This is a genomic window from Dactylosporangium sp. NPDC000555 (assembly GCF_040300025.1).
Classification (GTDB): domain Bacteria; phylum Actinomycetota; class Actinomycetes; order Mycobacteriales; family Micromonosporaceae; genus Dactylosporangium.
In genome coordinates this window covers 1-56,433 of the sequence record NZ_JBEPDB010000045.1, presented here as the reverse complement: position 1 = coordinate 56,433, position 56,433 = coordinate 1, and the positions used below count along the sequence as shown (strand labels likewise).

The following is a 56,433-nucleotide window of genomic DNA, read 5'->3' as shown; positions in this document are numbered from 1 at the left end:
CTGGGGTCGCGTTTGCCTTCGTCGTGCCAGCGGGCGGCTGCGATCACGCTGGCGAGGACCTTGTCGGGCAGGCCGAGGTGGTGGCCGAACTGTGCCGCGCGGTCGGCGACCGCGCGTTGATGGTCCTCGAGGCTGATGCGTGCGCCGGATCGGGTGGATGATCCCAGGACGGTGTCGTCGTCGGCGAGACCCGCCGTTCGCACGGTGAGCAGCCCGGCGTACGGGGCGGTGTCGTCCTCGTCCGACGCGGTGATGGTCACCTGGAGTGCGCCGTCGAGCAGCGCGTCGAGCAGGTTGAGTAGTGGTGCGGGGCCGGGCTCGGAGCTCGGACGGTCGTGCTGGTGTTGGCGGATGGCGCCGAGCAGCAGCCGGTACGGGCGAGTGTGTGGTTGTGCCGAGCCGTTGTCCACATCGACTCCGGCGCGGGTCAGGAGTGCGGCGAATGTTGGCGCGGCTGCCGGGTCCCATGCCTTGACGGCGGTTGGAAGGGTCGGGCCGAGCCGGAGTATCGGCCGGCCGCGGCGGTAGGCGAGGTCGGCCACGTCGATGACGGGCTCGGTGGACGTGGGGTGCCAACCGTATTGGTCGCAGCCGCCGAAAGTGGTCGGGACGATGATCGTGTCGCCGGGACGGATCTGGCTGGGCCGGACCGGTTCGGCGTCGCCGCGGCGGCGGTAGCGCAGCACCCGTGGTCCTGCTGGGCCGGGTTCGGCGGAGGTGTTCAGGGTGGTGACGCCGTCGAGGTCGCTGTCGTCGGCGGTGGTGGTCTTTCCCGCAAGCCATTGGCGTGCGGCGTGGACGCTGACCTCGATGCCTTCCTCGGTGACCGGTGGAACCTGGTCGAGGTGGGTGATCCAGCGCTCTGGCGGGCCGTCGAGATTGGCCCGCCAGATGATGGTCACTGGTGGTGGGGTGGCGCGTAGGCCGTGCAGGAACGGTTCGATCGGCTGGTCGGGGACGGGTGCGGGTGCGGTGCGGGTCCAGGCGTCCAACGTGGCGCGGTGCAGGACGGGCACGTAGGGGTCGTCGACCTGGAGCTCGTCTGTGGCGGATTCGTTGAGTAGCCGGAGGTTGGCGGGTGAGACGTCGAGCCCCTGCTCGATGCCGTCGAGCGGGTCGAGGCGCGCGGTGTATCGGTGGGGTGTGGCCTGGTCGGCGAGCCAGGTCCAGGTGGCCAGCCGGGCTGCGCCGTAGACGGGGTCGTCGGTGGTGACGGTGGTGTCGTGGACGACGATGGCCGGTGCCGGGGTGCGGCGGCTCCGACCGAGTCGGTTGAGCCGGCCGAGCCGTTGGACCAGTGACGCCCACGGTGCGCTGTCGGTGACCAGCGCGTCCACGTCGATGTTCGCGCCTACTTCCACCGTCTGGGTGGCCACGACGATGAAGGGCTTGTCCGGGGCCCGGTCCCGGTTGACGCGCAGCCGCGGGTAGTAGCGGTCCAGGAGGTACTCGCGGTCGGCTGGGCGGCTTCGGCCGGTGAGCAGGACCGCGTCGTGGTCCTGCCGGACGAGGTCGAACACGGCTCGGGCGCGGGCCACGGTGTTGACCACGACCCCGACCAATCCGACGGCGTCGTGGCGGGCCAGGCTCGCTGCGACGCCCGCCAACGCTGCGGGAACGGCCGTATCAGCGGTCGTCTTGGTGGTCTTGACCTCGACCAGACTCAGGCGTTTCGACGCGTACAGCCGGCGCCCGGCGACCGGATGGCGGTGGTCGGCGGCGGTGATGCGGTGCACGTCAAGATGTCCGGCGGCAGTGGTGGCCGACATCGTCACAAGGACGGGCCTCGGTGTGATCGATGCGCTATCCAGCCCGAGCGCGGTCGTGACGGTGGTGGTGAACGCCTGGGACAGGTGGGCTTCGTCGACGATGATGAGGCTGTCGGCGCCGACGAGGGCGGCGTCGATCGGGCGGGCGTGCTCGCTGACCCCGTACCCGCGGAACAGCAGCCGGCTGCCGACCTGGTCGATGGTGCCGGTGATGACGGCGTACCGGTCGGGGCGTTCCAGCCAGGTCCGGTCCCAGGTGGCGCCGCCACGCATCCGGGTCACGTCCAGGGTCACCTCGTCGCCGGGCAGCGCCAGCCGCGCGGCGACCTCGGCCGTGACCGGCCGGCCGCCCGGCCGTTGCAGCGCTTCGGACAGCGTCGTGGCGTGCTCATGGGCCTCGTCCACGACGAGGCGGCGGTCGACCACGTAGAAGACTCGCCGCCGGGCGCAGGGAACGCCCAGCGACGCGGCGAACACCGCCACGTCGAGCACGGACGTCTTGCCCAGGCCGGTCGGCACGTCGATCACGTCCGGCCAGTGCCCCTCGGTCACGAGGCGGTTCAGCAGCGCCACCTGCCACGGGAACGGCTCTCTGCCGTCGTGGACCTCGGCGATGAAGTCGGGGAACTGTTCAGCGGACAGCATGGGCACGCTCCGGGATGAACAGCCCGCCACCGAAATACCGCAGCGCCCCGGCCACGACCGGCCCGCGCACCGGGGCGGGGAACGTGATCCGGCAGTGCAGCGTCGGGCGGCGCGGGGCGCTTGTCAGCGTGCCGGCGCGCATCCGGTGCGGCGCACCAGCGGCTGCCGGCGCGGGGAGGGGCTGCACGTCGACCGGCTCCGGATAGCCGGCCGTGACCAGACAACCGGCGACGGCGGTCGCGACGTCGCCGCGTCGACCGGGATACCGGTCGAGCATGAGCGGGGTGGCGGTGACCCACCGGGTGCTGCCGTCCGGCGGCGACCACCGGTGCGGGTTCAGCCCGGCGCCGAGGGTCGGGGCGTACTGCAACTCCAGCCGCCGGCCCCGCCCGTCCTGCAGGTAGGTCAACGGCTGCCGCGCCTGTGGGCCGAGGACGCCGCGCAGCAGCTGCCGCCGGCTCGCGTCGGGCATGTCCCCGGGTACCGCCACCGCCACCCCGAGCAGGTGCCCGCCGGCGTGGCGGTGGTCGACGTCGAGCAGGCCCAGGTAGGCCACATGCGGCCGCCCGTCGGCGCCGTGACCGCTGACCTGCTCGGGCAGCGGATCGGCAACCGATGCCATCACCGCCCGCCGCAACGCCCCGGTCACCGTCAGCAGGTCATCACCGCCCACCGACACGTGTGGCCGGCGCAGCCCCCACACCAACAGGTGTGCGTACGGGCCGTCCGCCAACCCCGGCGACGTCTGCGCCGGCGCGGCGTCCGGTACGTCCGCCGCGTACGCGACCGTGCGCGGCCCGACCTGCCAGGCCCGGATCCCGTCCGCATGCGCGGCTTCCAGCGCCGCAAGGTAACCCGAGAACGGCACCCGCAGTCCGACGCTGCCCGGTGTGCCGAGCGGTACCGGAATGTACCGGGTCCACACGGGCCGACCCGACGGTGTGCCGGCCTGCACCGTCACCTCGGCCGAGGTCGAGCTCCGCCCGACATACGGCACCTGGGCGGCCAGCCGCACCAGCCGGGCCAGCGTGCCATCGTCCGGCTGCGCCGCCGGCCAGACCACCGCGAACATGTCGTCCGCCGGCACCACGCCGGTGCGCTGCTTGAGCCCGTTGGTGCGACCCGGCCAGGTTTGACTGCCGGTACCACCGGTCGCGTTGACCACCACATAGCCCGCCGACCGGGCGACGAAGGTCTCGGCTGCCGCGTACACCTCGGGCGGGTCCTGGGCCTCCAGCCACCGCAACGCTACCCGGTCGGCATCGTCGAGCATGGACGCCACCAGGCCACAGAACAGCCGCGCCGGATGCGGCGGCCACTCCGCGACCGCAGGGTCGAGTCCCGCCGCGTCGTACCGGCCATCGCGCAGCCGCACGAGCACCGTCAGCCCGACACTCACTCCTGCTCACCCGCCGCGGCCTGCGTTTGTGCCCACACCAGCGCCTTGCGCAACGCCGGGATCGGGTCCACGGCCACAATGTCGTCAGCCATCGCCAAACCGGCCTCGGCGGCCCGGTCCCGCAGCAGCACGAACGCGTCGATGGCCTCCCCGGCCGAGACGCTCACCGGCTCCGTGCCACCGCCGGTGACCTCGAACGCCACCGTCTCCTCCACCAGCGTCAGGTCGCAACCGGAACGCAGATACACCGACGCCCCGCCGAACGTCAGCCGGTCACCGGCCAGCGCCAGGGCCGCCAGCGCCGCCCGCGCCAACGTCGCAGTCTCGGCCGGCACGGCGCCGAACCGCAGCCGCGCCAGACCGGCGAAGGAGATCCACGCCTGCCGGTGGATCCGGCGTACCGTCACGCCGCCGTGCGCAGGATTCGGCGCGATGTTGCCGTGACCGATCTCGCTCAGCTTCGTGCCCTTCGCCTTCTCACCCTCAGCGAAGTACGCCCAGTTCCCCTCTGCCTTGCCCTTGTCGTCGATGGCACCGGTCAGGTTCACCGGGTCCATGCGGCCGCTGCGCCGATCACCGACAATCGGCTCCACCCCGAACATCATCGACTGGTACAGCCGGGGCAGCTTCAGTCCGCGGCCCTTACGGTGCGAGTCCCACGCCCCGAACAGCAACGAATACGGCTCCCGCACATACAGGGGCCGAACATCGTCGACAGTGGCCGACCGCAACGACTTTCCGACCGGGCTGCTGTCGAACCGCACCCCGTCGACCTCGCTGTCGCGCAGGTACGCATCCGCGTACCGGTGCGGGAAGTCCAGCGACGTCAACCGCACCCCGTCGCTGCGCAGCTCGAACACCGGCAGCGCGAGCCGCCCGGAGTCCAGCGCCGCCAACAGCGACTCCTCCACACGGTTGGCCTGACTCGGCACCTGGTCCAACACCACCGTCGAAACCCGCGCACCGTCCAACCACCGATCCTCCAGCAGATACGGCGAACCACCCCGCTCCACCGGCGGAAACGTCGGCGGCATCACCTTCCCACCAAAGCCACCGACCGGCTGGTACAACGCCTCCACCACCATGCCGGTCTCACGCCGGTCATCCCCACACGCGCCGATCAACCGATCAGCCAACGCCGCAGCGTCCACCGTCATCACTCCTCGTCCCTAGAAATCCGCGCAGCATACATACCAGCGACGTACGACAGAACCGAGAAACCGCAGGCCAAAGCGCATTTCGCCCGCAGCAGGAGCAAGAACGGCGATGCAGATGAAACCCGCTGCTATCAGCTAACTGCGGAGTAGCAGCCGCAATGGAGGCATCGCCGCCCGTCTACAAGTCCGGCCGGATCGAAACACTCGCGACGGACACGGCAAAAATCTAACTTCTGATTAGCAGAAGTCAAGACGTGCTAAGCCGATCGAAGGAGCAGATCTGAACTGACGGATGACCCAATCCGAGTCCCGAGGCAGCGACGCCTCCGCCCGCGCGGCTATCACCCGCGCCACACTCCGACCACCGCTTTGATGGCTCCTCCGGGACGGGTCGTCACCATGCAACGATCCGGCGGATCGTTACGATCTGATTGAGCCAGCCGCTCAGCTTCGTGATCTTGACGACGTCGCCGGTCTTCGGCGCTTGGATGATCAATCCCTCACCGAGGTACATGCCGACGTGCCGCGGGTTGGACGCGGTGCCTTCGCTGCCGGGGATGAGGATGAGGTCGCCGGGCAGCAGCATCGCCGGGTCTGCGATGCCCGTTCCGGCGCGGACCTGGTCGGTGGTGACTCGGGGGATGGAGACGCCGCCGGCCCGGTACGCCTGCTGCATCAGCGAGGAGCAGTCGCATTGCTGGTCGGGGTTGCCGGAGTGCGGGTCGGTGCAGGACCCACCGAAGTGGTAGGGGGTGCCGAGCTGGCCGGCCGCCCAGAAGATGGCGGTCATGACGGCGGGTGGAGTGTTGACCGGCAGGGTGAAGCTCTCGGGCAGGGCGGCGAGCGCATCGGGCGAGCAGTCCGTGATGGTGCTGGTCAGTTGTTCGACGAGGTTGAGCGCGTCGTCGGACCACTTCGCGTAGGCGTCGGGGAACGCCGACGCCTGGACGGCTTGCGCGGCCTGGGTGAGCGGCATTCGTTCCCAGCCGCTGATGGTCTGGAGCTTGTCGTAGAACTTGCCTGCCTGGTATTCCGGCTTCGACAGTTGCTCGGCGGTGCCCCAGCCCTGGCTCGGGCGTTGCTGGAAGACGCCGAGCGAGTCGTGGTCGTTGCGGTCGCCGAGGAACGGCAGGTTGCGGAGTCCGGACTCCTGCATGGCGGTCGCGATGGCCACGACCCAGCCCCAGCGGGGAACGCCCTTGGCGGCGCCGACGTCGATGATGGTCGCGGCGATCTTCAGTTGTTCTGTGTCCCAGGTGCCAATGCCGGGCGGCTGACCGACGGGACCAGTCGGCGCGTTGGCGACGCCGCAGCCGGGTCCGCCGCCCATGACGGACGACAGCAGCAACACGGGCAGGCCGAAGCAGCCGACGATGATGACGGCGACGATGCCGATGACGGCTTTGGTCATAGCGATTGCCTTTCGTCGAAACAAAAGAGGGCCGGTGCTCCGCGCGGGTGCGCGCCCGGCAGGGCGAAGCGGGAAGCGGTTAGAGCGGGTGGACCAGCGGCAGCAGCATGAGGTGGGTGTCGTGGAGGAAGTCGGCGATCTGTGTGCTGGTCTCGAACAGTGGGTGGCCAATGTCGACGGCGGTGGCGTAGCGCCAGTCCCAGTGGCCCGGTTCGAGCGCCGGGACGAACCACAGCGCGTCGTGGGCGTCGAGGAACAAGGCGCCGCCGATCTGCGGGGCGAGCACGGTCATGGGCTGGCTGGCGCAGGTGGCCAGGCAGAAGCAGCCGGGGTCGGTGTAGGTGGTACGGGGTTGGCCGTGGTGGATCGGGCAGGTGCAGTCGCAGGCGCGTTCGTAGGCGTTGCGGTAGGTGCGGTACATGTCTGTCTCCTCAGGGGTGGTGAAACACGAAAAGGCCGTGGGCCGCCCACATGGGCGGCCCACCTTGAGCTGGTCGGGTTCAGTGGATGGCGTTGCCGAGCTCGTGCGCGGCCTGCCGCAGCAGGCGCTCGATACGCACGCTGCTGTCGTAGAAGTCGGATCGTGTGTCGATCTCTCCGGCGTTGGTCCAGTCCCAGTTGCCGCCGGGCATCGCGGTGACGTACCAGAGGTCGCCGCCTTGGTCGAGGAACAGGGCGCATCCCCATTGCTCGGCGAGCAGGGTCATGGGCTGGGTGGCGCAGGTGATGGCGCACGCGCAGCCGGACTCGTGATAGGTGATGCGGGTCTGCCGGTAGTGCAGCGGGCATCGGCAGTCGCAGAGTCGCTGCCAGGGCGCTGTGTAGGCCATGGGATCTCCTGGAGGGGTGGACATGAGAAACGCCTCGCAGGCCGCCGACTGTGGGCGGGCGTGCGAGGCGTGCGAGGTGGTTCGGCCGTCGTCAGTGCGGCGGCGGGGTGATGCGGGTGCGGCCCGGTCCGAGGAGCGCATCGTGTTGGACCTGGCGGGTTTCGTCGGCGGTGAGCAGGTAGGCGGGCAGCTGGGCGACGCCTTCGCGCCAGGCCCGGTAGAGGCGGTGTGTCCCGTCGATGAGCAGCGGTGCGGGCGTCTGGCCGTTAATGGCCACGTGGGCGACGATGACGGGCTTGGCCAGATCGGTGGTCATGGCGTACACGCGGTCGAAGCCGTCGCTGGCCGGGCCGATGAGGCTGACCGTGCGCTCGTGGCGGTCATCGACGCGGGTCAGGCCATACGCTTTGGCCCACGTCGCAACGTCGATGCTCCGGGTGCCGCACGGTCGTGCGGCGATCAGCGCCTCGGCCGCGTCGATGGAGAACGTCCATGGTCCGAAGTGGAACCACTGACCGTCGGCATGTTCGATGCTCACCGCTGAATGCCCAGGTGGCGAAGCACTTTGGCGGCGGTCAACGGTTCGCCGTCGACATTGGTTGGCGACGTGATGGTTCGCCAGCCTCGCCTCTCGAGGGCCAACCACAGGTGGTCGTCGAGCGCAGGGCCGGCGATGTGGAAGACGTCGCCGATGGTCGGCCTCCTGTTGCCCAGCAGGTGGTACGTGCAGGCGGCGAGGAACTTCTCCTCTCCGTACTCGCTGTCCCCGCGGTAGTCCTCCAGGACGTCCAGCTCGGAGCAGAACGTCTCGGCAGCGAAGTCCGCCGCTTCGCGGGGGGCCATTTCGCCCGGCGCCAACAGCCAGTAGGAGAAGGTCAGGGTGAGCTGGTGGTTGGTCTCGTAAGGAAGGGGTGCGTGACTGTTCCGGTAGATTTCGATCACGTACTGCTTCATCTGTCGTCCTTTGGTTGTCGGTTCTCGGTTTTCCGCGCCTCGCGGTGCGGGCGACGGTCAGACCGTCAGCAGGTCGAAGGCGGCCAGCTTGAGGTCGCCGACGTTGCCGGTCAGCACCCGGTTGGCGCGGGCGGTGTCGTCCTTGGCGGGCTGGTAGTGGTCGAGGTACTCGGTGATGGCCTGGTATCCGGCCCACCGGGTGCCTCGGATCGCCTTCTGGGTGTCGGCCTCGCGGATCAGGTACTTGAGGGTGCCGAGGCGCTGCTTGGCGTTGTTCTTGGTGATGTCGGACGCGTTGTCCTTGACCGGCCACAGCTGGCCGACGACGTTCTCGAACATGCGCGTCGTCAGCGGCTCGTTGAGCATCCGCTCGGCGGCCTTCTCGAACGCGCCCATGTACTTCCACATCAGGCCCAGTGCCTCGCGGGCCTGGCTGATCTGGGAGTTGACCTGGCTGGTGTGCCGGAAGGTGTAGTGGCCGACGGCGTGGGCGAAGGCGGCGCGCTGGGTGTTGGCGCACACCACGCGGATCGGGCTGGCGTCCACGCGCAGCGCGGTGGTGCCGTCGTGGGAGGTCGTGCCGATCAAGTAAAGGTCCATGCGGTCCACCCCGGCGATCTGCATCGCGTCGGGCAGCTTCATGGTCACGAACACGCTCTTGCCCTTGCGGAGGCTGCCAGCCGTCTCGAAGTGGGCGCCGCCCACCTGGTCCACGAGGCGGTCCAGCAGCTCGGCGCACTGCTCGTTCTGGACCACGGTGTAGTCGGTGCCGACCACGCCCAGATACTCGGTCTGGCCGGTGACGGGGTTGCGGCGTACGGTCATGCGCTTGTCGTCGGCAGGGATCTGGACCTCGACGCCGTTGACGATGTCGATGCCGACCGTGCGGATGGTCCGCACGCCCCAGTCGCCGAGCTTGGCGGCGGCCATGATCTCTTCGGCCTTCATCGTGGTCTGAGTGACGGTGCCGAGCTGGTGCCAGGCCGACAGCCGGGCGCTGGCGAAGGCGGTGGTGCCGTCGGCGAACGTCTCGAGTTCGTGTGCCACGGGGTTCTCCTTCTCAATACGGCGCGGGGGCCGAGCCGGACGGCTCGGCCCCCGCAAGGGATGGGTTGTGCTGTTGGATCAGGACTGCTCGGCGTCGTCCGCCTTCGGGAAGGCGAACTTCAGCGGCGCGTCGGAGACCATGACCACGCGGCCGGCGGAGCCGAGCTTGGTGCAGTTGTTGCGCACCGCACCCGAGCTGACCGTCCGGCCGAGCGCCGCGCCGATCCCGGTCGCGATGTCCTGCGGGGTCAGCGCCTCACCCGGACGGGCAGCGAGGTACTCGAACGTCAGCCGCTCCAGCTCGCCGCGGCCGAACGGCTGGCTGCCGTCGCCGTTGGCGGTCGAGTCGCTGCTGCGGCTCACGGTCGTCGTGACGCCCTGCGGGCGCGGAGGCGTCTGCTTGGGCAGGGTGACGACGTGGGTGGTTCCGTCCGGGGCGACGACGTGCAGCGTGCCGTCAGCCCGGACCAGGGGCAGCACCGCCGTTGCGGCGCCCGGCGCGTCCGCCAGGCCACGGATGACCTGGAAGCACAACGGGCAGCGCGGCGGTGCCGGGTTCGGGTCGACCTCGCTGGCCTTGGTCGGCCCGGCGATCCACCGTTCCGGCGTGCGGCTGCCCGCCTCCTGCGGCAGGCGGCGAGCGGCGTCGGCCTGCCCCATCGCGACCAGCAACCGGGAGACGGTCGCGATCCCGATGCCGCTCTCCTGGACGATCACGTTGAGGGTCGCGCCGTCGTCGCCGCAGTCACCCAGGACCGCCTTGATCGCCATAACCTTGCGGTCGCCCGGCCGACTCGGCTGCACGACGACCGGCGACCCGCCCGCGTCCTCCTCCTCCGCGTCGTCGGTGTCGTCAGCGTCGCCGTCCGTGTCGCCGTCGTCCGGGTCGGCGTCGTTGGCGTCGGCCTCGTCCTGGTCCTCACCGTCGTCCACGGCGTCCCGGTCGTCCGAGCCGTTCGCGTCGATGACATCGACGGGCGCGCCCGCCAACTCCTGGCTGCCGTCGTCGTCGGAGGCGTCCACGGCGTCAGGCTGGTCTGCCGGGAAGTCCGCGTCCGGGTAGGCGTCGGCGAACTCGTCACCGCCGGCGGGGTCCTCGTCGCCGAGGTCGGCGTCGATGGCGTCGGCCGGGTAGTCGGGCTGAGCCTCGATGGCATCGGCCGGGGTCGCCAGCGTCCACCGGGTGGGGGTGCCTTCGGCCGGGTCGGCGTCGGTGTCCACCGCGACGATCAGTCCGGCGTCGGCCAGGGTCCGGATTGCCTTGTCGGAGGTCGACCGGGCCTTGCCGGACTTCTCGGCCAGCTCGTGGACGTTGCCCTGGCCGAGTTCGGTCAGGGCGTCGAGGATCGCCTGCGTGGCAGGCGTCAGGGACAGGTGTTCCATAGAGTTCCCTCCTTGGGAACTGGTTGGTAGCTCGGCACCGTGCGGTGCCGGGCTTGTGGCGCGCCGGGTCGCGGGCAGCCGCGAACACGGCAAGGCACATGGAGCCGATGCGCTGCCGTTGATGTGGCTGCTGTCGCCCGGGGGCATGGATGGCGGCGCCGCCGCCGGTAGGTCAGCGGCCGGTGGCCGATGCGGCTCGTCGGGTGGTGGGCTTGTGTGCTTACGGCCGGTCGAGGCGCAGTTCCCAGCCACCGCCGAGTTCGCCGGGCTCGAACAGGTCGGCTCCGCGCTCGCGGTACACGGCGGTGAGCAGGCGGTTGATCTCGGCGAGTTCGGCGTAGGGATCGCCGTCGCGGTCGTCGAGCCAGAACCGCTCGCCAGGTTCGTCAGTGCGCTGGAAGACCTCGCCGTCCTCGTCGGGCCACAGCTGCTCGTCGGCGGAGGTGAGGTTCCACAGGATGATGTCGTTGCCGTCGTCCAGCTCGCCGAGGTGGGGATGGTTGAGGTACGCCATGACGGCGGTCGGGTAGCGGCGGTGGATGCGGGCGATGGCCTCGGTGAGCAATGCCTCCGCGACGCGCCCGGCCCTGGTGTCGTCCTGGATGGGTGCGTCGTCGGTGGGCTGTAGGACGTAGATCCCGCCTTCGGCCGGGTCGCGGTAGATCCCGGCGTCGGTGTGCGGCACCCGCACCTGCTTGCCGCCGCCCGGCAGGTTCAGCTCGGCGTCGGATTCGCCGACCCGGATGCGGGCGGTACGTCCGGCGAGGTGCCGGGCGCGACAGGAGTCGGTGTGGGGCAGCACGACGAGGACGGTGTCGCCGGGGTTGACGTAGCGCCGCCGCAGCGGCCGGGCCGGGTTCGCGTCGGCGTACTCGGTGCGGGCCTGATCGTCGATCAGCAGGTCGACCCAGTTACGGGCGTGCCGGTATGCAGCGGCACGCTCGTTGACGGTGGTGAGCTGGCCGGCGAATACGCCGGCCGAGCCGGTCAGGTCTTCCTCGTTGATGAGCAGGGTCCGCAGCCGGTCGACGGCGAGCAGCAGCTCGGCACGGGCACCGCGCAGGGTGTGCGCGGCTTCGGGTAGGTGGGCGGCGGCGGGAACGGGGTCGGTGGCGTGCTGGTCGAGGGTGCGGCCGGTGGCGCTGGCGACCCAGCGGCCGATCGTGTCGAGGTGCAGCACAGTTCCTCCTTCGCGTTGCGGGGCGGGCATGGCGAAGGCCGGTCGCAGCTGGGCTGCGACCGGTCCTCGGTGTTCAGGTGGTTGCCGGTTAGGCGATGGTGATGGCGCACAGTCGTGCGCTGGAGCGCAGGCTGCGCAGGTAGGAGCACCCTTCGTTGAGGAAGCGGAACTTGTCGGCCATCGAGTCGCTGGCGGGCTTGAGGAGGCGTCCGTCGGTGGTGATCAGTGCGTCGCCGACGATGGCGATGCGCCAGTGCAGACCGGCGTAGGTGGCCTCTCCGGCCTGGTAGGCGGCCAGCTCGTAGGGGTCGAAGGTGTGGCCGTCGGCGTAGGCGAGCATCGCGAGGATGCGCGGCTGCTGCTCGAAGCGGCGCCGAGCCTCGGCAAGGGTGACCTTGGCGGGGTCGGCGTGGTGCTGTGTGAGGAAGTCCTCCCAGGTGCGGGCCGGACGGGTGGTGGTGGCGATGTGGGCGTTGAAGGCACGCCAGCGCTGGCTTGCTTGGTGGGAGGCCTTGGTGGCGGTGCCGGTCAGGTCGAGGCGGCTTTTGCGGCCTCCGGCGGCCAGGGTGATCGCGCCGAACTTGCGGGCGGCGTCGAGCAGGTAGTAGCCGAAGAAGCGGGAGAGCCAACCGATGATGGCGCGGTGGCGGACGTGGAAGCGGCGGGACGGGGTGCCGTTGGCGTGGAGGAGGTCGTTGACCTTCTCGCTGGCGGCGAACCAGTCGGCGTCGGCGTTGGCGTCGAAGCAGACGGTGACGATCTGGTTGGCGAGCGGCGTGTTGGTGGGCATGGTGGGGTGCTCCGATCGAGAGGAGTGGGCATTGGGGGTTGCTGGTGGTGCCACCGGATCGCGGCGTCTGGGCCGGGGAGGCTGCCGTGCAGGCGCGGGCGTGGATCACGAGCCGACCGGGAGGTGGGCGATGGGTGATCGAGTCGGCGCGAGGCAGGTCCGGGGGGACAGACGGGCGGCGGTGCGAGCGAAAAGAAAGAGAAGAAGCTGCACCGTAGCTTCGCGACCTGACACCGCCACCTCTGTCAGGAACCGCGATCATGCCCTTGACCTGCACTGACAGGAATCGCCGGGCGGCTGCCAGGTTCTGTCAGAGGACGAAGACGCCGTCGTCGTCGTAGTTCGGGTTGTCTGCCACCGGCTGACCGTGATCGCTGGGCAGTTCCACGAGCCGGATTCGGCGGGTGCTGGCCGCGGGAAGCCAGACCGCTGCGGCCGGTTCGGCGTCGTGGGTCGCGGTCGCGGTCGGGACGTCGCCGCGCCGGCCGCGTAGGAGCTCGTGGAGGTGTTCTTCGCGCTGGTGGCTGCGGAGCCAGAACAGCACCGGGTACCGGGGGCCGCTGCGGCGGATCAGCGCGGCGTACCGGTCGAGCTTGGCGACCACCCGCCCGAGCGGTTCGCTGCCGGTGTCGGCCTCCAGGAAGAACCCCACGGTGGTGCCGCTGGCACTCCACAGCCCGTGTCCGTCGGCGGTGACGGTCCGGTACTGCTTGGTGGTGGTCGTCTCCGACCACCACCGATCCAGCCGCGTCTCGGCGCGGCGCCGGGAGAAGGTGGTCAGCCGGACGAAGAACTCGTTGGCCGTGAGCAGGTGTGTCAGGTTCGGGTTGGCCGACAGGCGCTGCACGAGCTGGCGACTCGACCGGCTGGTGGGCTCGGCCCGGTCGTGGGCGGCGGCCTGGAACCGGTGTCCGTTGTGGCCGAGCACCCAGTGCCATGGCTGGCTGCCGCCGCCGTCGCGGGAGAACCGGAACCGGTCCAGCAGGCCCAGGGCTCGAAGCTCGCCGAGGCGGATCTGGCAGGTGCGGCGGGCGGAGAACAACAGGCGGTGGATCTGGTCGGTGGTGAGGACTTGGTGGTCGTCGAGGAGTTGGAGCAGGTGACGGTCACGGCTGGTGATGTGGGGATAGATGGCCAGCAGGCCGGCAGCACGCGATTGCGGCATAGGTGGGTTCACCCCTGGAGAGAGAGTCCCGGTAGGGAGTCTGGATAGGTTGATCTTGATGTGGTCCGCTGATGGGCCGGGTCTGCGCAGCTCAGGGACCTGACAGTGCAGCGGGCGGGGCTCGTCTGAGGTCTCGTGTCGCAGACACCCCCAGACGAGCCCCCGATGCTGTACCCGGCCGAGGTCTCGCACGAGGCGGCCGGAGGAGGTGGCCGGTCAGCGTTCGCGTTCGGCCATTCGCCGTTTCATCGCCGTGCGGGCCAGCTGCTGCATCGGCGGCTCGGTGGTGTCGGTGGTGTGCGCTGCGGCGCATTCCATCCGGATCGCGGTGGCCTCACCGACGACCGGGACCGGTGGGTTGGTGACGAAGGTGAAGCTGGGCAGCTCCCGGTTGCCGACCAGCAGCCGGGCGGCGGCGGTGTAGATGTCGAGATGGGCGAGGTCGTGCTCGTCAAGCTCGGGTTTGGTGTGCCGGGACAGCTCCCGCGCGTCGGCCGGGTCGACGTTGAAGTAGAGCTTGCTGCGCGCGTTGGCCGACACCGCCGCGGCGACGTCCTTCGGCAGCTGCGCCAGGTCCTGGTGCGCCAGGACGAGCCCGAGCCGGAACCCTCGGGCCTCGGCCAGCATGTCCCCGACGCTGCCGGGCAGCGTCAGGAAGTTCTGGCACTCATCCACGTACAACGTGGCGTCTTTGCGCTGGTCCTCGGGGATGTTCGCCCGTGCGATGGCGGCCTGCCAGACCTGGGCGACGATCAGCGAGCCGAGGATGCGGCTGGTCTCCTCGCCGAGGATGCCTTTCGGCAGTCGGCACAGCAGCACACCGCCGTTGAGGATCTTGCCCATGTCGAACGAGCTGTGCGCGTTGCCGATCACGCTCTTGACGAAGTCCCTGAGCAGGAACGCCCGCAGCCTCGCCAGCACCGGGGCGATGACCTGGCCGCGGAACTGCTCGTTGATGCCGTCGTACCAGAGCCAGAACCCGCCGAGCCCGTCCGGGTCGTCCAGGCCGTGGGTGAACCTGGCCCGGAACTCCCGATCCTGCAACAGCGACGGGACCAGGCTCAACGTCGGCTTGGCGTGCCGCATCAGCGTCAGGCACGCTACGCGCATGGTGTCGTCCATACGCGGACCCCACTGGCCCTGGAAGATCTTCGCGAAGATCCCGACCAGGTTGTCCACCGCCAGGTGCGGATCGCCCCGGTCATCGAGCGGGTTGAAGCACCCCGGGTTCTCCTGATCCGGATCGATGATCACGATCCGTTTCGCGTGGGACGCGGGTAGCCGGTCGAGGATGTCGGTGATCAGGTCCCCGCGAGGATCGATGACCACCGTGCCACGCCCGGCTTTGATGTCGCCGAGGATCATGTTCAGCAGCAGCGTGGACTTGCCGACACCGGTCTTGCCGACGACGTGCACGTGCTGGCGGGCGTCGGTGACGTTGAGGCCCACGCTGTGGTGGCCGATCTGCGAGCGGCCTAGCACCTTCACTCCCCTGCCGCCGGCGGGCACGTGCACCGGCGCCGGCATCGCCTTGGCCCGGGCCCGGTCGAGGCCTGGCACGGCGAGGTCCTGCGGCAGCGCCGCGAGGGCCGCGAGCTCCGGCACGGTGGCCAGGAACCCGCGTCGCAGCCTGCGCCCGGCCACGGTGGCGACCGGTGCGGGCATCTTCATGCGCCGCAGCCGGTTCGGGCCGGTGTATGCGGCGGCAGCGGAGGCGATCGTGTGCCCGAGCCCGACGAGCCGCTCGCGGATCTGTCTGGCCCGTTCGGCGTCCGGCGGGTGCTTGTCGGCGGTGGCCGCGACCGCGAACCGGACGGCGATCTCGAAGTGCGGCACCTTGACCGCCTTGTCGACCAGCGTCCGGGCGTCAGCGGTCGCGACCGGGTCGCGCTCGGCCGTGCGTGCCGCTGTGCCCGACGCCGTGGTGCGCGTCCGGGATGTGCCCGGCGTGAACACCTCCAACATCCACAGCACCGGTTCGATGGCCAGCCGTGCCGCGCCGGACACGGCATGGCCTGCCATGTCCGGACGCCCGTGGGCCTGGCTGCTGGCCGCCGCCCGCCGGGCCGCCCGTCCCCGCCGCGCGGAGGCAGGCCGGGCGAGGACTTGCACGCAGGCGTGCTCACGGTGGTGCACTTCGGCTCCAGCGGCCAGCAGCGCCCGCAGCGGGTCGGCGTCGTGCTCGGTGCGCAGCGGCAGCACGTCGGTCTGCTGCGGCCAGTGCGCTCCGCCGACCTGTTCGCCCACCGTGAACGGGATCGGCGCTGCGGCTTCCTCCGTGGTGAGGGTCGCGGCGGGCCAGGCCGCGCGGACGGCGGCCTCGATCGCGCCGGGCGCTACGGTGCCGGGCGCCCAGACGCGGATTGTCAGGGCGCGGCCGGTCCAGGTGTACTCCCACGCCACGTGCGGCGTGCCGTACACACGCCGCCGCCACACCGAGGGCGTCAGGACGCCGGTGAGCGTCGTCCAGAACGCGGCGGCCGATTCCGGCGTGACCTCGGGCGGAGCGGCGATGGTCAGCCACCGCGCCCCGGCCGTGAACCGCTTGTGCCGCCAGGCGAGGAGCTGGTCATGGCCGAAGACGGCACCCACGATCGCGGCGGCGGCGATGAACCCCAGCCACGGCCGTGCGGCGATCCAGTGCCAGACATCGCCGGGCCAGGACGGTGTGGTCGTCATTCGACCTCACCGATCCCCGTGACGGCGATCTTGTGCTCGGCCGCCGACCCGACGCTGCGGAAGGGGATGCGGGAGCGGCCCGCGACGAGCAGGCCCTCGCCGCGCGGCGCCGACAGCAGCAGCCGCGACTCACCGGCGGTCAGGGCGAACGCTTCGGACACCGCGTCGATGGACTGGGTGCTCTGGCGCATCAGGACCTGGGTCGCGGCGTTGGACACCACGGCGCGGCCGAGGTCGGTCGAGAGCACGTCGGCGGCGTCCTGGGTGATCACGCACAGGCCTGCCGATCGCTTCCGGGCGGCCTTCGCCATCCGGAACAAGAACCGTGCGCCCTCGCCGTCGCGCATGAGCAGCCAGGCTTCGTCGACGACGACGAGCTGCCGCCGCCGGCGGGTGCTGGTGGGCGGAGTGTCGATGCCCGACCAGATGGAGTCGAGCGCGAGCAGCGTTCCGACCGTGCGCAGCTCGTCGGGCAGGTGCCGTAGCGACCAGACCACGAGGTGTCCGCGCGGCTTGGTGGTGGTCGGCCCGTCGAACAGGCTGGCGAAGTTGCCCCGGGTCCACGGCGCCAGGCGGGCGGCGAGCTGCACGGCGGCTGGGTCGTCGGCGGCGGCCAGGGTGTCGGCCAAGTTCCGTAGCAGTGGCGCGGGTTTGGTCCAGGTGGCCGGGTCGCCGTTGATCCCCGCCGCCGCGTAGGTGGCGGTGATCGCCCGGTCGAGGGCGGCTTTCTCGGTCGGCGGCGGTGTCGCGCCGAGCATGACCGCGATCAGCGTGTGCAGGTAGAGGCCACGCCGGGTCAGCGTGTCGGCCCGGTTGTGGTCGGGCAGGTCGAGCGGGTTGACCCGGACGCCTGGCTGACCGAGCTGGACGACGGTGCCGCCGACGTGCTCGGCCAGCGGCGCGTACTCGTCCTCGGGGTCGATGACCGATACGCCGGTGCCCTGGTAGAGGTTGCGCAGGACCTCCAACTTGACGAAGTAGCTCTTGCCGGCCCCGGACCTGGCCAAGACGACCGAGTTGTGGTTGTCCTGGCTCCACCGGTTCCAGATGACGACGCCGTTGGAGGTGGTGTTGACCCCGTACAGCACACCCTCGGGCGGGGCGACGACGCCCGGGGCAGCGGCGGCGAGGTCGGCCGAGGCGAGCGGGAACGCCGCCGCCAGCGCGGTGGTGTCCAGGATGCGGCGCATCCGCAGCGGATCCACACCGATCGGCAGGGTGGAGACCCAGCCCTGCTGATGGCGGAACGTCGCCGGTTGCAGGTCCAGCAGCACGCTGGCCGCGGCGGACTTCACGCCCGCGGTGACGGTGCGCAGCTCCTCGAGGTCGCGTCCGTGGACGGTGACGTAGATGCCCGTGTCGAACAGCTTCGCCGCGCCCCTGGCGACGCGCTCGGCGAGGTCGGCGGCATCGGCCGCCGCCGCGTCAACCATCGGATCACCCAACCGGCCCTGGTCGGCGTCGAGCCGCCGGGATGATTCGAGGCGGGCCCGCTGCCGCTTGAGCATCGGCGCGGCCAGCTGCGGGGCAACCGGGTCCAGGTGCACGGCGACGTCCACGCGGCCCGGGTAGGACAGCAGCGGGTCCAGCCACGCCGGGCCGACTTCGGCGGGGTACCCGCACACGGCGTAGGTGGCGGCGTACCCGTCGCCGACCTGAACGTGCCACGGCGTGACCGACAAAGCGGCCGGAGAGGGCATCCCCTCCCCCGCCGCGACACTCTTCTTTCTGGTTCTCAACAGGTTCACGTTGGGCTCCGTAGGGTGATCGGGGCACCGGGCACCGCTCGCGGGCCGGGCACCGCCGGGGAGAAGGGATCGACCGCGTTGGCCAGCGCCGAGGCGACCGCCGGCCCGTCCAGGGCCGTGGCCTCGACGCCGAGCCCGGACAGGGCGCGGACCGCGGTGTCGGCGACGTGCTCGCCGGTGACGACCGCAAGGACCTGCCGTCGCAACGGGTCGCGCTCGGTGTCCAGGTCGAGGAGGAACTCGGCGTAGTCGTCGGCGGCGGCCTGCAGCGCCGGGTGCGGCAGGCGCGGCGCGTTGTCGACGATCGCCTGCGCGTGGGCGGTCAGGTCGTGCCGCTGCGCGGCGACGACGATCTGCGCCGGACCGGTCAGCGAGTTGAGGAACCGGCCGAACCCGTCCAGCAGCGCGCCCTGCTCGCCGCCCGTACGCAAGTGGATGTTGGTGGTGCCGCAGGCGATGAGCACCTTCTTGCCGCCTTCGCTGGTCAGCACTCCCGTCGAGCTGACGGTCGTGACCGGCGAGCGCAGCGGCGCCGGAACACTCGGCTTGCCGGCCATCACCGCGACCGAGGTGGCCCGAGCCGCACCGGGCGTGAGGGTGCGCGAGCTGCGGGACAGCGCGAAACCGTGCCGGAGCCACACATCCAGCGGCAGGCCGTCACGGCGGCCGAGCGCCACCACGACGGCGATACAGAACACGATGATCCCGGCGACGAGCCAGGCGACCGGCGGCAGCAGGTGCCCGAAGGTGCGGTAGATGCCGAACCCGCCGAGGCCGACGCCACCGATGATGCCGAGCTGCCGGAACGTGAGCCCGAACGCGATGCGGTCAGGCTCGTTGACGTCGGCCGGGACCACGGCGCGAGGTGTGCTGTCGTCGTTGGTCATCGCCGACCTCGCACGACCCGGCCGAACGGCACGCGGCTGGTGACTCTCTGGATGAGCACCGACCGCAGAATGATCCCCGCGACGTTCGTCGTCTGGCCCTGCCGGGTCGCGAACCTCCGCATCATGCCGGGGATCTTGATCGTGGCCCACAGCAGCACGACCATGAGCAGCAGATTCATCACGTCCGAGCCGGGCAGCAGGAGCAGCGTGGGCAGGTTGGCCCCCGGATCGGTGATCAGCTGGATGCCGGTGGAGAACGCGACGGCCTGCAAGGTCGCGGTACCGAGGCAGCCCAGCAGGCTTCGCCACCACAGCTGCGCCGCACCCTGCGTCCACGGCGTGCAGTAGCAGGCCATCGCGGCGGGGGCGAGCCCGGCCAGGATCACCAGGACACCGACCCGCACGATCCAGCCGGTGACGAGGGTGAACATCAGCCAGACGATCAGCAGGCCGATGATCAGGGCGAGCACCGCGTTGTTCTCGTCGCTGATCGCGGCCATGACGCGGGTCCGCGCCATGTCGGCTGCTTCCGTGGTCGGCGCGGCGGTGCCGACCATCGACACCGTCAGGCTGTTGGCGATCTCGATGAGCACGCGGCACAGCGGTACGGCGAAGTTCGACAGGACCGCGCCGACGACCAGCCGGGGCACGAGGTCTTTGATGCCGTACCGCATCTCGACGGAGCCGCCGACCATCGTGGCGATGCCCGCGGCGAGGATCGCCAGGATGTAGCAGGCGTTGACGACCAGCGTGGCTTTGCCCGCGATCGTGGCCACCTGCGGCAGGACGGTGACGTCCGGCGACAGGAAGATGCTGGAGGTAAGGAAGGCCAGCAGCCCGCCGAGCAGGTCTTGCAGCCGATCGGCGAGCCAGCCGACCAGCCCGTTCATCAGCCAGTCGATCATGGCGGGTGACCTCAGCCGCCGAGGATGCCCTGCAACACCTGCAGGACAACCGGGGACAGGACCGCGAGCGCGTAGCCGATGAGCGCGGACTTGAAGTTGCCCTTGGCCTGTTCGACCTGGGCCGGGTCGCCTCCAGCGGCCATGTACCGCAGGCCGCCGATGACCAGGAACATCGTCGCGACGACCGCGATGATGCCCATCACCCAGCCGGTGATGCCGGAGATGACGTCCGGGAGGGACTTCGGAGCCGCCAGCGGCTGCGGTGCGGCAGCGGCGAGGTCGGCCAGGACGGAGAGAGTCGTGTGCATTGCGGCGCTCCACAAGGGATGTGGGGCCGCCGCGGCGGGGACCGGCGAAGGTCGGGTAGGTCCGGTGGGGGCGCTCCTCCCTTGCGGTATTTGCGAAGGGATCGCGGGTGTCAGTACGCCGCGCCTGTCGTGCCGGACCTGGCCTCGCCGGGTGTGTCCCACCGGGCGGGCATGCCGTGGATGACATGCACCGCCCAGATCTCGGCTGTCAGGCGAGATGAACTCCGCCTGCGTCTGTCACGGCCTGACAGCACCGGTCAGTCCGGTGGTGCTGGATGCGGCAGACAACGGGAGCGGGCACCGGATACGGCGAAGGCCGCCCCGGGCGGGTGCCGGGACGGCCTTCAGGAGTGGGGAAACGGGCCGAGCTATGCCGCCATGGCCGTGGTGCGGCGCGCGGTGGCGCGGGCCGGTCCGGCCAGATCGCCACGCTGGACGGCGGCGGCGACGGCGCGTTCGGCGCGTCGGCGGCGCATCCGCAACGACGATGCGGTCACGCCCTGCTCGGCTGCCAGCTGCTCGATCAGCCCGTCACCGAACCGGGTCGCGCTGATCAGCTCGGCGGCCTCGGCCGAGATGACGCCGGCGGCAGCGGCCCGGCCGAGCAACAGGTCCGGGTGCCCGTAGGGCAGCGACGGCAGCCGGGAGCCGCTGGTGAGGTCGAGCGGCAGTTCCTCGGTGTCCGTGCCCTTCACGACGCTGACCCCGGCCCGCCACGCCGCCCAGCACAGCCGCAGCCACAGCCGGGGTGGCTCCAGGTCCGCGGTGCGCAGGCCGTGGAGGAACCCGGCCAGGACTTCGGAGTCGACGTCGTCGGCATGCCGGGCGTTGCCTCGGCTGACCTTGGCCGCGAGGTGGGTGAGGGCGGGGAGCGCCACGCCGATCGCGCCGACGACCCATGCCGGCCCCCAATCGCGGGCGTGGTGGGCCAGCTGCCGCCAGAGCGCGTCGGTGGTGTCGCTGTCGTAGCGCTCGAACAGCACCAGCTTGCGCAGCTCGTTCAACGGCATCGTCCGGTCCGGCAGCCCCGGCACCGGGCGGGCGTCGAATACCAGCGGAGCCGGTTCGCACGTCAGCAACTCGAACGCCATCTCGGCGATGGTCAGCGCCGTGGTGGTGCCGCTCGGTCTCGCAGTGTTCGCCATGGTGAAGTCCCTTCGAGCAGGACCTCCTCCGTGCGGAGGCCCCGGTGATCTCGATTGGGACATCGCGACCTGACACCACAAGCGGTTGTTGGACCTCGGCAGGTCATGCCAGGTCGTGTCAGGGTTCGGCACCGCCAGACCGTCCCGGCATGGCTGCCCGACGGGTAGGGCTGACCGGATCTGTCAGGACGGGGGCGGGTTCGATCGGCCTGACAGCCGCGCACTGTGCATCGTCAGTACGCCCGCCGGTCCGGGGGCCACGTGCCCATGACCAACCACACCCATTCCAGCGCACCCGTCCCCGTGGGCGACGTGGTGCCCGGCGACCCGCCCGTGCCGATCACCGTCTGGGCGGTGCCCGCACCGCGTCAGGGCGAGACCATGTCCAACGGCATGGGCGTGCGCCTCGTGCACAACCTCACCCACCCGACCCACCTGGTCATCGACCTCACCGACGGGCCGCAGCTGGCCCGAGCCATCATCGCCGCCAGCCGTCGCAGTCACCTGCAGGCAGCCCGCCTGGTCGGCTGGGGCAAGGAGGCGGCGGCGCTGATCGTCACCGGCTGGCCCCTCGACGCCGGCGCCGGCACGCCGGCCGAGTTCTTCACCCGGTGCCGCGCCAACCTCCTGCCCGGCGGCTGCGTCGCGGTGCTCCTGGCCCACGGCGACCCGGTCTTGCCGGTCGACGTGGTCATCGCCGCGAAGCAGGCGGGCATGGCCTACCTGCAACACATCGTGGCGGCCGACCAGCCGCCGCAGCGCGGCCAGGCCACCAGTCTCGACATCCACACCGATGTGCTGATCATGACCCGCAGCGCGACCGATTCGGCAGGCGCCGATGGCTGAGGCCCTGCCGGTCACCTCAGTGTGGCTGACCTGCCAACAAGCGTCCCGCGACCAGCGCCGGGGCCGCTACGTGCCGGAGTCGTCCAGCCACCCGGGCAAGATGCTGCCGAACCTGGCGGCCAAAGCCATCAGCTCCTACACCGCACCGGGGGACCTGGTCCTCGATCCGATGTGCGGGTCGGGCACCACGCTGGTCGAGGCCATGCACCTCGGCCGGCAAGGGCTCGGCGTGGACATCGAACCGCGGTTCACCGCCTTGGCCGCCGCCAATGTGGCGCTGGCTACGACGCAAGCCGCCGCCGGCACGGCGAAGGTCCTCACCGGCGACGCCACCCGACTCCTCGATCTGGCACCCGCGTCCGCGGTCGGCAAGGTCGCGCTCGTGCTCACCTCGCCGCCGTACGGGCGCGGGACTCACGGGCTGGTCCAGGCAACGAGTACCGGGGTACGCAAGCGGGACCACCTCTATGGGGACCGGGAGCACGGCAACCTCGCCTACGCGGGATGGTCCCGCTTGCTCGACGGCTTCACCGAGATCCTCGCCGCCAGCTATCAGCTGCTGCGTCCCGGCGGGACCGTGGTCATCACCTGCCGTCCCGTACGCCGCCAGCGGGACGACCTGATCGACCTGCCCGGCGAGCTGCTCGCCGTCGCACAGTCGGTGGGCCTGGTCCCGGTGGAGCGGTGCGCCGCGATGCTCGCGGCCGTCCGCGACGGACAGATCGTGCACCGGGCCAGCATGTTCGGGCTGATGGCGGTCCGTCGCGCCCGCGCCGAAGGCGTACCGGTACACCTCGTGGCCCACGAGGATGTGCTGGTGCTGCGCCGCTGCTAGATGGCAGCAGCCGCCGGAGGGCGGATGCGAGCGATCCCACCCGCCCTCTGACAGAAATCCGCAGCTCAGCGACCCTACTGGCGGCTGTGCCCGTCTGCTGCTGAGCGCGGTGTCGTTCGGGTCGCGACGCCCCAGCCGTGGCCGGTCCCGCGTCCGCCAGATTCGGCCGACCTGTCAGGCGCACGGTCCGGGGTGCGAGTCCCGCGACGGTGATCGAGCGCACGCCGTCCCTCAGACGCCCCCGGGGAGACCTGGACGTCTGCGGGACGAGTCCCGCTGTCAGGTCCTGCTGCTCAACCGGGTAGCGGGACCTGACAGCGGTACCGGTTGGCGGCGCGGCCAGGCAGTCCCGCCCCAGTCCCGCAGCCGCCACCGCCGCTTCGAGACGGCGTTGTCAGAATCGCCGCGAGCTGCCTGTCAGGTCCCGCCAGGCCACCGAACCTGACAGGTCAGGTTCCGGGCGTCGCAGCACGGCTAGCCTGAAGGTTCTCCTTCTTTCCCATGTGCTGCTGACCTGACGCCCCGCGACGGCATCGCGCCCACCTCTCCGGTCGGCCGCCGCCGCCAACATCAGCCCAGCGCACCCATACACACGCCCCTCGCACCCACGCGATCACGGGGCGCGATACCTCCATCCCCGCAGGCGGCCACCAACCGGTGGCCGCCTTGCTGCATGTCCATGGGAGGACAGCATGCTCACACCCGCCTGGTACCTCACTGACGCCGACTGGTTCGGCCTCCTGCCCGACGCCCCGCGCCTGGACAACGACAGCCGTGACCTCATCGGCGACGCCGCCCGCCTGTTCCACGACGAAGCCGGGTTCAGCCCCGCGCGGACCGTCGCCGCGACGCACGTGATCCTGCTCGCCGTCGAGCACCTCGGCGACACCATCACCCACGCCGCCAACCAGTACGACCGGACGGAACTGGCCAGGCTGGTGTGCGGCCTCAACCTCATCCTGGCCCACCTCGCCCAAACCATCCAGCGCGCCGCCGAGCGCATTGACGGGCGGAACGTCCGCGCTCTCGACACCGCGCCCGCCGCGGCCGTGCAAGCCCTCACCAACAGCCTCAGCACCGCCGGCGCGAACGGAGAGCTGGCCGCCGGACACCTCAAAGAGGCGCATCTGACCCTGCACGGGCTGAGCAGGTAACCCAACCCATCCCGAGGCGCGCGGTCCAGCGACGGACGCGCGCCTCCATCACGTCCAGGAGACGCCATGAGCCTCTACACCCTGACCCCGAAACCCGGCAGCGAGCGATACACGATCCAGGTCGGCTGGACCCCTCACTGCGCGTACTTCGCCACCGTCGTCGACTTCGACTGGGACCCGGTGACCGACCCGGACAACAAGCCCGACCGCGTCCAGCTGCGCGGCGACATCGCCGACCCCACGGATGTGCTCGCGGCCGTCGCGCCGTACGCCGACATCCCGGACGGGCTCGCCGACCAGCTGCGCGCCGACAAGGCCGCCCACCCGCCGCTCCGACAAACGGCAGCGGCCCAACCGCAACCCGCTCCGCGAATGCCGTAGCCACACCACGCACCACCGATTCCGGCCGTCGCCCGGCCGACCGCGCGAACACGCGCACCTCCGGGCACGGCCGACAGCCGCGCCCGGATTCCCTCGCACGCCTAGAGGAGGAATCCCATGCACGGCAACAGCTCCAGCGGCGCACGCCGCCGACGCCCAGAAGTCACCCCGCAGGTCCTCGCCCTGCTGCACCGCGCCCAGCTCGGCGACCGTGACGCCTTCGCCGAGCTCTACCGGGCCTACCACGAGCCGGTCACCCGCTACGTCACCGTCCGCATGCGCGACCGCGACCGCGACGCGATCCCGGACCTTGTCCAGGAAGCCTTCGCCAGCGCCTTGGCCGAGCTGTCCACGGCGCTGCTCGACGTCCGCGGCTGGTTCATCATCCAGGCCGCGAAGGCGTGTATCCGCCACGACTGGTCGCGCCGCCGCTACACCCGCGCCGCATACACCGTGCGCGACCACGCCGCCCGCGACACCGCGCCCCCGCTGGTCGCCGACCCGCCCGAACGACCCGGACACATCACGTTCGTGCACGCCATGGCCCGGCTTACCGCCGCCGAACGCCGCGCGATCCAACTGCGCTACCTCGACGGCTACCCCCGCGACGCGGCAGCCCGCCTCATGGATCGCAGTCCCGAGGCGGTCCGGTGCCTGGAACGACGCGCCCTGCGCAGCATGCGCGCCACCTTCACCACCGCTGCGGTGACCTCATGACCGGCCCAGTGACCAACGGCCAGGAGCTGCACCGGCTGTGCGTGTTCGAGCTGGCGCTGACCTGCGGCCACCGCGTCACCCTCGCCGTGAACGGCTGGTACCCGGTGTCCGTCGCCTGCTGCGACCGGCTCGGCGGCACCGTCCTACACGGCAGCTACGTCCCCTACGCCTCCGATGTCGACTACGTCACCGTCGTCTCCGAGGACTACCAGTACCGGCCCACCTGCAGCCCGCAAGAGCCGAGCCAGCTCCTGGGCCGACGGTCCCGCACCGACGAGCCCCATCAAACCCCCAACGGCAGGTGGGTCAGCGCCGGGCGGTATCCCGCCCGAGTCGGGGCGGCCGACAGCCTCGACGGCACGACCACGCCGGCCACGGCCCGCTGACCCCGTTCCTCGAGGACGCCGCCTCACACGGCGGCAGAAACACAACAAACGGCCCGCCAAAGGCGGGCCGTCGTCGTATCCAGGACCCGGGACGCAACGCCTAGACAACGAGAGCGTCCCGGGTCTCCATCGAAATGGAGAACCTAGTGTTCATCACGATCCTCGGAATCGCCACCATCGCCGCGGCGATCCTCAGTATCGGCTTCGGGCTCGGCCACCTCGCCGCCCAGCCGACCCTCAACCGCGTATATCGCGAGCTTGCCGACGCGGCCTGGCAGCTCGCCCACGACCCGCTCACCGGACTGTTCAACCGCACCGGGCTGCAGGCCGTCTACTCCGGGTTCGCCGCCGCACCTGAACCGCAGCCCCTCATCGTCATGCTCCTCGACCTCGACGGGTTCAAGGAGATCAACGACACCTACGGCCACGACGGCGGCGACACGCTTCTCCTGGAAGTCGCGGACCGAGTCGGCCTGATCGCCGAGATCAATGGTGGCGCCGCCGCGCGGCTGTCCGGGGACGAGTTCGTCATCCTCCTGCCCGTCCGCGACCAGGAGATCCCCCGCGTCGCAGACGAGTTCGTCTCGGCGGTCGGCCAGCCCGTCCAAGTCGACACCGACAACGGACCGGTCGCGACCGCCGTCAAGGCCAGCCTCGGCGTCGCCGTCATCGACAGCACCGATCATCTCGAAGACGTCGCCCTGAACCGGGCCGACACCGCCATGTACCACGCCAAGCACCAGGGCGGAAACCGGCACATCATCTACGCGCCCGGCATGACCATGCCCGACCGGGAGCGCCGTCGCGGACCCCGCCCCCGCGACCTGCGCCACAACCGCCCCGGGGTGACCGCATGATCCCGGCCCGCGACGAGATGGCCTGCGCCGTGTGCTTCCTACCGCTCAACGTCATCAACGGCGAGTACGGGCACCCCATGCACCACGACACCGACGGCCACCAGCCCGTCCCGGTGCCTGTTCGCAACCTGGACACCGTGCGGCGCGTCTGCGACTTCTGCGGCGACCCGCAGTCCGCATGGTCGATCACAGGCGGCAGCGTCGCCGTCCTCGGCGTCGGCGCGCAGCAGGACCTGCTGCAAGACCTCGGCGAGGTCTGGGCAGCATGCGTCCCGTGCACGATCGACATCGAAGCGGGCCGCAACCACGCGCCCGCCGAACGTGCCGCGCGCCGGGCGGGTCTGTACCGCGACGCCGCAGCCCGTGCGGCGTACCGAACGCTGCACACCGGGTTCCTCGCCGACCGGCGTCCCGGCCGAACACTCATCACCACCACCGCGTGGCCCGACCTCAACCTCGGCGCACGCGATCTACCCCGAATCCGCGACGGTCTCACCCGGTTCTGCCGAGGCCCGCTCGGCCTGCCGGCGACAACAAGAGTGCCGCCGCTACGGCCGCACCTGGCCGACTCGCTTGACCGTGCACGCCTCCACTGGGTCGACGACGACTTCACCAACATGGCCGAAGCCGCCGCAGCCGACCTCCCGGCAGTGACCGTAGCCCGCGACCTCGCACCGTGCGACGACGGACTGCTCATCTGGTCCCGACCCATCGCACCTCGCGGCATCACCGCCGCTACCTGGACACGCCACGACGACACCATCTGGATCGTCCTCTACCGCGCCATCGGCGGCGGCCTCAGGGACGAGGCCATGCAGGCACTCCGTGATGACGCGGGCTGGCTCGCCCCGATCCGCGATCAGGTCCTCCATCCCGGCCAACGCCTCGGCGAGGGCGGAAGCCAGCCGATCGCGCCGGTCCTGACAACCTGGCTCCTCGTTGCCCAAGGCGCCGCCGAAGCCGAGCCCGCGGCGATCGACAAGAACGTCCGCAAGAAGTACGAACGGACGAAGCGCCCTCTACCCGACGTGCGAATCGTTCACATCCGAACCCATCACAAGGCGAACACCAGCTCACGGACAGCAACCAACAGGGCGTACACCAACCGAGTCTGGGTGACCGGCCACTGGCGCGATCAGCCCTACGGCCCCGGCCGAGCACTGCGCCGCCCCGTCTACATCCATCCCCACCTCCGAGGCCCCAAGGATGCAGAGATCAAGCTCAGCACTACGGTGCGCATCCTCGGCAGGCATGGGTCCAACGACACGCGAGAGGCCGACAGCATCTAGCGAAACTGGGCGGTGGCGGGACCATCCCGCCACCGCGATGTCCGGTCACTATCGAAGTTGATGAGAATAGCCATGTGCACGGAGCGGAGGGTGGGAGCTGTCGCTTCTGGTTGAAGATTGTGGATAACGGCCATGGCGGCCAGCGGCTCTCAAGTGGGTTCGGACGTTTCCGCGCTCGGTTGTCCGCATGTACTTTGTGGTTTCCCCGATGGGGGATGACCCACTACTGTCCGTTCCTGTCGAACCCGGGACGCGTTCGTCACGAACGTCACCGAGCAGCTGTGCACGCTAGGCGAGGCGCTGCTCGAACAACTGGTCGGCTGGCTGGCCGCGTAGACGCCAATAGGTATCCAGCAGACGCCGGCGGTCCTCGCCCGCAGGTAGGCACCAACGGTCGATCTTGACGAAGTCGTCGGTGTCTTCGGCCCGCGCGGCGTGGTCGAAGTCGAGCAGGACGATGTGTCAGCCTGGCCGGATGAGGATGCTATCTGGGTGGATGTCCTGATGGGTTATCACGATCGGGTGATCACCGAGTAGGTCGACATGGACGGCGCCGTGTCGGCGGGCGTCCTCGGCGAGGTCGACGGCGAGCACGTTGGCGATCCTGTGGAACCAGCAGTGCTGTTCCCGGGCGCCAGGGAAGACCTCGCACAGTGCCGACCAGAACCCCAGCGCGCCGTCGCCGACCGCCAGGACCGGGGCGCGCGTACCGCGGCGCTTGCAGTCGCGCAGCCGGGCTTACCGCGTCTACCGGGCTCGGCCCCGTGAGGCCCCCCTTTACCGCCCGCATATGCATGGCGTCGATGCTGGCCCGCGACCAGTCGATCTGTCCCGCGGCGCCGAGCACATCGAGCGTCGCCCGGTGCAGCGCGGCCATCACACCGAGCGCGACCCACTCGGTGAACCGGCGGTGCGTGGTCTTCGACGAGATCGGGAACGAGGCGGGCAGTTCGTCCCAGGCGCAGCCGGAGTCCAGGACGTACAGGATCGCCGCGAGTGTGATCCGGTCATCGATCCGCCGCCGCCCGCCACCCTGATGCCGTTTCGGGTGCTCGGGCAGCAGCGGCCGCGCGAGGTGCCACAACGCTTCCGGGCAATACTTCTCTACATCACCCATGACCGGACAACGAACGACCTTGCCCAGCAACAACCCCAAATGAGATGCGGTCTTAGCCTCAATCCACCGACTGGCCTTGGGTCGCGGCCGTCGTCCAGCGTTGCATCGACTGCTACTGATTGAATGTCGGTGGGCGTGATGGGGCCGCCGGGCGTTCCGGCGTGCTCCGTGGTGGTGGTCGGGCCCGGGGTAGGCGGTTGGTCTGGGTCAGGCTGTGGTGGGTGGTGCGTGGACGGGGAGCTGGCAAGATCGCGTGCGCGCTCATCGGCAGATCAGTACGCTCGGAGCCGCAGAGAATCGTTCTCCGTCGCGAGCCGCTTTCGTCGTTCGCTGCATGAATGTGACCAGTTTGTGGCCGCGTTAGGGAGTTGTCGTGTCATACGGATACATCGGATCGATGAAGGTCAAGCCGGGCCATCGGGATGAGGTCGTGGACATCCTGCTGAGCGGTGCTGATGGCCTACGCAAGGCCGGATGCGACCTGTACATCGTGAGCATCTCGGACACCGACGACGTCACCATCTGGGTGAGTGAGGTGTGGCAGAGCAAGGATAAGCACGACGCTTCCCTCCAGCTTCCCGAAGCCAAGGCGGCGATCGGCAAGGCTATGCCGATGCTCACGGGCGAGTTCACCAGCCAAGAAGTAACCGTGGTGGGAGGTCTGGGCGTGTAAGCCCGCTCGTCGCCGTCCCTGCTGCTTGCCTCCCTCACGACCCGGGGTCTCACGGGCCGCGGCGCACTCAACTCGGCAGATCCGGTAGCCGTCTGAGACCTGGTTCCCGCTACTCAACGTAGCTCCGGCCGGCCAGCCGACGGGCCGGACCCGTGTCGTGGGCCTGTCGAGGCGGTCGGTGGGCACGCCGTTCCGCCGGCGTGACCTGCGGTTTGTCGGCCAGTTTGGGGATCACCTCGTTCGGGTGGTTTTCGATGTTCGTGAGTTTCGGGCCCACCGTTGCTGGTGGGAGCATCGGCTGGTTTGGACGGGAGCCTGCCGATGGCGTCGATGTCGAAGGTTGACCTGTTCGCGGCGATCCGACGGGGCTCGCGGGCCGGCATGTCCGTGCGGGCGTTGGCCCGCCAGCACCGGGTCAGCCGGCGCACGGTGCGTTCGGCGCTGCTGTCGGCGTGGCCGGAGCCACGCAAGCCGCTGCCACCGCGGCCGTCGAAGCTGGATGAGTTCAAACCGATCATCGACGGCATCCTGCGCGCGGATCTGGACGCGCCCCGCAAGCAGCGGCACACGGTGAAACGGATCTATGACCGGCTGATCGACGAGCACGACATGCTCGACGTGTCCTACGCGGTGGTCCGGGCCTACGTCGCGGACCGCAAGCCGAAGATCCGGGCCGAGGCCGGCCGCGGACCGGTCGACGTGTGCGTGCCGCAGACGCATCGGCCGGGTGTCGAGGCGCAGGTCGACTTCGGGGAGGTCGCGGTTAACCTACGCGGCGAGCAGGTGACCTGCAAGGGAAACTGACCCACCTGGGCCCGGAAGTCGCGCACATCTGGGCCCCGTTCTCACGGACGGAGCCACGGGCCACCGGGCCTCGCAGAACTCACGCTGGACCTCAAAGGTCGAGCGAGCAGGGCGATGGCCCGACGGTCACCGGTGCACTCGAACCATCATCAGCTCGAGTGAGATAAGGGTGCACCAATGAGCGGCTGCCGCGTGCGGTGACGATGAGCAGCTCACGGCGCAGGATGTGCAGCGCGTCCCGCACGGTATCCCGGCCACACCCGATCGGTCTCTGCTCAAAGCCTTGTCTGGACGGAGCCCACGTTGGTTGCGAGGTCTGCGGTGGCGTCGAGCACGATCTGGCGGAGGCCGGGCCACGGTGTTTCGGCCTCGAAGTACTGCAGGAAAGCCCTGAGGTAGCGCAGGTATCGGGGATCGGTTCGTTCGCTGTCGCCGAGACGGTGCAGGATGGCGTCGTAGCTGGTGACTCGCAGTTCGACTGCCATGCAGTCGTCGGCGTGCGCGGCCTGCCCGATCGTGGCCCGCAGTCGCCTGATTGAGGACTCAGGATCTACAGCGGTTTCAGCTGGCCCGCCGGTGGCGAGGTGCGCCCGGGCGGATGCAGCGACGGTCCGTGGTCCTCGGTCGACGAGTACCACCGTGCCAGGCCCTCTCAATTCGAGGTGACGCCGAATGTCGGCCAAGCGATGGATACAGGCGTCGATGATGGCGATGGCAACCTCGGCAGCTGAGGTGCTCATAACCCAGGAGGCGAAGTCAGTGGGGGCGGTGACCGCGGGTAGGTAGTGCCAGAGAGGGTCGGCGACGTGGACCGTGGGGGCCGGCAGGGATTGCGCGAGTCGTTGGATCATGGTGGTCTTCCCGGCGCCGTCAACGCCGTCGACGAAGACCATCGGCATCGGGCACCTCACCTGGACGGAGACTTGTGGGCCGCGATAACCGAGCCGCCGAGTTCGATCATCTCGGTGAGGGCGTCGGGCACACGCCTGGCGAGGTGGGCGGCGGTATCGGCTGACTCGGCGCCCGCACGTCGGAACGTGTCGTACTCGCCAAGCAAGGCGCCGAGTTGGCTGCTCGGCCAGCCGCATTCCAGGACACGCACGACGTCCGGCAGGCGCAGCGAACCATCGGGGTTCTCGTTGGTGACGATGATGCGGGCCGTGCTGCACGCGATGGACAGCAGCCGCCGATCCCGGTCACGCCCGCTGCTCCAGCGGGTGCTGCCGTGGGCGGCGTGTTCGTGCAGCAATTCCAGGCTGGACAGCAGCTCGACGGTCGCGGGGGCGGTCGCGGGGGCGACGCCGGCGATCACGGCGACGTCGGTGCCGACACGGCGCAGTGCGGCTTGTAGCTTCATGTCGGGTACCGGTCCTGGCGAGCGGACATCGTGCCCGTGTTCGTCAGCAAGACGGAGCGACACGCGAATACCGTGGCAGGCGCTGAACTCCTCGACCATGCCCGACAGCCCGGCGATGAGAGGTGAGGCTTCGGGCAGGCCCCAGCCGATCAGGTCGATGTCACTCCAGCCTTCGACGTAGTCGCCGCGAGCGGCTGAGCCGCACACGCCGACCCCAGCGTCTGGCTGCTCGGCGAGGATCGCCGTGGCCTGGTCGGCGACGTCCCGGATCACCCGGTCAAGCAGGGTGCTGAACGGCAACGGCCGATGTTGCCGCCATGAGACGATGTCCGCGGCGCGGCGGAGGTATTCGCCGAATCCAGCGTGGCTGGCCTCATCACCGGCGGTGTCGAGGTCGATCCAGCGGGCGGTGGTGAACCCCTCCTCGCCGCGGGTGAGCGCGGTGGTGTCGTCAGCAGCGAAGAGGAACCAGTCGACGGTCTTCGCGGCGGGAGTGCCGTCGTTGTCGGTGAAGCGGTATGCCTGCTGGCCCAGGTAACCCGCGTAGATGACGTCGTGGAGGCCGGCCTCCTCGGCGACCTCGCGCAAAGCGGCAGCTAAGGGCGCCTCGCCGGGCTCCAACCGGCCCTTCGCCGCGACCGTCTGCCGCTCGCCGGTGACCCGAACCTGGTCCAGCAGGAGGGTGCGGGGCTGCCGCAGGTCGGTGGTTACGACGATCGCCCCGGCGGAGGCATACTGGCGCATCACGTCATCCCTTCATTCGATTGTGTCGGTCGTCAACCTGATCAGGACTGCGTCGAGGTCGGCCAAGAAGCCGGGATAGTCACCGTCGTTGTCGATCCAGTCGTCCGCGAGCGACCGCCACTGCTGCCACTGCTCAACCACTCGTTTCCGGGCGTCTTTGCGATCGATGGCGGCGGCGGCTTCCTCCGGGCTGATGCCGGCATTCGCGGTCAGCCTGGCGATGCGGTTGGCGCGCGTCGCTGCGATGAAGACTATGCGAGCCGGCCCGGTCCAGGCTCGCCTCGTCGCCTTGGCGAGTTCGGCGTCGATGAAGCTCTCTATGACCAACGCATGCGGGGCGCCGGACTCGTACAAGCGCTGTACCAGCGTCAGAAACTCCTGATGGTCGAAACCTTCGCGCATCGGTACACCCTCGTGGGTGACCGGTCGGCCGCTGGCCAGCTCGGCGAGGATTGATCGGATCTTGACTCGGCGTGCGTGGTGTTGCTGCGCGAAATAGCTGCCGGCGCTGCTCTTGCCGGACTCGCTGGTACCGGCTAGGAGGATCAACCCTGGTGCCATGCCAGCAGTTTCGTGAAGCGATCACCGGCTGCGGCGACGCTGACCGGTAGGTCGGCCGGGCCGCCGATACCAACCCTAACCGCGGGAACTGTCACAAGCGCGTCAAGCACACGCTCGGTGTCGTACGTGGGTACGGCCGATCGGGTGTGCAGGGGCATGCCGTCGGCGGTGGCGATCTGTTCCGGCGACTGGAAGATCGAGACGTGATCGAGGCTGGGATCGGCGAGTTTGCGCACATGGTCAGTGACGGCGCAGTGCAGCAACCGGCGTGCCGCAACTGGTGGAACGTCCATCGTCTCGCCAGCTGGTAATGCCCGATCTGGAATCAGAATCATCCGCAAGGGCGCTGCCTCGATTGCCCTGCTAGTGATGCCGTGAAGGTCGGCCTCAAACAGTAGCCGCCTATGGGCGTTTTCGGTCAGCAGGTGCGGAGCCATGTCCGGGCGGACATGCCACGGCCATTGCGGAGCGGGCAGCACGGTGACATTCGGTCCGGCCATCACGGCGAACGTGAACTCGTCGACCATCAACTGCCCGTATCGCGCGGCGAGTCCCAGCGCAAGTGATGTCTTGCCTTGACCGAGGCCACCGTCGAGTACGGCTATCGCATGGTCAGCGGAGATCGCGAAGGCACTGCCGTGCAGCAGGACGGTCAACGTGTTGGTCTGACAGTCGGCCGCTTCGATGAAGGCGACACCTCGGGCGAGCGCTTGCAGCAAGCCGATCTCGGTTGTGGCCTGATCGTGCTCGGCTCGTCCAAGCGGAAGGGTCAGCGACATGGTCTTGCTGCCAAGATGCAGAACGAACCGGGCTCGATCGCCGGCAGTCACGAAGAGCTGATATCCGGACGCCGGGTCAACGGCTTCTTCCGTGATGCAGCCTACGAAGTCGCCGACGCTGCACTCGGCAAGACCGTCGACATGCAATTCGACAGCAAGGTCACCTATCCGCACCAGCCTCATGACGGCCAGCCCGGCTTCGTCGCCACGAGCCACATCGAATAGCCACCGTGGCGCGGACGTATCGGTATCCGCGTGCCCGCCAACAGCGATTCCTCGCCGGTGACCGTGGCATGTTGGCCCAGCTTGGTTGTGGCAGCGAGCTGCTGCATCTCGCGGACCGTAGTGAGGTGGGCGAAGCCGGGTGCGGCGCCCTCGGCTTTGTTGGCCAGGTAGAGGATGTCCCGCGCCGGGATCGGCGCCGACCGTTGCCTGCCTTCACCGTGCCACCGCAGAAGCCGCGCGTACTGGTCGAGTACGTTCGCGATCCGCACCAGCCCGAACCGGCCCCGGTAGTACCAGTTGAACACCTCGACGAACACGGAGCCGCCCGGCGCGCAGACCCGCCACAGCTCCGCCAATGCCTCGATCCGCTCCGCGACGGTTGGCAAGGCGTTGAACGAGAAGCGCAGGCACCACACCTGTTCGAAGCTTTCATCAGGCAGCGGAAGTTCGGTCATGCTGGCGCAGATGAACTCAGCGTCCTGGCACCTCTGCCGGGCGACGTTGATTGCCGCTGGGTTGATGTCCACGCCGACGATCCGGCCGCCGCGGTCGGTGATTGCCTTCGTAACTCGGCCAGCGCCGCACCCGACGTCCAAGATCCGCGCGCCATGGCCATACCGGTCGAACAGGTACTCCTCGCACGAACGCAACGGGGCGGCGCTGTAGAAGCTGGTCTCTCCGGCGTAGTGCAGTTCATTGAGCGCTCGGATCATCCGCCCGTATCCGTCTTCGGACAGATTTCGTTCGAGGGTTCGGTTCCCGACCATATCGATGTCCGCCTTTCATCTTGAATCGAGTCCAGCAGTGGCCAGCGCATTGGGGGCAGGGTACTGATCAGTGAATGTCGGGAACTGCAAACACCAACCCGTGAACGTCGTGAACTTCGGCGCGCAGGCGAATCGGGTCGGACACGTCTGCCACCGTTCGGGTACTGTGCGATGGAATCGATTGATTGGGGGACATCGATGAGCGATACCTCCGCCGCGCTGGCCGACCTGCTGCGGTTGGCCGAGTGGGGACCGCGCCAACTCGTGAATGCGATCAACACGCGTCTGTCCAGCCAGGGCCGCGAACGTCTACGATTGGACCCGACAGCTGGCTACTCATGGATCCGACGAGGATTCCGGCCACGCCCACCGATCCCCGATGTCGCCGCCGCGGTGCTGACCGACCGGCTCGGCTTCACCGTCACCGTCGAACAACTGTGGCCCAGCCACGGACCGGCACAGAGTCGACGATCGGCGGCGACCGGACTGGACGCGGTCACACATCTCGACGACCTCGTTCGGGAACTCAGCCACCTGGCCACGACCTCACCGACACCGCGCAGTCCCATCGAAGACGCCTCGGGCGCCGATCTCACTGCTGCGGTCCTGGATCAGCTGCGCGGCGCGGTCGTCGTTGCCCGGAATCGGGCAGGTCATGAGTATGTCCTTGCCGAGCAGGTCGACCTGATCGAGGCGCATGTCGCTGCGTTGCGCCGATTGGACGATCGGCACGGCGGCGGTGCCCTCAGCCTTCGGTATGTCACGGCTGAGCTGCGCAACGTTGTGGATCTCGTCGAGTACGCCAACTATGACCTGGCGGCCGGCCGCAGGCTCCTGGCGATCGTTGCCGATCTCGCACAACTGCTCGGCTGGCTGCACTTCGACTCCAGCCGGTACGGCTCCGCCGAGCGATATCTGCTGCTCAGCATTGGTGTATGCCGGGCACTCGACGCACGGGACCGAGCCGCGAACGCCATCGGCATGCTCAGCTACGTCTCGGCCTTCGCCGGGCACCGCCCCCAAGCCGTACGACTCGCCGAAGCTGCCACCGCGGAATGCCGCACCGCCGACCCGATCCTGCGGGCACGACTGCTCGGCCGGGAAGCGACTGCCGCAGCAGCTGACGGCGACTTGGCCCGGTTCCGGCGCTGCGCCGATCAGGCTGCCGAGCTGCTGGAGCGCAGCCGAACGCAGGACGGACCGTCGTTCCTGTACTACCTCAACCCGATGCAACTGGCCGCCGAGGCCGGCCAGGGCCTGGTCATACTCGCCGAACAGACCACCACGAGCCGTAACCGGTTGCTTTCGGAAGGAATCGAGCTCCTCACCGACTCGGTCGCGAACATGACCTCGCCATCGGACACCGGCGGCCCTACATATGCCCGTTCGGGGCTCCTCCACACGACCTTCTTGGCCCAAGCCCACCTGCGGCGCGGCGACTTGGCCGAGGCGGTCTCCGCCTTGCGGACCTGCATCGGGCTACTGCCGTTCGTGCAGTCACCACGCGGGCGCAACTACCTGCGCCAGCTACGACCCGTCCTGGCACGCCGATCACGCTCCCCGATCGTCGCCGAATTCCTACCACAGTTCGATGAGGCATTATCGACCGTATGACGAGCGATCTCACCATGCCGGGCACGTGCGCTGAGCTGGCTGGCGGGATCACTTTCGTCGAACGCGAAGTCAACCATCCCGATGCCGCACACCTGCTGGCCGCCTTCTACCAGGAACAATTCGGGCGCTACGGTTTCGCGGAATCTGTCGACCTCACACCGGACGACTACGCCACGCCGAACGGCATCTTCATCGTGGCCTACAGACATGACCTACCGGTGGGGTGCGGCGGCTACCGCTGGTACAACGACAGGACCGCCACAGTCGAGATCAAGAAGACGTACCTCGTTCCCGCCGCGCGAGGACGAGGCATCGGCCACGCGCTGCTCGCCCGTCTGGAACGTATAGCGATCGAGTGGGGCGCCTGCCACGCCATCCTGGAAACTGGTGTCCGCAACAAGGCCGCCCTTGTCCTGTTCACCAGCACCGGATACAAGCCGACTGCACGCTACGTCCCCGGACGTGACCCGTCGATTAACCGGGCGTTTGTGAAGACGCTGGCCGGCTCAACCCGCCTGCACGCCCGGTCCGGGTGAGCCACCGTCCGATAATCGCTGACTCCTTCTCCGCCGCGATGCCATGCTCGGCGAACCGCTGATGGTCGACGGCGCGGCCACCGTCCCGCAGCCACGCCCACGTGTCATAGACCGTGTCGGCGAGCGGGCGGCACCGTAGACCGGCAGCGTATGCACGATCGACATTCATGCCCCATGGGGCCGCGGCGTTGCGCCATAGCGGCAGTTCCGTCCACTGCGTGACCCCCTGGCCCAGCAGCCAGTCCTCGTCGACCCAGACCAGCTCAACCTGTCGTTGGGCGGATACAACGGTGGCTTCCATACAGGCGTGCAGCATGAGGCTGTAGGAGGCCGCCTCCGCCAATGGGGCCACATTGAAGAGCCCTGAATCGCCGCGCTCGACGCAGTCGAGCAGGAACTGCGCAAGGTCCCGGACATCGATGGGCTGGATCGCTCGATCCGGGGCCGGCGCCAGGACTTGACCGCCCTGCCGCATCCGCGCAAGCCACCACGGCAACCGTCCGACATATTCATAGCGGCCAAGCACCACATGTGGCCGCAGCACGAGCAGCCGCCGCAGACCAAATGCCTCCTGGCAGGCGATCTCGCAGCCGACCTTCAACGGACCGTAAGCGTCCGGATCCCAACGGCGCGTGCCCGGGTCGTTGTCAGGATCGGCGTCCCATACAGGTGAGTTCTCATCGACGGGAGCGTGTGGCCATTCCCGATAGGCCGAGATTGTCGACACAAACACGCAGCGCTCGGCGACGTCGGCGAGCGCGCTGGCCGAGCGTCGAACCACGGCTGGGACGCTTCCGCTCACGTCGATGACCACATCCCACGGACCAGACCGCGCGAGAGACCGAACATCGGCCGCCGATTCGCGGTCACCGACGATCCGGCGAACGCCTGCAGGCAGCGGCGACGGAGTGACGCCCCGGTTGAACACTGTCACGTCATGCCCACGTCCGGATGCCTCTTCGATGACGGTCCTGCCAACGAACCAGGAACCACCAAGCACCAGTACCCGCACCTGGTCATTGTGCTGGCTCTGACCTCGCGCGGGGAGCGGTCCAGCTGGAGGTTCACGGAGTTCACGTGGCGGTCCACAGTGTTCCCGCTGTTCACGGGCGTCGTTCATTCCCACGATTGCGGACAGCTGGTCGACTGGTGAGCGCGAACGCCACGGCCCTCGGCGATCGGAGCCGGCAATCCAACCGAGCAAGTCGCCGTCGCCGCTCCGGCTGAAGCAGCAGCCGGTTCAAACGGTTCCAGCACAGAGCAAGAGATCGGCGCGTCAGGCGGTGACGCGCGGATGGGTCATGTCCGTCGACGGCCGGTCGGCGGGTTCGTGGAAGTCAGTCGATTGGGAGGACGAGATCGTGAGTACGGCACAGCAGATACCGGTTCCTGTGGGAGGCCCGTCGCCGGTTGGTGGGTATCGGCCGGAGTTGTGGCGGACGCTGGGGTTCAAGGATCTGGTGTTCTATGGGTTGATCTTCATGGTGCCGATCGCGCCGTTCGGGATCTTCGGTGGGGTGTTCCAAAGCTCCGGTGGCATGGTCGCCCTCGCCTATGTGATCGGCATGGTGGCGATGGTGTTCACGGCGGCGTCGTACGCGCAGATGGTGAAGGCGTTCCCGTTCGCTGGCAGTGTCTACAACTATGCCGGTCGGGGGATCGCGGCTCCGGTCGGGTTCCTCGCCGGGTGGTCGGTCCTGTTGGACTACCTGTTGGTGCCGAGTCTGTTGTATCTGATCGCGGCGGTGGCGATGCACGCGGTCGTGGGAGCGGTGCCGGTGTGGGCGTGGCTGGTCGGGTTCGTCGTGTTCAACACGGCGACGAACCTGCTCGGTATCCGGATGACGGCCGCGATCACCCGGGTCATGCTCGTCGGTGAGGCGATCGTCCTGGTCGTCTTCCTGGTGGTCGGTGTTCGGGCGCTGCTGGATGGGCGGGGTCGTGGCTTCTCGTGGGAGCCGTTGTTCAACTCGGGCACGTTCACCTGGCCGTTGGTGTTCGGCGCGGTCTCGGTCGCGGTGCTGTCGTTCCTGGGTTTCGACGGCATCAGCATGCTGGCCGAAGAGAACCGGGGTGGGCCGGGCCAGATCGGTCGGGCGATGACGGCCGCGCTGGTCTTGGCGGGTGTGTTGTTCATCGTGCAGACGTGGGTGGCCGCGCTGCTCGTGCCCGACCCGGCGGGCCTGTTGGCGAATGGTGATCCGGATGGGGTGGCGTTCTACGACGCGGCCCGGGTGGCCGGCGGTGGGTGGCTGGCGACGTTGTGCGCGGTCGCGACCGCGATTGCGTGGGGTGTGGCGAACTCTCTCGTCGCGCAGGTCGCCACGTCCAGGTTGCTGTTTGCGATGGCCCGTGACCGGCAACTGCCGTCGTTCCTGCGGAAGGTGTCGGTGCGGCATGGTGTGCCGGCGAACGCGATCGTGCTGACCGGGGTGTTGTCGGTGGGGATCGGGTTGTATATGGCGTGGCGGGAGGACGGGATCTCGCTGCTCGCCTCGCTGATCAATTTCGGCGCCCTTGCCGCGTTCCTGACCCTGCACATCGCGGTGGTCTGGCATTACCTCGTTCGGAAGCGCAGCCGCAACCTGTGGTCGCACTTGCTGATGCCGGCGGTGGGGTTCGCGATTCTGGCCTATGTGGCGGTCAACGCCAACGTCGCGGCGCAGCGTCTCGCCCTCGTCTGGGTCGGTATCGGCGTCGTGGTCCTGGTCGGCCTGTACGCGGCGGGCCGTCGTCCGGTGCTGTCCGGCCTCAACCAGGAGCGGTCATGACCAACGCCAGGAGCGCCTCCGTTGCTGGCGTTGTCGACTTCCAGCCGGACGCGCCGGCCGTCTACACCTTCGGCGGTGCCGACCCGGTCGCGATGGTCAAGCCGGGCCAAATCCTGCGCACCTTCACCGAGGACTGCTTCGGCGGTGCGGTACGCACCGTCGACGATCTGCCATCCCGGGTGTGTGAGCGGTTCAACCCGGTCACCGGCCCGTTCCACGTGGACGGCGCCGAGCCCGGCGACACCCTCGTGCTGCACTTCGCGGCGATCATCCCGGCCCGTGACTGGGGCATGTCCGCGACGTTCCCGCACTTCGGCGCCCTGACCAGCACGCACACCACACCGACGCTGCAACCCGCGTTGGAGGAGCGGGTCTGGCAGTACGACATCAACCTGCAGGCCGGCACCGTGCGCTACGCCGCCCGCCGCTCGGACTTCGCGGTGGAGCTCCCGCTGGACCCGATGCTCGGCACCGTCGGTGTCGCCCCGGCCGGTGGGGAGGTCCGGGCCAGCATCGTCCCGGACGCCCACGGCGGGAACCTCGACATCCCGGAGCTGCGGGCCGGGACCACCCTCTATCTGGGGGTGAACGTGCCCGGCGCGCTGTTCGCGCTCGGTGACGGCCACGCCCGGCAGGGCCAGGGCGAGGTGTGCGGGGTCGGGGTCGAATGCGCGATGCGGGTCACCGTCGCCGTCGACCTGGTCAAGGGCGTTACCACGCCGTGGCCGCGGATCGAGACCGACCAGCAGCTCATCTCGGTCGGCGCGGCCCGCCCGCTCGAGGACGCGTACCGGATCAGCCAGCATGACCTGGTCGGGTGGGTCGCCGAGTTGACCGGCCTCGAGGTGTTGGATGCCTACCAGTTGGTGTCGCAGGCCGGGCGGGCGGCGCCGGGCAACGTGTGCGACCCGCTGTACACGATGCACGCCGCGATCGACACAGCGGTCCTGCGCGGCGCCACCGCCTACGGTGGCGTACATCGGCGGCTGCGCGGGCTGGCCGCGACGTTGTGGTGACCGGCGATGACCTATCCGATCGGTGAGAAACCGCCGCCGAACCTGCGCCAGCCGCTGCGGGTGGAGTTGTTCTTCCTCACCCATTCCGAGACCGGGGAGCGCCTCGCGAGCCCCGCCGCGGTGGGCGTCGCACTGGCCGGCGCCGTGCTCATCGACGAGCTGTTGCGGCCGGTGGAGCGGGTCCGGGTTGTGGAGCGGCGGGTGTTGGTGACCGAGGCGGGGGTGTCCGGTGACCCGGTCGCCGACTGGGCGGTCAGCCTGCTCGCCGGCCCGGTCAGCCGGTCGGCGTTCGCGCCGCCGCGCCAGTCGGTCCCGGTGCGCGACGCGGTCCGCGCCCTCGCCGTGGACGCCTACGAGCGCACCGCGGCCGGCATGTATGCGGGGAACCTTATCGTGCAGACGTCGCATCGGCGGCTCGGCAGGGGGCGGCGCCGGTATCCACCGACCGACCCGAATGTGCTCCCGCGGGTGCGGGGGCGGCTGATCAGCACGCTGACCGGCTCGATCCGCCCGGACGCGCAGACCGACGCCCTCGGCGGGCTGATCCTGGCCCTCGATCTGATCTCCGAGCTGTATCTGGACGGCTTCGGCCACGATGTGCGGGCGTTGCTGGGGCAGATGCTTGAGCGGATCGGCAGCGACCGTCCCACCGCGCGTCAGGTCGTCGCCGAGACCGACAGCCTGATCGGCGAAGCCGCCGTCTCGGTGTACGGATGACCGCGACGACAACGCCGCGTGGAACCTCGCGCCCAGTGGCGTGCGTCCCCCAGCCGGCCGGAGCACCCGGTCCGGGGACGCCGGACGGCGGCTGCACCCTCCACCGCCGAGGGTTGGCCGCCGTCCCACGCGGGGCGGCCCGTCCGCGCCTCCCTGGACCGGGCCGCCCCGCACCCACACCGACCAGCTCCTGCCCGGCCCGGCCGGCGATGAGCAGGCCGTAGGCGCCGCCAACCGCCGTGCCAAGCCCGGCCGGCCCCGACCTGAGACGTCTGTCCGTGACGGCGTCTCACCCCAGGTGAGGGCCCATGGCAGCGCGCCGCCCCATCCCGATCAGGGGCCCGGATGGGAGGCCGCCCCGGCCCCACCCTCGGGCCGCCCGCACCGCGCCATCTCGCAGCTCAACGCGGCGCGGGCGGCCCACCCACACCCCCAGCAGCCAGACACACCAGCTTTCGAAGAGGACAGAGCCGATGTTCCGAACCGGCGCGGGCCGAACAACGCCGATCACATGGCTGTACCAGCGGCTCCGTCTGCACCCGCCGCGGCGACGGCCGGTCTTCCCCGGCGAACCAAACAACCACCGACGGCCGCCGGGACACCTACCGCAGCCACGATGGGATTCCATGAACCGACAGCCTCAACGGTCCCGCTGGATCACCAACCTCTCCCAGCTCCTGGCCGCCGCGACGATCGTCGGTGCGCTTGCCAGCGGCGCAGCCGCGGCCTCGGCTCCCGATCGAGGCGACCCCGCACACGATGCGCCGGCCGCACTGCATGAGGTGTGGGGTCGTCCATGAGCCGGATCACCGTGCTCCGGCACGCCGCAGCGTCGGCGACCACGCAGGCGATCATCGACCGGTTCCAGCGCCTGGCCAGGAGCAACGATCACCGCGTCGCGGTCATCGACGGCGGCCGGGCCGTCACGTTTGGGCAGCTGTGGCAGCTGGCCTACCAGTACATCGGCTACCGGCCGCCCACTCGCGCGATCGTGCCCATCGTGGCCCAGCCGACCGCCGACACGATCGCCGAGGCCCTCGCGGTGTGGCTCTGCGGCGCCATCCCGCTACCCATTCCCCTCGACGTCCAGGCCAAGTCGCTCGACACATTGATCGACCAGGCCGCCCGCACCGCGCACTGGTGTCAGCCGTGGCGGGCCCACCTGCACACCGCCGCCGGCGGCCGGCACCTGTGGGTCGCCGGCGGCGAACCGCCCACCAACCCTCGGCTCGGCGACGCCATCGGCCTCACCCCAGGCGGCACCGCCCTCATCACCGCGCCACTGCACGCTGCCGCGATCTTCGAAACCGTCATCCGGCAGCTCCTCACCGCCGGCACCGTCGTCCTGCAGCCCGACTTCACCACCGCCGGCTGGCTACACACCGCCACACAGACCCACGCTGACTGGGCAGTCCTCGCCCCCGGCCAGATCAAAGCCCTCCTGCGCACCCGGGAACAACGCCCCGGCCGGCTCGGCACTGCCACCCAAGCGCTCCGCCGTGTCGTGGTGCCCGCCACCGTGCCCCTGCCCGGCGCCGGCAACCACCTGGCCGACTTCGCGACCGCCGCCGACGTCACCGTCACCACCTGGTACCACGCACCCGCCTACGACGGCGCCACCACCACCCCAACCGACACCACACTCACCCCGCTGCCCGGCCTGCGACTCCGCACCATCGACCCAGCCGGCCAGCCCACCCCACCCGGCGTCCCCGGGCTCATCGAAGCCGCCAGCACCGACTGCACCGCCGTCGCCCACCGCGCCGACCAACCCTGTCCACCCGCCTCGGCGTGGCGGAGCAGCGGCGACATCGGCACCCTCACCGCCAGCGGACGGCTCACCCTGCACCGGCTCGAACCCGCCGAGCGCTACCTCAGCCCCACCGGACAGCGTCGCTGCGCCGCGCTGCGCCGCACCGTCACCGCCCACCCGGACGTCGTCGCCGCCACGGTCCACATCGTCCCCGACGAACACAACCGGCCCCGCGCCCAGCTGCGCATCTGGCCGCGCCCCGGCCTCACCACACCACTCACCGCGGCCACGATCGCCGCGCACTGCACCGCACACGACACACCCGTGTTCGCCCACCACATCCTGGTGACCGCAACTCGTACCCGCGACACGAGGGCGGGTGCCTGATGACCCCCACCGCCGCGCTGCCCCCAGCGGCCGATCCGGACCTCTGCGTCCTAGTCGACCCGCTCGCAACGCTGACCGGGCTGTTGCTGACGCTAGACGGCCCTGGCTGCGACGGTGGCGACTGCTCCACACCGGCATTCCACGACCGCAGCACCGGCATCTGGCGGCACCTCCGCGACCTGTCCCGCTGCCGCGCAAACCGCCCACAGCGGCACGCCAGCGCACACAGCGACACCGATCTGCCCGGGGCGCGACCGTGAGCCAGGTGAACCATCGGTCGCGGCGCTGCGCAGCGATTCGCGGACGTGCGCAGGGGTGGCTCGCACGGTGGAACCGGCCACCCACCCGGCGACAGCTTGGCGTCCTGGTCGCCATCGCCGGACTGTGCACCGCCGCGCTGCTGCCCGTCATGGCCGCATGCATCGCCTACACCGCCGCCCGCGACACCGACCTGCAGCCCATGCACGCCCGCGAGGATCTCCACACCGATCCGCCAGCCGCGATCCTCCCTGCGGAGCCACCAGCATCACCGGCCGCCGGCGGCGGCGGTCGCGACCTGCAGGTGCTGCCGTGACACAGTCCCTGGACGAGCTCCTCGACACGGCCCGGGAACACCTGGCCGGATGGCGGTTCGAGGCCGCCCGGCAGGCACTGCGCTCCGCCTACACCGCCACACGCACCGACTCCACCCCCGGTGCGGAGGCGACGGCCGCGCAGATCGCCGTGCTGTACGGCGAGGTCCTCCGCGACACCAACCAGCTCACCACCGCCATCAACATCCTCGAACCACTCGCCGCCGACCTCCACACACGCCGCGGACCCGACGACCCACTCACCGTCCAGGCCTATGCGGTGCTCGGCGCTGTCTACCACGACCTCGGCCACCTCGACCACGCCCAACGCTGCTACCAGCAGGTCCTCACCAGCCGGGCCTCACCCCACAGCCCAGCCGGCCGGGCCATCCGCCGCACCGCAGCCAACCTCGCCTTCCTCCACCACGACCAGGGCGACCACGAGCAGGCACTCCGCGAACTCACCGCCGCCCACGCCGCCATCTACGCCTACCAAGGCGCCGCCAACGTCGACACCCTCCACATCGCCGCCGAACTCGCCGCCCTACTCCATGCCCACGGCCACACCGACCAGGCCCAGCAACTGCTCCACCGCAGCCTGCACCACGCCCAAGCCGGGCTGGCCGGCGACCATCCCCTCATCGCCCTACTCGGCACCGACCTGCGCCACCTCACCACACCGGCCAGCCGGCACCGCCGCCACACCCCACCGCCCGCTGCGCCAGCGGCACAACAGCACCGATCACCGTGGCAACCCGCCAACCTCAACCGAACCGGAGCGTGACCATGCAGCAGCACCCGGCCACGGACCATCTCAACCAGCGTCCTCGCCGAGGCAAACCGGCACAAATAGCGGCATGACGATCGGTCAGCTCGCCTGGCAACTGCTCCGTCTGATCGTCCGCGGCGGCAGGAACCATCGCGTCGTCTTCATCCCGATGATCGCCGACGCGCGGCTGCGACACGCGGTACAAGCACACGCGGGTACGCAGGAGTGCTCGTACTACGCGTGGAACCCCAGCCCGGTGACGTGTTCGCCTACCTCCACCTGGAGGAGCTTCCGTGACCAGCGGCCCCGCAGTACCCAATGCGAATGGCGGCTGCGCAGCCTCAGCAACCGCGACACCTTCCACCCTCGCCATCCCCAACCCATATGGAGGACAGCGTCATGAGCTCCGACCACAGATCCGACCCGATCTACGTCAAACTCGCCGATACCCTGCGCGAGCAGATCACCACCGGCCACTTCCCGCCCGGCACGCTCCTGCCGTCCTCAAACGCCATCAGCGAACGCCACCACGTCGGTCTGGTCACCGTCCAGCGTGCCCTGCGACTGCTGGCCAACGAAGGACTCATCGACACACAACGCGGCACACCGGCCAAAATCCGGGCACAACCTGATCGCGCCACCATCCCGCTCACCGTCGGCGATCGACTCATCGCCAGAATGCCGACCCCGCGCGAGGCCCGAGACCACGGCCTGCCCGCCGGCGTGCCCCTGCTCGAAATCCACCACCCCACCGGCACCATCACCACCGTCCGCGCCGACCGGCACAACGTCAGCGCGTGACGCCGTCGCCGGTGCCGTAACCGACCCGTACGCGAAACCGGCGCCAACGCCGCGGTCGGGTTCAGGTCGTGAGCTCGAACGACCCCACGTCAGGGTCACGACCTCGGTATTGCAGCGCATCGCTGGCTCGCTTCCGCGCCTGGCGCGAACCGGGGCAAGGTGGCTCGTGGTCCACACCGAAAGTTGAGCTATAGGGCCATGTGGCCCGATAGTCAGTGGCATGGACGAACCCGACTTCACAACGATGGGCTACCAGGCTGTCGCGGCAGTCCTCCGGCAGGAGATCCTCGACGGCGGATACCCGCCCGATACGTACCTGCCGGCCGAGGGGCAGTTGGTGGCAAGGTTCGGGTGTGGCCTGGACACCGTGCGGGACGCGATGCAAGTCTTGCGCCGCGAACTGCTGATCGTCACCGGACGGGGGCGGCGCTCCCGCACCCCCCGGGTCGTGGACCCCGAGGTCCTTACGCTCCCGGTGGGCGCACAGGTCACCGCCCGGATGCCCTACCAGACGGACCTCGAGCAACTCAGATGCCGAGCCGAGATGCCGCTGCTACAAGTCACCACCCCAACCGGTGCCGTGACGGTATACCCGGCCGATCGGGTCCTGCTCGTCACGCCTAACCCGTCGCCGCTCGTGACCGGCCGCACAGCGACTGCGGGTCCGATGCAGGCGCCGTCGGCGTCGTGACCGCGATTCGCCGGCATCGACGAAGCGACCCCGGTGCGCTACCCCCGGCGCGGTGCTCGACGAGGACACCGGAACCTGGATCTCCGAGGCCGAGGTCGCCGAAACGGTCTACAGATCCTCGCCGGCGGCGAACCGCCAGCGCTGCCCGCCGGTGACCGTGACCTTGAGCCAGAGCCCGCGGAGGTTGCGATCCTCGCCCGACCCGAAGGCCGGTCGCAGCGGCTGGGATGGGGGCTGTCACCCGGACCCCAGCCAGATCAGTTGCGATCCTCGCCCGACCCGAAGGCCGGGCGCAGCGCCGGTCGCGGCGGGCACCGACGCGACCGAGGTCATGTTGCGATCCTCGCCCGACCCGAAGGCCGGGCGCAGCTGACACGGAATCACGTGGTCGTGGTGTATCACACCGTCGACGTTGCGATCCTCGCCCGACCCGAAGGCCGGGCGCAGCATGCGCCAGCCGAGCTGCACCGCGGTGACGATCCCCGCGTTGCGATCCTCGCCCGACCCGAAGGCCGGGCGCAGCGTGCGAAACGCGGGCAACATAGCGATCCGCCCGCCGCTGAGTTGCGATCCTCGCCCGACCCGAAGGCCGGGCGCATCAACAGCACGCCCTTCTTGGCGTCGGTGTCCGCCTCGTGGATGTTGCGATCCTCGCCCGACCCGAAGGCCAGGCGCAGCCAGCGAGGCCGTGGGCGGTGGTGCAGCGGGTTGCGGGGGTTGCGATCCTCGCCCGACCCGAAGGCCGGGCGCAGCTAGCGGTCCACAGCACGCCAGCTCCAACCACCTGTTGCGATCCTCGCCCGACCCGAAGGCCGGGCGCAGCGGCGGGGCCGATGATCATCCACTCGTTGTTGGCCTTGTTGCGATCCTCGCCCGACCCGAAGGCCGGGCGCAGCCCGGTGCCCGACCGTGTCAGCCCCGGCGCCAGGCCGGAGTTGCGATCCTCGCCCGACCCGAAGGCCGGGCGCAGCAGGAGGCCCGACGCGTGGCCGACCAGCGCGCCGCCGACGCGTTGCGATCCTCGCCCGACCCGAAGGCCGGGCGCAGCCCTCGTTCATGGCGTCGTAGGCGGCGCCGATCAGGTCGTTGCGATCCTCGCCCGACCCGAAGGCCGGGCGCAGCACATCGACGAGGCCGCCAAGCTAGCGCCGCAGTTCGAGATGTTGCGATCCTCGCCCGACCCGAAGGCCGGGCGCAGCCTGCTTGTAGTCGGAAACGAGCGGCCCCGTCTCCTTGTTGCGATCCTCGCCCGACCCGAAGGCCGGGCGCAGCCGCCGGCGGCCACTGATGACCACACCCAACCAGCCCGTTGCGATCCTCGCCCGACCCGAAGGCCGGGCGCAGCACCGCCTCACCAGGTTCGGTGCCTACCTCGTGGCCATGTTGCGATCCTCGCCCGACCCGAAGGCCGGGCGCAGCTGGCGGGCAGGTCTGCCAGCTGCGCGCCAGCTGGCGGGCAGGTCTGCCGGCTCGACCGACCGGTCGAAGTTGCGATCCTCGCCCGACCCGAAGGCCGGGCGCAGCCTTGTCAGCCGCGCGCACGAAGTACGCACCAACCTGGAGTTGCGATCCTCGCCCGACCCGAAGGCCGGGCGCAGCGCGGACAGGACCTCGGTTGCGATCTGCGACGTGGCCAGACCGTTGCGATCCTCGCCCGACCCGAAGGCCGGGCGCAGCCCGGACGGGTCGGTGGTCTGGTCGTGCGCGCAGATGTTGAGGTTGCGATCCTCGCCCGACCCGAAGGCCGGGCGCAGCGCGGGATGTTCGCGGTCGGCCTGTCGTGGTTCCACCGGTGGTTGCGATCCTCGCCCGACCCGAAGGCCGGGCGCAGCCGCCGGCCCCGGGGTTTCAAGCTTGGAGGTCCGATGTTGCGATCCTCGCCCGACCCGAAGGCCGGGCGCAGCGCATGACGAGTCCGCCGCCCGCCGTATCGCTGAGTTGCAAGTTGCGATCCTCGCCCGACCCGAAGGCCGGGCGCAGCCGGAAAAGTCGGGCCCGGTCATCCACATGCGGCTGCCCGTTGCGATCCTCGCCCGACCCGAAGGCCGGGCGCAGCCTCCCTCGGCGAGCTCGCCGCCGCCTGGTCCTGGCTCGGCGTTGCGATCCTCGCCCGACCCGAAGGCCGGGCGCAGCCTGGGCGGCCGCCCGATGGGGTGTCGCCTGGCCCTTGTGGTTGCGATCCTCGCCCGACCCGAAGGCCGGGCGCAGCGGCCGCCAGCTCACCGTCGAGGGTTCCGGGTGCGAGGTCGTTGCGATCCTCGCCCGACCCGAAGGCCGGGCGCAGCTTTGTCCACCCAGCGCTTCATTCCCTTGGGGTTCTGCGTGTTGCGATCCTCGCCCGACCCGAAGGCCGGGCGCAGCGGCAAGCCCTACCAGCGCTTCGGCGCCTGGCTCGCCAAGTTGCGATCCTCGCCCGACCCGAAGGCCGGGCGCAGCCCGCGACCTCCACTCGCGCGACATCCTCACCTCGTACGGTTGCGATCCTCGCCCGACCCGAAGGCCGGGCGCAGCACGAGGGCAAACGCACCCACAACGTCATCGAGTGGTGGTGGTTGCGATCCTCGCCCGACCCGAAGGCCGGGCGCAGCCTGCGGGTCGCCGATCGCAGTGCCGCCGGCGAGCGGCGAGTTGCGATCCTCGCCCGACCCGAAGGCCGGGCGCAGCCTCAGCAGCGACCTCAAGCATCTGACGCCCGTCGCGGCGTTGCGATCCTCGCCCGACCCGAAGGCCGGGCGCAGCGAGTTATCGCCCAGCCCAAAGCGAGTGCGAGCCCGAAGGCGTTGCGATCCTCGCCCGACCCGAAGGCCGGGCGCAGCCGCCAGCCATACCGCTGTACACGCGGGTAAACACCGCAGCGTTGCGATCCTCGCCCGACCCGAAGGCCGGGCGCAGCGCCAGTCGACGGCCGTCGCTGTGAAACCTCGCCCCAAATCCGTTGCGATCCTCGCCCGACCCGAAGGCCGGGCGCAGCATACGGCACCGTCGATCAGTTGTACCTCAAGTTGATCTACGAGTTGCGATCCTCGCCCGACCCGAAGGCCGGGCGCAGCATGAGCGGGCGGGTGCGGGCGATGTCGCCGAGTGCAAGGTTGCGATCCTCGCCCGACCCGAAGGCCGGGCGCAGCATCAGGCTAGGCACGACCACACCAGCCTGAACAGTGTTGCGATCCTCGCCCGACCCGAAGGCCGGGCGCAGCGCCCGGCTCGGAGCAGTACTACGTCACCCCACGCAAGGTGTTGCGATCCTCGCCCGACCCGAAGGCCGGGCGCAGCGCGCCGACTACGCGCGCCTTGCCGCCCCCTCGCCGAGTTGCGATCCTCGCCCGACCCGAAGGCCGGGCGCAGCGTGTCCATGTAGTCGCGCAATTTCAGCTCTTGATCGAGTGTTGCGATCCTCGCCCGACCCGAAGGCCGGGCGCAGCTTCCGAACGGGTTGTGGTTACTACAGGTACGTACGTAGTTGCGATCCTCGCCCGACCCGAAGGCCGGGCGCAGCTTGAGTTCGACGACGGCCTGCCCGCCCGGCCCGGCGATGTTGCGATCCTCGCCCGACCCGAAGGCCGGGCGCAGCTCGAGGTCGAGGTCGAGCCTGAGATCGAGGTCGACCCGTTGCGATCCTCGCCCGACCCGAAGGCCGGGCGCAGCGGCACCCGCTCACCTGCACCATCACCGACGACGACGGGTTGCGATCCTCGCCCGACCCGAAGGCCGGGCGCAGCGCCGTGGTCGACGCCCCGGACTGGCGCACGAAAGCGGCGTTGCGATCCTCGCCCGACCCGAAGGCCGGGCGCAGCGACAGCCCGCCGCTGGTCGATGGCGTTCTGCCGCAGCCGGTTGCGATCCTCGCCCGACCCGAAGGCCGGGCGCAGCGGGCTGCATAGCGACCGCGAGAGGCCGACTGTCCCCCGATGTTGCGATCCTCGCCCGACCCGAAGGCCGGGCGCAGCCGATACACACCCCATAACATCGTTAGGTACACGCCGTTGCGATCCTCGCCCGACCCGAAGGCCGGGCGCAGCGGATCGCGAACAGGAAAAATAGTCAGGCGACGATGCTTGTGCCGCCTGCTTGCGATCCGTTTTGTCGATCATATCCAGATTCTTTGCTTCGGAACCGTCCGCGTTTCGGTGCGGACTCGGGGTTCCTAGATCACCAGTGGACCTCGCGGATCGACATCGCGGGGTCTGCCGAGGTGTTCAACATCGTCGAGGGCGTTGGCCGGCAATCGGTAGATGCGGATACTGTCCTGCAGCGGGTCGATGGCGGCGTTCAGCGCGGCGACCAGCCGAAGCTTGTCGGTCTCTCGGCAGACGACTTCGAAGACGGACTTCTGTACGCGGTGCCCGTACGCCTCGCAGATTTTCGCGACCTTGTGCAGGCGGCGTTGGCCTTGCGGGGTGATGGTTTCGACGTCGTAGGTGACGAGCAGGTCCATGGTCAGTTCACGGTCCACGGCTGGTACGTGTCCAGATCGCCGCGCAGGTGGCGGGCGAGGAGGCGAGCCTGAACCAGGGGCAGCAACGCTGATGGTACGTCTCGGTTGAGCTGGGCGTGGCGCCAGTCCCGTCGGCGGCTGTGCTGCCATGCCCCGAGGACGGTTTTGCGGCCGGTTTCGGTGAGTCGGTATCCGCCGTTGGGCAGCTGTTCGAAGTCGGTGCGGGCGAGTTCGCGGCGGTTGAGCATGGTGAGCGCGAGCCGGTCGGCCAGCAGCGGTCGGAATTCTTCCATCAGGTCCAGGGCGAGGGCTGGCTTTCCTGGGCGTACGGCATGCAGGAAGCCGATGTAGGGGTCGAGTCCGACCTGTTCCAGGGCGCCGTGTACGGAGATGCGCAGCATGCCGTAGAGGAAGGACAGCAGACAGTTGAGCGGGTCGGTGGGGGGACGCTTGGTGCGTCCGGACGCGTTCCACTCCGTGGGGTTGGTCAGCAGGTTGGGCATCGCGGCGAAGTAGTCGCGGGCGGCGATGCCCTCGACGCCGAGGACTTCATTGGCGCTGGCGGCGTCGCCGAGCAGCGTGAGGCGTGCTGCGAGGAGGTCGGCGCTGGCTCGCAGGGCGGTCTGGCGGTGTCCGGAGGTGTCTCGGGCGGTGCGGAGCAGGACCTGGCGGGCGTTGTGGATTTTCCCGGCGACCATGGCGGTGGCCAACTGCAGCCGACGGTCCGGGGAGTCGGCGGCGCGGTATTGGGCTTGGCGCAGCAGCGGGTTGCCGGTGGTAGGGCCGACGAGCCGGGCCCGGAACCGGCCGCTGCTGGTCAGCCAACTGACGGACCGGCCGTCGTCAGCGCAGCGGAGCAGGAGGTCGTCGGTGGGGGTGACACCGGCGAAGAGGACCAGGTGGTCGAGGCGGACGAGCGGCAGGAGGTGGCGTCCGGTCTGCTCGGGGTGGAATACCCGTACGGTGTCGCCGTCGAGGTGGAGGCTGGTGCCCGGCGTCTGCACGTAGAGGGTGTTGAGTAGTTCAGTCACTCCACGCTCCCAGTGGTCGCGGGGTCAACAGGTCAGGTACGACGTGCCGGCGCCCGTCGGTCAGTTCGGGGAGGCAGTCATCCCGCAGTGAGCATCTGCGGCAGCGGGCGTCGTTTCGTGCCGCCGGCAGTGTCGCGGCGGCCAGCAGTTCACGGACCGCGGCGGTGGCGTTGATCACCGCGTCGAGCAGATCGGCGGTGATGGGCACCGGGTGGCGGCGGCGTTCCGCGACCGAGTAGATGTAGCCGGTCGGCACGTCGAATCCGGCTTCGATCAGGCAGAGCGCCTGTCCGGCCAGTTGCAGTTCGGCGGGGCCGCCGGGCTGGTAGCGGCCCACCTTGTACTCGACCGGCGTGGCGGTGTGGTGTTCGAACTCGACGACGTCGCAGATGCCGCGCAGGCTGTGGATTTCGCTCCATACCGGTAGGGAGCGGATCGTGGTGAGGCCACGGCGACGTTGGATGCCGGGCAGGTCGACGGCGGTGTGGCTGAGGTCGCCGCGGACCGTTTCCGCGTTCTCCGACCAGACGCCTTCGACATGGATCAAGGCGGTCTGCCGCTTGCAGTACGCGACATGTTCAAGAGCGGACAGCGGCACCTCCTGCACGCCGCTGTCCGCTCGCGCGTCCTCGGTCACGGCCAGAGGTCGACCAGCTTGGTCAGTTCCACGCCGTCGGGCAGCGGTGATGCGTCCCAGACCCGGGTGTAGTCGGTGTGGGTGCGCGGCGCCTTGTCCGGATCGACGCGGGCGAGGGTGAGCCGCTGGGTGAGCGCGGCGGAGGGTGCGACGCCCAGGGCGTCGCGGTGGCTGAACACGTAGAGCCCGCAGAGCTTCATCTCGCCTCTGGTGGCGGCCCGGTCATGGTCGAACATGACGCCGATGGCCTGCCACAGCACCGCGAGGTCGTCGCTGGTCACGCCGGTCTTGCCGGCCCGTGGGGCGGAGAAGAACGCGTGCGCCCGGTACAGGCCGTAGGGGACGGTCCACTTCGAGCCGATTTCGGTGCGTTCCCCTTTGTCGACATCTTCTTGGCGGGTTTGGGTGACCCGGGTGATGGTGTGGTCGGTCGGCAGGACGGGGTCGATGCTGCGGGCGAACGTGAGCTGCAGCGGGCCCCGGACCTGGCCGGCGCCGCCGCTCCTGCCGGTGCTGAGCACGCCGCCGAACATCCGGATGTCGAAGTAGTGCTGGCACAGCCACTGTTGCGCCTCGTCTGTCTTCCCGGGGTTGGCCTTGAGCGCGGCCTCGATCCGGGTGTTGAGCGCGTACCCGGCCTCGACGAAGATGCCGTAGCGTTCGTCGTCGCCGCGCAGCAGTGACACCGTGTCGCGGATCTTGCGTTTGATCGCCACGTCGGTGACCAGGCCTTGGCCGGTCTCGTCGTCGGTGCGTGGCTGGTTGGCCGCGTCCGGGTCGCCGTTGGGGTTGCCGTCGGCGACGTCGAAGAGCAGGACAGCGTCGTGGCGTCGGGTGGGGTCCAGGTGGGCGGTGGTCATGCCTCGTCTCCTTCGTCGGACGTCTGCGGCTGCTCATCGGGCTCTGGCGGCAGGTCGGTGTTGGTCTGCTTGGCGGCTGCGGCGGTGCGCTCGGTGCGCAGGGCTGCGCGTTGCTGGTGGTAGCCGAGGATGAACTGGGCCTTGTCGGTCAGCACCGCGGTGCCGGGGATCGCGTCGAGTTGCGCAAAGAGGTCGTCGAGGCGACGCTCGTACGCGACAGCCCAGCCCGGCCGGTGAAGCGGTCCACGCAGCCGTTTGAGCCAGGCGGTGGCGGTGCGCCGGCCGGAAACCAGCACGACACGGGGGTTGTCCACGGCCCGGGCGAAGTGGCGCTCGGCGAAGGTGGTGTTCAGCTTCTGATCGGCCACCCGGGAGACGGCCCGTTGCAGGTCGTCCAGGACGGCGAAGATCCGACCGGAGATGTAGGCCGGCTGTGTGTTGTCCACGTGCAAGGTCGGTGTCAGCCTTTCTCGGTCACGGTCGGACAGGCCCGGGTGGCGGCGCAGCCCGAGCCGGATCAGACCGGCACGGGCGGCGTCGAGCCGTCCGTCCGCGCGGATGCGGTGGATGAGGTGATTGAGCAGTTTCGGCGGCAACGGCCGGTGCAGGAGGGCGGCGCCGAGCAGGTCTTGGAAGGTATCCGGTGGTCGGTCCTCACCGGACGCGCCGAACTTCGTCCAAGTGCCGTTGGCCCCGTCACGGCCCCCCTCCCAGCGGCCGGCCACCCGGGCAAGGTGCGAGATACGCGGGTGGACCAGGTCGCCGGAGCGGTCATCGACGATCGCGCAGTCGAGAAACCAGGCCGCGATGTTGGCTTGGATCCTGGGCAGCGGCTGCTCGACCCAGTCGCGGACCACCACCCGGGCCACGTTTCCCCCGACCGTCACCGCGCAGTACGTGGAAAGGTCGTCCACGCTCGATGTTGAGCCCGTGGCCGGTCCGGCGATCAACTGCTGGATGGCGGATTCATCCGGCTGGTCGAGCGCAGCCCACGGGTCGAAGGTGGATCCGCCCAGCACCCACCAGGCCAGCCGGGCGTTCTGCCCGGACAGGGTTGTGCTGTGCCGCGGGTCGGCGAGCAGGCCGGTGAGCGCGGTCATGAACTTCAGGCCGCAGCCCGCGCAGATCGGCGTGTGAGCCAGAAACTTCTGCAGCTCGTAACCGTGCACGGCCTCGTTGACACTGACCAGCGACGCCCCCTGCGTGGCCCCGGGCAGCCAGCGTTGCGGGATCTGTTGCGGAATCGTCTTCAGCAGCGGCTGCGTCCGGCCGCAGACGAGACACAGGCCGCTCGTGCCGGAGTTCTTGCGGTCCCCGGCCACGGTGGCCCAGAACCGCTGGGCTGCGTCGGTCGTGGCCGCATCCTTGCCGGCGACCCGGAAGCGGATCAGGTCACCGCGGCTCCAACCGGGCGGCCGCTCGACCTTGCGATCGTGGCCGTTGTTGTAGAACGCGGTGATGGCACGCCCGGGGCCGTCCGGCTCGGCCGCGGCCCACTGCTCGATCAACGCGCGGAACGCCTCCTGCTGTTTCGCCACCCGATCCGGCTTCGCGCCATCAGTGACCCACCCGAACAGATACTCGCCGTTGTCGACCGCAAGCACGGGCGCGATAGCGACCGTGCGGGTGACCGCTGGCACCAGCCGCGGCGCGCCGAACCGGCGTTGCGGATCGGACCGCTCGGCCGTGTCGGTCAAGTCCCCGTCCACGACACCGTCCGCGTCGATATTGAGGATCCAGCGCACCGACTTGTAGGCGTAGAACGGCGGGATAACCTCGCCGCTGCTGTCGGCATACTCGACCAGTCGTTGCAGCAGCACTAAACCACCTGGTCTTCCGGCAGCGCGAGCTCGATCCCGCGCTCGGGCACATACAGCACGCCGGCCTCGACACGGGCGGCAAACCACTCCATCCGCAGCCGCCCATCCCGCCCATCCCGGTGGATCGAGTGCAGCATGATGCCGACCTGCTCGTTGACCGTCTCGCAGCGCGGCGTGTCATCCGGCCAGCCGAACTCGGCGCTGAACTCCCGGGTACCGAGGTACGGCCGCTGGAAACAGGCGCCTTTGCGGACCCGGCGGCGTAGCTGGTCCCGATACGCCGCGACAGGCTTGTCGGCATGCGCGGCGAGCTCAATGTGCGCATGAATCCGGTAGGCCACATCGCGCAGACAGACAGCGTTGCGCTGATCGCGGTTCGCGGCCGTATCCACCCGTCGAGTTCCCTTGATCGCCTCAGCCAGCGGCGCCACATCCGAGGTTTCGTTCCGACGGACGGTGAACTGTCGGACCGGCTTGAGCACCTCGATCGCCACGATCTGGTAGCGGATCTCCGGCTTCCAGAAGATCGATTCAAGCACCCCGACAGCAGCCGACGGCGTCATCACCGGATAGCTGACCCGCTCAACCTTCAACTCCGGCCGGGAAAACAATGCAGCCTCGCCACTGACCTGCACAACTACCGGAAGATCCCCGTCAGCACTACGACGCAGGGTCAACCCATTGACCACATCCGCCGTCACGACATCATTCCCTCCATCAAAATCGCGAAGCGCGCCCGCGGTTGTTGGACTGCTCGCCGCTCCGAACGGTCCACCGATCGCATCCGGCGCCCATCATGGACCACGGGTACGACACTTTCCGTCCGCCGAACTCATGATCGACAGCTGTCGGCCGCATCCGCCTGCATCAACCGGGTTGCACATGACCGCCCCACAGCAAGGCGACCTGCGTACTCGTCGACGCGAGCCGACAGCGGTATTCCAGTCAGCCAGAGATGCTTGAACCGGTCAACATCCCCGAGTCCAGTTCCGACGAACCGCTCGTCGTGGGGGGGGGGGGGGGGGGGGCCCCCCGCCCCGAGGTTTTCGAAGCCACAAACACCCCCCACCAGGTTAGTAGATACACCCCGACGACGACGCGAGCCCCCCACACCCCCCCCCACCACCCC

General features: G+C 69.6%; 53 protein-coding genes, 2 pseudogenes and 1 CRISPR repeat array (1 of these 56 only partly in view). Of the genes and pseudogenes, 21 read left to right on the top strand and 34 right to left on the bottom strand.

The features are described 5' to 3' along the window. The 19 genes from cas3g to ABT297_RS25025 form a co-directional block, all read right to left on the bottom strand. Positions 1–2,414: the 5' portion of a type I-G CRISPR-associated helicase/endonuclease Cas3g gene (gene cas3g, locus ABT297_RS25115; RefSeq protein ID WP_350553823.1), read on the bottom strand. 472 nt of this gene lie to the left of the window's left edge; only the first 2,414 of its 2,886 coding nucleotides appear in the window; the start codon lies at positions 2,412–2,414; its stop codon lies beyond the left edge, outside the window. After that, positions 2,401–3,813: a type I-G CRISPR-associated protein Csb2 gene (csb2, locus tag ABT297_RS25110; RefSeq protein WP_350553821.1), complete on the bottom strand. Its 1,413-nt coding sequence runs from the start codon at positions 3,811–3,813 to the stop codon at positions 2,401–2,403. The genes cas3g and csb2 overlap by 14 nt, the downstream gene beginning before the upstream one ends. Then, on the bottom strand, positions 3,810–4,970 hold the full coding sequence (gene cas7g, locus ABT297_RS25105; RefSeq protein WP_502885641.1) for a type I-G CRISPR-associated RAMP protein Csb1/Cas7g: 1,161 nt from the start codon (positions 4,968–4,970) through the stop codon (positions 3,810–3,812). Before cas7g ends, csb2 begins: the two co-directional genes overlap by 4 nt. 394 nt (positions 4,971–5,364) lie before the next feature. Next, positions 5,365–6,381 (bottom strand): C40 family peptidase, encoded by a 1,017-nt coding sequence (locus ABT297_RS25100; RefSeq protein ID WP_350553817.1) that lies wholly within the window; start codon positions 6,379–6,381, stop codon positions 5,365–5,367. A 79-nt stretch (positions 6,382–6,460) separates the two neighbouring features. After that, the gene (locus tag ABT297_RS25095) at positions 6,461–6,802 is read right to left on the bottom strand and encodes a hypothetical protein (RefSeq protein WP_350553815.1); all 342 of its coding nucleotides are present in this window, start codon (positions 6,800–6,802) and stop codon (positions 6,461–6,463) included. A gap of 79 nt (positions 6,803–6,881) precedes the next feature. Then, a complete protein-coding gene (locus ABT297_RS25090; RefSeq protein WP_350553813.1) occupies positions 6,882–7,211 on the bottom strand; it encodes a hypothetical protein in 330 nt (109 codons plus the stop codon). Between the two features lie 91 nt (positions 7,212–7,302). Then, positions 7,303–7,749, bottom strand: coding sequence for a hypothetical protein (locus tag ABT297_RS25085; RefSeq protein WP_350553811.1), 447 nt, complete (start codon positions 7,747–7,749; stop codon positions 7,303–7,305). Continuing rightward, positions 7,746–8,165: a hypothetical protein gene (locus ABT297_RS25080; protein ID WP_350553809.1), complete on the bottom strand. Its 420-nt coding sequence runs from the start codon at positions 8,163–8,165 to the stop codon at positions 7,746–7,748. The genes ABT297_RS25085 and ABT297_RS25080 overlap by 4 nt, the downstream gene beginning before the upstream one ends. 57 nt (positions 8,166–8,222) lie before the next feature. Then, positions 8,223–9,212: a DUF932 domain-containing protein gene (locus ABT297_RS25075; protein ID WP_350553807.1), complete on the bottom strand. Its 990-nt coding sequence runs from the start codon at positions 9,210–9,212 to the stop codon at positions 8,223–8,225. Between the two features lie 78 nt (positions 9,213–9,290). Further along, positions 9,291–10,595: a MarR family transcriptional regulator gene (locus tag ABT297_RS25070; RefSeq protein ID WP_350553805.1), complete on the bottom strand. Its 1,305-nt coding sequence runs from the start codon at positions 10,593–10,595 to the stop codon at positions 9,291–9,293. 220 nt (positions 10,596–10,815) lie between these two features. Beyond that, on the bottom strand, positions 10,816–11,775 hold the full coding sequence (locus ABT297_RS25065) for a hypothetical protein (RefSeq protein ID WP_350553803.1): 960 nt from the start codon (positions 11,773–11,775) through the stop codon (positions 10,816–10,818). An 88-nt stretch (positions 11,776–11,863) separates the two neighbouring features. Further along, entirely contained in the window at positions 11,864–12,565 is a 702-nt protein-coding gene (locus ABT297_RS25060) for a hypothetical protein (protein WP_350553801.1), read from the bottom strand. A gap of 310 nt (positions 12,566–12,875) precedes the next feature. Further along, positions 12,876–13,730 carry a replication-relaxation family protein gene (locus tag ABT297_RS25055; protein ID WP_350553799.1) on the bottom strand — a complete coding sequence of 285 codons (855 nt, stop codon included), beginning with the start codon at positions 13,728–13,730 and terminating at the stop codon, positions 12,876–12,878. 216 nt (positions 13,731–13,946) lie between these two features. After that, positions 13,947–16,409, bottom strand: a complete 2,463-nt coding sequence (locus tag ABT297_RS25050; RefSeq protein WP_350553797.1) for a type IV secretory system conjugative DNA transfer family protein — start codon at positions 16,407–16,409, stop codon at positions 13,947–13,949. Further along, complete coding sequence (locus ABT297_RS25045) at positions 16,406–18,109, bottom strand: VirB4 family type IV secretion system protein (protein WP_350553839.1); 1,704 nt, start codon at positions 18,107–18,109, stop codon at positions 16,406–16,408. Before ABT297_RS25045 ends, ABT297_RS25050 begins: the two co-directional genes overlap by 4 nt. A 44-nt stretch (positions 18,110–18,153) precedes the next feature. Further along, on the bottom strand, positions 18,154–19,044 hold the full coding sequence (locus ABT297_RS25040) for a PrgI family protein (RefSeq protein WP_350553795.1): 891 nt from the start codon (positions 19,042–19,044) through the stop codon (positions 18,154–18,156). Further along, positions 19,041–19,949, bottom strand: a complete 909-nt coding sequence (locus tag ABT297_RS25035; RefSeq protein WP_350553793.1) for a conjugal transfer protein TrbL family protein — start codon at positions 19,947–19,949, stop codon at positions 19,041–19,043. The genes ABT297_RS25040 and ABT297_RS25035 overlap by 4 nt, the downstream gene beginning before the upstream one ends. 11 nt (positions 19,950–19,960) lie before the next feature. Beyond that, positions 19,961–20,257: a pilin gene (locus ABT297_RS25030; RefSeq protein ID WP_350553791.1), complete on the bottom strand. Its 297-nt coding sequence runs from the start codon at positions 20,255–20,257 to the stop codon at positions 19,961–19,963. 368 nt (positions 20,258–20,625) lie between these two features. Further along, on the bottom strand, positions 20,626–21,402 hold the full coding sequence (locus ABT297_RS25025; RefSeq protein WP_350553789.1) for a hypothetical protein: 777 nt from the start codon (positions 21,400–21,402) through the stop codon (positions 20,626–20,628). A 267-nt stretch (positions 21,403–21,669) separates the two neighbouring features. On the opposite strand from ABT297_RS25025, the gene ABT297_RS25020 reads away from it, so the two are divergent. The 8 genes from ABT297_RS25020 (at position 21,670) to ABT297_RS24985 (ending at position 27,867) form a co-directional block, all read left to right on the top strand. Further along, positions 21,670–22,248: a protein-tyrosine phosphatase family protein gene (locus ABT297_RS25020; protein WP_350553787.1), complete on the top strand. Its 579-nt coding sequence runs from the start codon at positions 21,670–21,672 to the stop codon at positions 22,246–22,248. Then, positions 22,241–23,083 (top strand): TRM11 family SAM-dependent methyltransferase, encoded by an 843-nt coding sequence (locus tag ABT297_RS25015; protein WP_350553785.1) that lies wholly within the window; start codon positions 22,241–22,243, stop codon positions 23,081–23,083. Before ABT297_RS25020 ends, ABT297_RS25015 begins: the two co-directional genes overlap by 8 nt. Positions 23,084–23,775: 692 nt before the next feature. Continuing rightward, positions 23,776–24,237, top strand: a complete 462-nt coding sequence (locus ABT297_RS25010; RefSeq protein WP_350553783.1) for a hypothetical protein — start codon at positions 23,776–23,778, stop codon at positions 24,235–24,237. A 66-nt stretch (positions 24,238–24,303) separates the two neighbouring features. Continuing rightward, positions 24,304–24,618, top strand: a complete 315-nt coding sequence (locus tag ABT297_RS25005; RefSeq protein WP_350553781.1) for a hypothetical protein — start codon at positions 24,304–24,306, stop codon at positions 24,616–24,618. Positions 24,619–24,735: 117 nt separating this feature from the next. Continuing rightward, positions 24,736–25,335 carry an RNA polymerase sigma factor gene (locus ABT297_RS25000; protein ID WP_350553779.1) on the top strand — a complete coding sequence of 200 codons (600 nt, stop codon included), beginning with the start codon at positions 24,736–24,738 and terminating at the stop codon, positions 25,333–25,335. Next, a complete protein-coding gene (locus ABT297_RS24995) occupies positions 25,332–25,721 on the top strand; it encodes a hypothetical protein (RefSeq protein WP_350553777.1) in 390 nt (129 codons plus the stop codon). Before ABT297_RS25000 ends, ABT297_RS24995 begins: the two co-directional genes overlap by 4 nt. Positions 25,722–25,867: 146 nt before the next feature. Then, complete coding sequence (locus ABT297_RS24990; protein ID WP_350553775.1) at positions 25,868–26,578, top strand: GGDEF domain-containing protein; 711 nt, start codon at positions 25,868–25,870, stop codon at positions 26,576–26,578. Further along, on the top strand, positions 26,575–27,867 hold the full coding sequence (locus tag ABT297_RS24985) for a hypothetical protein (protein WP_350553773.1): 1,293 nt from the start codon (positions 26,575–26,577) through the stop codon (positions 27,865–27,867). The genes ABT297_RS24990 and ABT297_RS24985 overlap by 4 nt, the downstream gene beginning before the upstream one ends. A gap of 462 nt (positions 27,868–28,329) precedes the next feature. Here ABT297_RS24985 and ABT297_RS24980 read toward each other — a convergent pair whose 3' ends face one another. The 3 genes and pseudogenes from ABT297_RS24980 to ABT297_RS24970 all read right to left on the bottom strand — a co-directional run. Next, positions 28,330–28,461 carry a hypothetical protein gene (locus ABT297_RS24980; protein ID WP_350553841.1) on the bottom strand — a complete coding sequence of 44 codons (132 nt, stop codon included), beginning with the start codon at positions 28,459–28,461 and terminating at the stop codon, positions 28,330–28,332. Continuing rightward, positions 28,453–28,599, bottom strand: a pseudogene (locus ABT297_RS24975) (transposase); the annotation flags it as partial. The gene ABT297_RS24980 and the pseudogene ABT297_RS24975, both read right to left, overlap by 9 nt. A gap of 190 nt (positions 28,600–28,789) precedes the next feature. Then, positions 28,790–28,984, bottom strand: a pseudogene (locus ABT297_RS24970) (transposase); the annotation flags it as partial. Positions 28,985–29,381: 397 nt separating this feature from the next. On the opposite strand from ABT297_RS24970, the gene ABT297_RS24965 reads away from it, so the two are divergent. Both ABT297_RS24965 and ABT297_RS24960 read left to right on the top strand, forming a co-directional pair. After that, the gene (locus tag ABT297_RS24965; protein ID WP_350553771.1) at positions 29,382–29,657 is read left to right on the top strand and encodes a putative quinol monooxygenase; all 276 of its coding nucleotides are present in this window, start codon (positions 29,382–29,384) and stop codon (positions 29,655–29,657) included. Between the two features lie 330 nt (positions 29,658–29,987). After that, the gene (locus tag ABT297_RS24960) at positions 29,988–30,461 is read left to right on the top strand and encodes a hypothetical protein (protein WP_350553769.1); all 474 of its coding nucleotides are present in this window, start codon (positions 29,988–29,990) and stop codon (positions 30,459–30,461) included. A 275-nt stretch (positions 30,462–30,736) separates the two neighbouring features. Here the strand turns inward: ABT297_RS24960 and ABT297_RS24955 are convergent, their stop codons facing one another. Genes ABT297_RS24955 through ABT297_RS24940 form a run of 4 tightly spaced genes read right to left on the bottom strand, consistent with a single transcriptional unit; the run spans position 30,737 to position 33,650 of the window. Then, a complete protein-coding gene (locus tag ABT297_RS24955) occupies positions 30,737–31,354 on the bottom strand; it encodes a hypothetical protein (RefSeq protein WP_350553767.1) in 618 nt (205 codons plus the stop codon). A gap of 14 nt (positions 31,355–31,368) precedes the next feature. Continuing rightward, positions 31,369–32,562 carry an NUDIX domain-containing protein gene (locus tag ABT297_RS24950; protein ID WP_350553765.1) on the bottom strand — a complete coding sequence of 398 codons (1,194 nt, stop codon included), beginning with the start codon at positions 32,560–32,562 and terminating at the stop codon, positions 31,369–31,371. Positions 32,563–32,574: 12 nt separating this feature from the next. Further along, entirely contained in the window at positions 32,575–33,123 is a 549-nt protein-coding gene (locus tag ABT297_RS24945) for a hypothetical protein (protein ID WP_350553762.1), read from the bottom strand. Further along, positions 33,108–33,650 (bottom strand): hypothetical protein, encoded by a 543-nt coding sequence (locus ABT297_RS24940; protein ID WP_350553760.1) that lies wholly within the window; start codon positions 33,648–33,650, stop codon positions 33,108–33,110. Before ABT297_RS24940 ends, ABT297_RS24945 begins: the two co-directional genes overlap by 16 nt. A gap of 48 nt (positions 33,651–33,698) precedes the next feature. On the opposite strand from ABT297_RS24940, the gene ABT297_RS24935 reads away from it, so the two are divergent. Next, positions 33,699–34,127 (top strand): hypothetical protein, encoded by a 429-nt coding sequence (locus tag ABT297_RS24935; RefSeq protein WP_350553758.1) that lies wholly within the window; start codon positions 33,699–33,701, stop codon positions 34,125–34,127. On the opposite strand, the gene ABT297_RS24930 is transcribed toward ABT297_RS24935, so the two are convergent. Further along, entirely contained in the window at positions 34,082–34,840 is a 759-nt protein-coding gene (locus ABT297_RS24930) for a class I SAM-dependent methyltransferase (RefSeq protein ID WP_350553757.1), read from the bottom strand. The genes ABT297_RS24935 and ABT297_RS24930 overlap by 46 nt on opposite strands. Positions 34,841–35,092: 252 nt before the next feature. Between ABT297_RS24930 and ABT297_RS24925 the strand changes: the two genes are divergently transcribed. Beyond that, positions 35,093–36,508, top strand: coding sequence for an NsdA family TPR-like regulatory protein (locus ABT297_RS24925; protein ID WP_350553755.1), 1,416 nt, complete (start codon positions 35,093–35,095; stop codon positions 36,506–36,508). Continuing rightward, positions 36,505–37,044, top strand: coding sequence for a GNAT family N-acetyltransferase (locus ABT297_RS24920; protein WP_350553753.1), 540 nt, complete (start codon positions 36,505–36,507; stop codon positions 37,042–37,044). The genes ABT297_RS24925 and ABT297_RS24920 overlap by 4 nt, the downstream gene beginning before the upstream one ends. Here the strand turns inward: ABT297_RS24920 and ABT297_RS24915 are convergent. Next, on the bottom strand, positions 36,983–38,056 hold the full coding sequence (locus tag ABT297_RS24915; RefSeq protein ID WP_350553751.1) for an NAD-dependent epimerase/dehydratase family protein: 1,074 nt from the start codon (positions 38,054–38,056) through the stop codon (positions 36,983–36,985). The two genes, ABT297_RS24920 and ABT297_RS24915, sit on opposite strands and share 62 nt — an antisense overlap. A 289-nt stretch (positions 38,057–38,345) precedes the next feature. Here ABT297_RS24915 and ABT297_RS24910 point away from each other — a divergent pair, with 289 nt between their 5' ends. The 8 genes from ABT297_RS24910 to ABT297_RS24875 all read left to right on the top strand — a co-directional run bounded on the left by ABT297_RS24910 (position 38,346) and on the right by ABT297_RS24875 (position 46,521). Further along, complete coding sequence (locus tag ABT297_RS24910; RefSeq protein WP_350553749.1) at positions 38,346–39,815, top strand: APC family permease; 1,470 nt, start codon at positions 38,346–38,348, stop codon at positions 39,813–39,815. After that, complete coding sequence (locus ABT297_RS24905) at positions 39,812–40,831, top strand: acetamidase/formamidase family protein (protein WP_350553747.1); 1,020 nt, start codon at positions 39,812–39,814, stop codon at positions 40,829–40,831. The genes ABT297_RS24910 and ABT297_RS24905 overlap by 4 nt, the downstream gene beginning before the upstream one ends. A 6-nt stretch (positions 40,832–40,837) precedes the next feature. Continuing rightward, positions 40,838–41,548 (top strand): GPP34 family phosphoprotein, encoded by a 711-nt coding sequence (locus ABT297_RS24900; protein WP_350553745.1) that lies wholly within the window; start codon positions 40,838–40,840, stop codon positions 41,546–41,548. 796 nt (positions 41,549–42,344) lie between these two features. Beyond that, complete coding sequence (locus tag ABT297_RS24895) at positions 42,345–43,688, top strand: class I adenylate-forming enzyme family protein (RefSeq protein WP_350553743.1); 1,344 nt, start codon at positions 42,345–42,347, stop codon at positions 43,686–43,688. Between the two features lie 265 nt (positions 43,689–43,953). Beyond that, on the top strand, positions 43,954–44,262 hold the full coding sequence (locus tag ABT297_RS24890) for a hypothetical protein (RefSeq protein WP_350553741.1): 309 nt from the start codon (positions 43,954–43,956) through the stop codon (positions 44,260–44,262). Beyond that, entirely contained in the window at positions 44,259–45,044 is a 786-nt protein-coding gene (locus ABT297_RS24885; RefSeq protein WP_350553739.1) for a tetratricopeptide repeat protein, read from the top strand. The genes ABT297_RS24890 and ABT297_RS24885 overlap by 4 nt, the downstream gene beginning before the upstream one ends. Positions 45,045–45,428: 384 nt before the next feature. Then, positions 45,429–45,830 carry a GntR family transcriptional regulator gene (locus tag ABT297_RS24880; RefSeq protein WP_350553737.1) on the top strand — a complete coding sequence of 134 codons (402 nt, stop codon included), beginning with the start codon at positions 45,429–45,431 and terminating at the stop codon, positions 45,828–45,830. Positions 45,831–46,050: 220 nt separating this feature from the next. Beyond that, positions 46,051–46,521, top strand: coding sequence for a winged helix-turn-helix domain-containing protein (locus tag ABT297_RS24875; protein WP_350553735.1), 471 nt, complete (start codon positions 46,051–46,053; stop codon positions 46,519–46,521). Between the two features lie 183 nt (positions 46,522–46,704). Further along, positions 46,705–50,540: direct repeats of the CRISPR family, unit length 37 nt; unit sequence GTTGCGATCCTCGCCCGACCCGAAGGCCGGGCGCAGC. A gap of 125 nt (positions 50,541–50,665) precedes the next feature. Here ABT297_RS24875 and cas2 read toward each other — a convergent pair. The 6 genes from cas2 to cas5c are packed head-to-tail and all read right to left on the bottom strand — an operon-like array spanning position 50,666 to position 55,993. Beyond that, positions 50,666–50,974: a CRISPR-associated endonuclease Cas2 gene (gene cas2, locus ABT297_RS24870; protein WP_350553733.1), complete on the bottom strand. Its 309-nt coding sequence runs from the start codon at positions 50,972–50,974 to the stop codon at positions 50,666–50,668. Continuing rightward, positions 50,959–51,987, bottom strand: coding sequence for a type I-C CRISPR-associated endonuclease Cas1c (gene cas1c, locus ABT297_RS24865; RefSeq protein ID WP_350553731.1), 1,029 nt, complete (start codon positions 51,985–51,987; stop codon positions 50,959–50,961). Before cas1c ends, cas2 begins: the two co-directional genes overlap by 16 nt. Continuing rightward, entirely contained in the window at positions 51,980–52,624 is a 645-nt protein-coding gene (gene cas4, locus ABT297_RS24860) for a CRISPR-associated protein Cas4 (protein WP_350553729.1), read from the bottom strand. Before cas4 ends, cas1c begins: the two co-directional genes overlap by 8 nt. Beyond that, positions 52,621–53,484: a type I-C CRISPR-associated protein Cas7/Csd2 gene (cas7c, locus tag ABT297_RS24855; RefSeq protein WP_350553728.1), complete on the bottom strand. Its 864-nt coding sequence runs from the start codon at positions 53,482–53,484 to the stop codon at positions 52,621–52,623. The genes cas4 and cas7c overlap by 4 nt, the downstream gene beginning before the upstream one ends. Next, positions 53,481–55,391 carry a type I-C CRISPR-associated protein Cas8c/Csd1 gene (gene cas8c, locus ABT297_RS24850; protein ID WP_350553726.1) on the bottom strand — a complete coding sequence of 637 codons (1,911 nt, stop codon included), beginning with the start codon at positions 55,389–55,391 and terminating at the stop codon, positions 53,481–53,483. Before cas8c ends, cas7c begins: the two co-directional genes overlap by 4 nt. Then, positions 55,304–55,993, bottom strand: coding sequence for a type I-C CRISPR-associated protein Cas5c (gene cas5c / locus ABT297_RS24845; protein ID WP_350553837.1), 690 nt, complete (start codon positions 55,991–55,993; stop codon positions 55,304–55,306). Before cas5c ends, cas8c begins: the two co-directional genes overlap by 88 nt. Positions 55,994–56,433: the final 440 nt, after the last annotated feature.

What these genes read in the sequence shown, in the direction of transcription:
- cas7g (WP_502885641.1), bottom strand. Translation starts at nt 4,970, where the DNA reads ATGACGGTGGACGCTGCGGCGTTGGCTGATCGGTTGATCGGCGCGTGT.
- ABT297_RS25100 (WP_350553817.1), bottom strand. Translation starts at nt 6,381, where the DNA reads ATGACCAAAGCCGTCATCGGCATCGTCGCCGTCATCATCGTCGGCTGC.
- ABT297_RS25095 (WP_350553815.1), bottom strand. Translation starts at nt 6,802, where the DNA reads ATGTACCGCACCTACCGCAACGCCTACGAACGCGCCTGCGACTGCACC.
- ABT297_RS25090 (WP_350553813.1), bottom strand. Translation starts at nt 7,211, where the DNA reads ATGGCCTACACAGCGCCCTGGCAGCGACTCTGCGACTGCCGATGCCCG.
- ABT297_RS25080 (WP_350553809.1), bottom strand. Translation starts at nt 8,165, where the DNA reads ATGAAGCAGTACGTGATCGAAATCTACCGGAACAGTCACGCACCCCTT.
- ABT297_RS25070 (WP_350553805.1), bottom strand. Translation starts at nt 10,595, where the DNA reads ATGGAACACCTGTCCCTGACGCCTGCCACGCAGGCGATCCTCGACGCC.
- ABT297_RS25060 (WP_350553801.1), bottom strand. Translation starts at nt 12,565, where the DNA reads ATGCCCACCAACACGCCGCTCGCCAACCAGATCGTCACCGTCTGCTTC.
- ABT297_RS25055 (WP_350553799.1), bottom strand. Translation starts at nt 13,730, where the DNA reads ATGCCGCAATCGCGTGCTGCCGGCCTGCTGGCCATCTATCCCCACATC.
- ABT297_RS25050 (WP_350553797.1), bottom strand. Translation starts at nt 16,409, where the DNA reads ATGACGACCACACCGTCCTGGCCCGGCGATGTCTGGCACTGGATCGCC.
- ABT297_RS25045 (WP_350553839.1), bottom strand. Translation starts at nt 18,109, where the DNA reads ATGCCCTCTCCGGCCGCTTTGTCGGTCACGCCGTGGCACGTTCAGGTC.
- ABT297_RS25040 (WP_350553795.1), bottom strand. Translation starts at nt 19,044, where the DNA reads ATGACCAACGACGACAGCACACCTCGCGCCGTGGTCCCGGCCGACGTC.
- ABT297_RS25035 (WP_350553793.1), bottom strand. Translation starts at nt 19,949, where the DNA reads ATGATCGACTGGCTGATGAACGGGCTGGTCGGCTGGCTCGCCGATCGG.
- ABT297_RS25030 (WP_350553791.1), bottom strand. Translation starts at nt 20,257, where the DNA reads ATGCACACGACTCTCTCCGTCCTGGCCGACCTCGCCGCTGCCGCACCG.
- ABT297_RS25025 (WP_350553789.1), bottom strand. Translation starts at nt 21,402, where the DNA reads ATGGCGAACACTGCGAGACCGAGCGGCACCACCACGGCGCTGACCATC.
- ABT297_RS25020 (WP_350553787.1), top strand. Translation starts at nt 21,670, where the DNA reads ATGACCAACCACACCCATTCCAGCGCACCCGTCCCCGTGGGCGACGTG.
- ABT297_RS25015 (WP_350553785.1), top strand. Translation starts at nt 22,241, where the DNA reads ATGGCTGAGGCCCTGCCGGTCACCTCAGTGTGGCTGACCTGCCAACAA.
- ABT297_RS25010 (WP_350553783.1), top strand. Translation starts at nt 23,776, where the DNA reads ATGCTCACACCCGCCTGGTACCTCACTGACGCCGACTGGTTCGGCCTC.
- ABT297_RS25005 (WP_350553781.1), top strand. Translation starts at nt 24,304, where the DNA reads ATGAGCCTCTACACCCTGACCCCGAAACCCGGCAGCGAGCGATACACG.
- ABT297_RS25000 (WP_350553779.1), top strand. Translation starts at nt 24,736, where the DNA reads ATGCACGGCAACAGCTCCAGCGGCGCACGCCGCCGACGCCCAGAAGTC.
- ABT297_RS24995 (WP_350553777.1), top strand. Translation starts at nt 25,332, where the DNA reads ATGACCGGCCCAGTGACCAACGGCCAGGAGCTGCACCGGCTGTGCGTG.
- ABT297_RS24985 (WP_350553773.1), top strand. Translation starts at nt 26,575, where the DNA reads ATGATCCCGGCCCGCGACGAGATGGCCTGCGCCGTGTGCTTCCTACCG.
- ABT297_RS24965 (WP_350553771.1), top strand. Translation starts at nt 29,382, where the DNA reads ATGAAGGTCAAGCCGGGCCATCGGGATGAGGTCGTGGACATCCTGCTG.
- ABT297_RS24960 (WP_350553769.1), top strand. Translation starts at nt 29,988, where the DNA reads ATGTCGAAGGTTGACCTGTTCGCGGCGATCCGACGGGGCTCGCGGGCC.
- ABT297_RS24955 (WP_350553767.1), bottom strand. Translation starts at nt 31,354, where the DNA reads ATGGTCTTCGTCGACGGCGTTGACGGCGCCGGGAAGACCACCATGATC.
- ABT297_RS24950 (WP_350553765.1), bottom strand. Translation starts at nt 32,562, where the DNA reads ATGCGCCAGTATGCCTCCGCCGGGGCGATCGTCGTAACCACCGACCTG.
- ABT297_RS24945 (WP_350553762.1), bottom strand. Translation starts at nt 33,123, where the DNA reads ATGGCACCAGGGTTGATCCTCCTAGCCGGTACCAGCGAGTCCGGCAAG.
- ABT297_RS24940 (WP_350553760.1), bottom strand. Translation starts at nt 33,650, where the DNA reads ATGGTCGACGAGTTCACGTTCGCCGTGATGGCCGGACCGAATGTCACC.
- ABT297_RS24930 (WP_350553757.1), bottom strand. Translation starts at nt 34,840, where the DNA reads ATGATCCGAGCGCTCAATGAACTGCACTACGCCGGAGAGACCAGCTTC.
- ABT297_RS24925 (WP_350553755.1), top strand. Translation starts at nt 35,093, where the DNA reads ATGAGCGATACCTCCGCCGCGCTGGCCGACCTGCTGCGGTTGGCCGAG.
- ABT297_RS24920 (WP_350553753.1), top strand. Translation starts at nt 36,505, where the DNA reads ATGACGAGCGATCTCACCATGCCGGGCACGTGCGCTGAGCTGGCTGGC.
- ABT297_RS24910 (WP_350553749.1), top strand. Translation starts at nt 38,346, where the DNA reads ATGTCCGTCGACGGCCGGTCGGCGGGTTCGTGGAAGTCAGTCGATTGG.
- ABT297_RS24905 (WP_350553747.1), top strand. Translation starts at nt 39,812, where the DNA reads ATGACCAACGCCAGGAGCGCCTCCGTTGCTGGCGTTGTCGACTTCCAG.
- ABT297_RS24900 (WP_350553745.1), top strand. Translation starts at nt 40,838, where the DNA reads ATGACCTATCCGATCGGTGAGAAACCGCCGCCGAACCTGCGCCAGCCG.
- ABT297_RS24895 (WP_350553743.1), top strand. Translation starts at nt 42,345, where the DNA reads ATGAGCCGGATCACCGTGCTCCGGCACGCCGCAGCGTCGGCGACCACG.
- ABT297_RS24880 (WP_350553737.1), top strand. Translation starts at nt 45,429, where the DNA reads ATGAGCTCCGACCACAGATCCGACCCGATCTACGTCAAACTCGCCGAT.
- ABT297_RS24875 (WP_350553735.1), top strand. Translation starts at nt 46,051, where the DNA reads ATGGACGAACCCGACTTCACAACGATGGGCTACCAGGCTGTCGCGGCA.
- cas7c (WP_350553728.1), bottom strand. Translation starts at nt 53,484, where the DNA reads ATGACCACCGCCCACCTGGACCCCACCCGACGCCACGACGCTGTCCTG.